Source organism: Sphingomonas sorbitolis (assembly GCF_036663875.1).
In the GTDB taxonomy this organism is placed as follows: Bacteria; Pseudomonadota; Alphaproteobacteria; order Sphingomonadales; family Sphingomonadaceae; genus Sphingomonas.
The window spans coordinates 749,728-807,398 of record NZ_JAXOJS010000001.1 but is presented as its reverse complement, the minus strand read 5'-3'; the positions used below and the strand labels follow the sequence as shown (position 1 = coordinate 807,398).

Genomic DNA, 57,671 nt, shown 5'->3' with positions numbered 1-57,671 from the left:
GCCGCGTCAGGGGCCAGCCAAGCGCTCTACCGGGAAACGGTCGTAACTGCGATCAGCGGGGAGCAGAACACCATCGTGCTCGTCGGTCACAGCTTTGGTATCGTGACGATCTCCAACGTCACCGAAACCATTAAGTTCGGGGTCGACACCCGAAATTTGCCCGTGCTGACCAATCCTCAGGGCCTGACGACGGCGATCAAGACGACCGCCAATTAGTCTTTATCGGCGCGGGCGGACTGGTGAGCCCGCGCCGTTAGCCCGGCAGTGCCATCTGGCGATCGACCATCCCCAGATGAAATTGGTCGCAGCTAAGATCACGCGATCGACGGCCGCGAGACTACAATTTGTTCCTTTGCCTGCACGGGCGTCGCACGGAACATAGCATTGCGTCGTCCGACCAAATGCTTATTGCCTGGGCCTTGCGACCTTGGGTGACTGACCGAAGTGAGCCTTGTACGCACGACTGAACCCAGCCTCCGACTGGTAGCCTGCCGCGCGTCCGGCCGTTCCCACCGAGGCGGCGCCAGCGCTGATAAGTTGGTCAGCAATTGTGAGCCGCCAGCGTGTGAGGTATCGCATCGGCGCTTCCCCAACCGATGCCGAAAATCGCTCTGCAAACGCCGAACGAGACATGCCAGCGAGATCGGCAAGTCCCGCCAACGTCCACTGAACCGCCGGCTCGGCATGCAATGCGTTGAGCACCCGTCCGATCCGCGCATCGCCTAGTCCGCCCAGCCATCCCGCTTCGTCGGGATAGAGATCCGCCCAGCTCCGCAGCGTACGGATCACCAACAGGTCGATGGTCCGCGAGATCATCAGCGCGGACCCCGGTCGCGGCTCTCGTGCCTCGAGCATCAGAAAATGGACCATGTGCTGGAGCCAGTCGGGCACCTTTCCCCCATCGTCCCGAATATGAATCAGTATTGGTAGACCGGTCACGACAGGCGGCAGCGGGTGCTCCTCGAACCGGAACGTCGCGCCGATGCAGCGAACTTCGGATCCGGCGCCGTCCCCGACCCGTATGACGAGCGTTTCGGGATCAAAAGCCGGTGATCCCAGCATGTCGCCGCCGGTTGCCCGCCCGGTTGCCCGATCCGCGATCAGATGGCCTCTCCCATGCGGTAGCAGAACCAGGTCGCCCGCCTTCAATAGGATCGGCTCCGAGCCGACCGGGGTTACCCAGACGGAGCCTTGCTCGACGAACAGCAGGTGAGACGGGCCAGCCGCAAAGCTGCCAGCGAACTGACCGGACAACTCCGCGGAATACACCAGCTCGCCGCGCAGCCTCACGAGCGTAAGCAGATGCGACAATACATCGGATTGATCCGCTACTCTTCTCGATCCAACCGAATATTCTGGACGATCAGTCAAGGATTCAGGTGGCGTCTTCATGGTCGGGAGCGCCTCGATCTTCCAAAAGGGACTATGCCATTTGGAGTAAAGTCTTGGAAAATTACAGCCTTGCCGGCTTCGGCCTTCTGCCCCAGTGGCAGGCGTTGGTCGCCGCGCGTCATGTTGCCCGCGTAACCAATCCATTGGATCGCCCAGCGTTTACTGGGGTGCCCATAGCCGATGAACCGCTCGCCGTCTCCCCTCCGCCTGTTTCCGGCCCGCACCATGAAGCGTAACAGCGAAAGCACCGCGGCGTTTGCCATACGGGCGAGCGCCAACCAGGCCGAGCGTCGCGCGAACCTGCTCGGCGAATACGACTTCATCGTCTGCGGCGCAGGATCCTCGGGATCGGTCGTCGCACGCCGTCTGGCGGAAGACCTCGATATGTCCGTCCTGCTGATCGAGGCTGGCGGAGACGACAATGCGGCGAGTGTATCCAATCCTTCGCTCTGGCCGACCAATCTCGGCAGCGAACGCGATTGGGGCTTCGTCGCGGAGCCGAGTTCCTACCTGGCCGGACGGTCGCTGCCGCTTTCGATGGGCAAGGGCCTGGGTGGCGGATCGTCGGTCAACGCCATGATCTGGGCGCGGGGGCATGCGAACGACTGGGACTATTTCGCGGACGAAGCGAACGATCCGGCGTGGAATTATCCGGCCGTTCTCGACATCTATCGCCGCATTGAGGACTGGAGTGGCAATCCCGACCGGCAGCGACGCGGCCGCGGCGGGCTGTTCCCGGTCGAACCCGCTCAGAACGCGCATCCGATTGCGAGTGCCATGCTCAGGGGGGCGGCTGCGGCTGGCATTCCGACGTTCGACGATCATAACGGCGCAATGATGGAAGATGCCGGTGGCGCTGCGCTCAGCAACCTCGCGGTTCGCGACGGTCGCCGATCCTCGGTGTTTCAGCGCTACGTCGCGCCGGTCATGGCGCAGGCCAATCTCACGGTGCTGACGCATGCGACCGTCACCCGCGTCATCGTCGAGCGGGGCAAGGCTACAGGTGTCGAGATTACGCTCGGTAATGAGCATCTGCGGCTACGCGCACGCCGCGAAACGATCCTGTCGCTTGGAGCTATCCACACGCCAAAGGTTCTCATGCAGTCGGGCATTGGCGATGCCGCCATGCTGCGGCAGCATGGGATCGAGGTCGTCGAACATCTTCCGGGCGTCGGCAGCAACTTCCAGGACCACGTGATGGTGGCAGGCTGCGTCTGGGAAAGTCCCGTTCCGATCGTGCCTCGCAATAATCTGGGTGAGGCGACGTTCTTCTGGAAAAGCGACGATCAACTCGACACGCCAGATATCCAGGCGTTCCTGATCGAGGTTCCGATCGTGGCGCCCGATGCGCTCGAGCAATACGGAACGCCGCCTGCTGCTGCATGGGCTTTGCTGCCGGGTCTGGTTCGCCCGAAAAGCAGGGGTAGCGTCCGACTGACCGGTCCCGACCCAAGCGATCCCGTGGCGATCGATGCCAACGTGCTCTCGCACCCCGACGATCTGACGGCACTGGTCCGCAGCGTCGAGTTATGTCGCGAGATCGGCAACGGGGCGGCTTTGCGCGCTTTCGCAAAGCGCGAGATCATGCCGGGCAATCTCACTGGCGAGGCGTTGCGCGCGTTCGTCCGCAACACGGCGTCGAGCGTGTGGCACCAATCCGGAACCGCCAAAATGGGGACAGATGGCATGTCCGTCGTGGACTCCGAACTCCGCGTCTACGGCGTCGAGAACCTCCGGATCGCCGATGCCTCGATCATGCCTCGCGTGACGACCGGCAACACCATGGCACCCTGCGTCGTGATCGGTGAACGGCTAGCAGCCTTGCTCACCGTATCCCGACGGTCCGCCGAGGTCCCTCGAGCGCAGCATGCCCCGACACAGGGTCACGCGAGCGACGAAGCGCTCGACCTCACGCACTGATCGGCGATGCCGGCACCAGATGCCCCAGGGTCTGGTGCCGCATCAGAGCGCTCCACCAAGGCACTCAAACGCTGGCTTCCAGTGCATTATTATAAGGAAACCCCGATGGTCATGTTTCAAGGGAAGTCTGTTTTCGTGCTTGGCGGCAGCCGCGGGATCGGTGCAGCGATCGTGCGGCGTTTCGCGGCGGACGGCGCGACAGTTACTTTCACCTATGCTGCGTCCCGCCAAGCGGCGGAGCGACTTTCGACTGAGACCGGCAGCACGGCTATCCTGGCCGACAGTGCCGACCGTAACGCGGTAATCACGACGGTGCGCGAGAGCGGGCCCCTCGATGTGCTGGTGGTGAGTTCCGGTATCGCCATCGTGGGCGATGCGCTTGACCAGGATCCGGATGCGATCGATCGCCTGTTCCGGGTCAACGTACATGCGCCGTATCACGCGGCGGTCGAGGCCGCCCGGCAGATGCCCGAAGGCGGACGGATCATCGTGATCGGCTCGGTGAACGGCGACAGGATGCCGTTTGCCGGTGCAGCTTCCTACGCTCTGAGCAAGTCCGCGTTACAAGGCATGGCCCGCGGGCTGGCTCGCGATTTGGGGCCGCGCGGCATAACGATCAACATCGTGCAGCCGGGTCCGACCGACACCGAGTTCAACCCCGAAGATGGGCCGATGAAGGACCTTATGCACGGCTTCATGGCCATCAAACGCCATGGTCGGCCCGCTGAAATCGCCGGGATGGTTGCTTGGCTCGCGGGACCGGAGGCTGGTTTCGTAACCGGTGCGATGCACACGATCGATGGTGGTTACGCAGCCTGATTGGCTGCCCACCATGGCGGTATCGTCACCGGTATCGAGCGTTGCGCAGCCAGACGCAGATATCCGGCAACCACCTTTGACCTGTTGCGATCGACATCAGGACCGCCGCCCTTTTCACTTCTGCGTGCCCGATGTGTCGACGCAAAAATTCTACTGGAATCGAGACGTTCAATGTTCGCCGAAAACATCATTGCGTTCGTCGTCACAGCGACGGCGCTGACCATGGCGCCGGGCCTCGACACCGCGATGGTCCTTCGATCTGCGCTCGCTAACGGCGGTCGGCATGGGGCCTTGACGGCCGTCGGCGTCGCGGCAGGCTGCCTGTGCTGGGGTAGCGCGGCGGTGCTGGGTTTGTCGGCATTGTTGCAGGCCTGGCCTCTGGCATTCCTGGCGCTGAAATGGGGCGGTGCCGCGTATCTGGCGTGGCTCGGCGCGCAACTCCTGCTCCATCCGCGCGAGGCGATCGTCCCCGGCCATGTCGCGACGTCTCCTTCGCCAAGATACGGATCATCCATCATGCGGGGATTCGGCACGAACATCCTGAACCCCAAAGTCGGTTTGTTCTACGTATCCTTCCTCCCGCAATTCGTTCCTCGGACGGAAATCGGCAGCAACTATGCCTTCTGGCTTGCATGCAGTGCCGCTGGCATCGCTCTTGTCTGGTTCACGCTTCTGGCAACTATCACCGCCGCCATCAGACCTTGGCTCAAAAGCGCACGGGTAGCGAAGGCGCTCGATCGCATGACCGGAGGTGTCTTTCTGATCCTCGGGTTCAAGCTCACCCAGATAGCGAATGCCTGATCCTCGGCTCAAACAACAATAGAGACGCGATATGCACGATACTGACCGCCGAACATTCGTCGCGGGGTTTCTGGCCACTGCTGCCATTCCAGCATCGGCGCGCGCTACGACCTTATCATATCCGGACGCCAAATCTTGGCACATGGAAACCAGACCGGAGCGGGAAGGCATGGCGCCTGGACCCAATGGCCCCGTCTATTACCGGGTCTATGGCAAGGCGGGTGGCACGCCGCTGATTGTCTTGCACGGCGGCCCGGCAGCCGGCGAAATCTATATGAGACCCTATGCGGGTCTGGCGGTCGACCGGCAGGTCGTCCTCTACGATCAGACCGGTTGTGGGCGTTCGGCGAAACCTGGCAATCTCGCGGGCTATACCCCGGACGCCTATGTTTCCGAACTCGAAGCATTGCGCGATCATCTGGGGTTCGAGCAGGTTTCCCTCCTCGGCCATAGTTGGGGCGGCTTTCTTGGTGCTCTGTACGCTACGGCGTACCCGGACCGTCTCGCCTCACTCGTGCTGGCAGGAACGGCCACATCGATGAACGACTTTTCGCAGGCGGCAGCCCGCTGGCTGAACGCGTTCGGACCGTCGGCACGGACGACGATAGCGCGGCAGGAACTGCCCCCCGCTGAGCCCAATCCCGCCTATGAGGCCGCGTACGAGGAACTGACCGAAGCATATTATCGGCGTCATTTGCTGCGCCTGGATCCGTGGCCGGCGTTCTTCATGGAGGTCGGCGCCGTGCTCGCGGTCAATCCGGTCTACGCCTATCTCAACGGGCCATCCGAGTTTCAGCTGACCGGCAAACTCGCGACGCTGGATATCAGCAGCGAACTCAAACGTATCGCCGTCCCGACGTTGGTTACCTGCGGGGAGTTCGACGAAGCGCCCCCATGGGTGGCGACGAAGATCGTGCGCCTGATGGCCAACGCCACGCTCGCCGTATTTCCCGGCGCGTCTCACATGGCGCATATCGAGCAACCGGAACTCGTAATGGCAACGACCTCCCGGTTTCTACGGGTAGCGAGCCGTGCGTCGTCGCAGGCCACACGATGATGGCTTGCGTCGTGGTGGCCAGAGCATTGCGGACAACCCGCCGCCCCTCCGGAGCCCCGCCCCCTTCACCTTCGATTGCCGGGTCTTGGGCAGGCGGCGCCGCAGAGCAGTGCGTTTGGGGAACCGCCGCGTTCTTTATTACCATCCTCGTCATAGCTGGCACCGCCATACCCTGACGAGCCAGACGCCGATCGGCGCAACCCGTCACCTCCCACCGCACGAATGTCAGCGCGGCTTTCGCCCAATCTCGCAACGCGCGGGTGGCGAACTCCCATTTTCAAGGATTATAATCATGACCTTCAAGCTCCTGCTCGACGGGATGCTCGTCGATGGCTTCGACACGCTAGACATCGTCAATCCTGCAACGGGGCAGGTATTCGCCACCGCACCGCGCGCGAACGCCACTCACCTGGACCTAGCCATCGCAGCCGCAAACAAAGCCTTCACCGACTGGTCAGCCCGACGCTATGCCGATCGAGGCGACCATCTGAGACACTTTGCAGATGCGGTCGAGGCACGGTTCGACGACCTCGCCCGCCTTCTGACGCAGGAGCAAGGCAAGCCGCTGGCCGAGGCGCGGCACGAGATCGGTGCGAGCATCGCCGCGCTTCGCCATTTCGCTGATCAGGAGCTGGGGCCGCGCACCTTACGGGAAACCCCCGACGAACATATCGTCGAACAGCATTATCCGCTCGGCGTCGTGGCGGCGATCATCCCGTGGAACTTCCCAATTCTGCTATTGACGCTCAAGCTCGCGCCCGCGCTAATCACCGGCAACACCGTCATCGCCAAGCCAGCACCAACCACGCCGCTGACAACCCTGCTACTCGGCGAAATCGCTGCCGATATCTTGCCCCCGGGTGTATTTCAGACGATCGTCGACGACAATGATCTCGGCGTGCTACTGACAGGGCATCCGGGCATCGCCTATGTCAGCTTTACCGGATCGACCGCGACAGGGCGTAAAGTGTTGTCGAGTGCGTCGCAGACACTCAAGCGTTTCAATCTCGAACTCGGCGGCAACGATGTCGCGATTGTCCTCGACGACGCTGATATCGAGGTCGTTGCCCCCGCAATTTTCCAGTCCGCGATGCTCAACGCCGGCCAGATCTGCCTTGCGACAAAGCGGCTCTACGTCCCGCGCACGATGATAGACGCTGTTTGTGCCGCGCTGCGAAAGTTGGCGGACGACGCAGTCGTCGGCGATGGCTTGGCGGAGGGCACGACAATCGGACCAATCCAGAACGAGGCGCAATACGTCAAGATCCTCGCGCTTATCGAACAGGCCCGGACCGACGGAACGATCATCGCAGGCGACCGCGCTGTCGCCAGCAACGGGTTTTTCATCGCACCGACGATCGTCCGTGACCTTGACGACGACGCGCCGCTAGTCTGCGCGGAGCAGTTCGGACCCGTCCTTCCTATTCTAGCCTATGACAACATCGACGAGGTCGTCCTGCGCGCCAACCGCAGCGAATATGGTCTGGGCGGATCGATCTGGACCTCGGACGTAACCCGCGGAATGGCCGTCGCTGCGCGGATCGAAAGCGGGACCGTGTGGGTGAACAAGCATCTCGACCTGCCCTTCGACGTGGCTTTCGGCGGGGCTAAGCAGTCCGGCATCGGCCGCCAGAATGGTGTGGCTGGTATGGAGGATTTCACCCAGTCGCGGATCATCAACGCAGCGAAACCTTCGCGCATGGTTCCGGACCTCACACGCAATCACTCGCTTGCAGTGTTCGGCGCTGGCCGCCCGCAATGACGCACGAAAGCCGAAAGCCACATGAGCCGGCCGGATGCCGTCTCGCTTGCCGCTCCATTGCTCTGACCTATCGGAACATTTCTTGCCCCCGCTGAAAATTGCACCCGTGACGTCGAATAACGATCGAAAGCTTTTCGTCGATCTGCCGTTTCGCCTCTACCGCGATGATCCGTTTTGGGTGCCTCCGCTCAAGAGCGAGGCGCTCGGCCTTATCACGCCTGCCAAGAACGGCTGGTTCAGCCATGCCGAAGCGCAGCTGTTCCTGGCATATGAGGGCGATCGCGTCGTCGGGCGGATCTCGGCGCACATCGATACACTGGCGCTGACAATGCCGGCGGGGCGCGGCTTCGGGCCGGGCGTTGGTCAGTGGGGGCTGATGGACGCCGAACGCGAAGACATATTCGTCGCCCTTCTCGCTCAGGCTGAAAACTGGTTGCGAAGCCGCGGGATGACGCAGGCTCTCGGCCCCATCAGCATGTCGGTCTGGGAGGAGCCGGGCCTCCTTGTCGATGGCTTCGATCATTCCCCAACGATCATGATGGGTCATGCCAAGCCGGCGTATCAGGGCTGGGTCGAACGGGCGGGCTATCGGGCCGCCAAACAGCTTCTGACTTACGACCTCGACATTACGCACGCGTTCCCGAAAATCGTTCAGCGGATCATTGCGTCAGGCGAGGCAAACCCTCGCATCCACATCCGCAAGGTCGATAAATCCAATTTCGTCGAGGAAGCCGCGATCCTGCTGGCCATCCTGAACGATGCCTGGTCTGAGAATTGGGGCTTCGTACCGCTTACGGAGCCCGAGATCCGGGACGTCGGCGTGAAGTTGAAACCGATCGTGTTCAACGACTTGATCCGCATCGCCGAACTGGACGGCAAGCCGGTCGCGTTTATGATCACGCTTCCCGATCTCAACGAGGCGATCAAACCGCTGAACGGATCGCTGTTGCCGTTCGGCTGGGCGAAGTTGTTGCTGTGGTTGCGCCACCCGAAGGTCCGGACGATGCGCGTGCCGCTGATGGGTGTCGTCAAGGACCTTCAGTCGTCGCGCATGGCAAGCCAGCTGGCCTTCATGATGATCGAATATATCCGCCGTGCCGCAGTCGGCAGATACGGGGCGACGCGTGCGGAGATCGGCTGGATCCTCGAAGACAACCAGGGAATGCGATCGATCGCGGAAACGCTCGATGGCCGCGTCAACAAGACGTACACGATCTATGGCAAGTCACTGCTTTAGAAGATCGGGTCGATCCATGAACCATATCAACCAGAAGATGGTGCGCCTCGACACGCTACTCACCGGGGCGTTGGTCCCGCTCGGGCCACGCAACGTTCCCAGCGGCATAATCAAGACACCGGTCGACGGACCGACGTTTCTCGGTAGCGAAGGACTGGTGACCGATCGGCAGGGCGATTTGAAAAATCATGGCGGTCCGGAAAAGGCCGTTCATCATTATTCGATGGATCATTATGCAGCATGGTCGCAAGAAATCGGCGCCCGCGATGTGCTGACCCGCGCCGGTGCTTTCGGCGAGAACTTCTCCAGCGCCGGGCTGGGCGAACGCGATATAGCGATCGGCGACGTGTTTAGCGTTGGCGGCGCCATCGTCGAGGTAAGCCAAGGGCGGCTGCCGTGCTGGAAGCTCAATCACCAATTCGACGTTCCCGATATGGCGCTACGGGTTCAGGAAAGCGGTCGCACCGGATGGTATTACCGGGTGTTGCAGCCCGGCAAGATCGCACCCGGCGACGGACTGGTGCCGCTAGACCGTGTCACGCCCGAGTGGACGATCGCTCGTTTGCACCGACTCTTCTATATCGATCCGTTCAGTCCGGAAGAACTCGCGGAGGCCGCCGCGCTGACGCACCTTGCGGACGGGTGGCGCAAATGCGCTCGCCGCCGACTGGAGACCCGACGGGTCGAGGACTGGACACCACGTTTGACCGGTGTGTCGAACTAGCACGGGTCGGTGTTTCCCGCGCCGGCGTCGGTCAAGACAACGAGCGCGGGATGAACGGAGACGCGACGGTTAGGTCGACGGGTGGTGGACCCGACTACTCGGACGTCAAAATCTCGAAGGGTGGCGCTATGCGGATACCCCGGTGCCGCGGACGCCGGCCTGCAGACCCTTGCGCAACGTCTCGACCGTCCTGGGCACGCAATAGACCGGGGTGTCGGCTTCGAACCGCCATCCTTCCGACAAGGCGCCAGCATCCACGACATCGTAGCCGATCGCATCCAACAGGCCGACGACCACCGTTTTGGCAGCGGGGTCGTCTCCCGCGATTGGTAGGGCGCGGCGGTCGGGCGTGCCCGTCGGCGTTCCATCGCGTTCGATGTCGGCCGCTATGATCGCATTGAACACCTTGACCACATGCGACGCGGGAAGATGCTGCGCAAGGACTTCACTGGTCGTGATCTCGTGGCGGTCGAGCGTAGCGATCGCACCATCGCGGTCGGGATAGTAGTTGCCCGCGTCGAGCACGATCTTTCCGGCCAAGGGCTCGGCCGGGATTGTATCGTAGGCATGCAGGGGTATCGCGACCAACACGACATCGCCGAACGCCGCGGCCTCGTCCACCGTCCCGCCCTTGCAGCCGATGGTGTTGACGGCGGTAAACAAACTCCGCGGCCCCCGGGTATTCGAAATCATGACGTCATAGCCGGCGCGGGTAGCAACGCCAGCAACCGCACGGGCGATATAGCCCGCGCCGATGATACCGATCTTCATGTGATGTTCCTCAGTGTTCGAGACCGGGATATCGGAGCTGCGGAATTAATGGCAAGAACTTACAGAAAAGTGCCATACATACCAAAAGGTGCCTGTCTTATGCTTGATCGTCCAACCTGCGACTCTACGATACGCGGTCATTGCGGCGTCACGATGCAGTCTGCAATCCGGTCGATCGAAGGTCGCTGGAAAATGATGATATTGTCGCATCTCTACTACTCGGCGCGTCCGATGCGACTATCGGAACTCAAACGCGATATCGCAGGCGTTTCGCAAAAGATGCTGATTCAGCAATTGCGATCACTCGAGGATGAACAGATAATATTGCGAACCGTCTATCCCGTGGTTCCACCCAAGGTCGAATATACGCTGACCGATCTGGGGCGAGCGCTTGAACCCGTGCTGGCGGCATTGTTATCGTGGGCAGACGCGCGGGAGGAGATATTGCGCTCGTGATGTCGACATCCAAGGGTAGCTTAATTCGAATCCGAGCAATTTTATCAGTACGCCATGATCATCGCGATTACGGACGAGGAGCGCTGTCGGCGCATACTTCAGGCGATGACCTGGCCCATCAACGAGCAAGGAAAAAACGGTCAGGCGCGTCGTCGGCTTCCGCTAGGAAGCGCACGACACACGCCGATCGCCGCTACGATAAGTAGATGACCCTGTGGCCGAACCTGCGCGCGTCGATCGAGAGTGCTCCGGGGCCTAGTAAAACGAGCGCTACCAGACCACTTATTTGGCTTGCCATTTGAATCGGTGAAATCTGCGGAACGGCAAGAAGTGAAGCGCCTAACAGGATGACCGCGAGTGGATTGACGATTCGTGAGTGAAGCCCAAGCGAAACCCCGAAAATCAGCATACCGATTGGGAGCGCGGCCAACGATGACCGCTGAAAAATAAGGTCGGCTAGTAGCAGTGCCGCGTGAAGCCGCAGCATCAGAAGGCCGGCACCAGCAACACCGCCAGGGTATAGTGAAAAAGTATGCTTCACAAATACTCAGTAACATTGACGGGTCAGACGCGATAACGCTCGAATGAGCAGTTCTGGCATTACCCTTTCGGGATGGTGCAGTGCGAAATATTGAACTATCCTCCGGGCAGTGGGCATCGTTGGAAGAACGAACTTAGGGCTGCATCGCGTCCGCATGGTTGCCTTCTGCTGGATGGCGTTACTCGTGATTTTTCAACCTGTGGGTGCACGGGCGGCGCCCACCGCAATAAGGGACCTGAAGCATACCCGCTGGACAATTGATGACGGTACTCCACCGGGGATCAAGGCGCTGGCGCAGACCGCCGATGGCTACCTGTGGGTTGGAGGCGATACGGGCTTGTATCGCTTCGATGGTGTCCGTTTCGAAAAGATCCTCACCTTGCCGCGGGCTAGGTCGAGAGACGGTGCGGTCACGGCGTTGCTATCGGCGCGCGATGGCGACCTTTGGATAGGGTTCGGCTCGGGCGCGATCGGGGTGTTGCATGATGGTAACGTAATTGATCGAAGTGCGCCCGGTGATGCCCGTAGGATCAACGCTTTTGCCGAGGACGGACGTGGCACGATCTGGGTCATGACCGGCAAGAACGGCAACCCACTACTGCGCTGGACCTCGTCGGGCTGGCTGATCATCGACAGAAACTGGGGTTTTACCGGCTACGGACAACAAGGCAGCCATGTCACTGACGGTGATGGCGCGCTCTGGGCGATCGCTCGCAGCACCGTCTACCGCCTGGCTCCCAAAGCAACGCGCTTTGTCGTGGTCGGCGATGTGGGCTACAACAGTGCCCTTGCCGTCGATCCTGCCGGCAAGGTCTGGTTGTCGACGCCCTCGCGCACCGCTCCGATCGATCGCGCTATCCTCCGGGCGCCGACAGGATCAAGGCGGTTTACCCCGGGACACCGGGCCTTCATGTTTGACGGTCGAGGGGCCATCTGGGGCCACACCGAGGGTGCCGGCATCTTCCGTATCGCTGCGCCCGGCAAAGGCCGATCGGCCAGCGCTGAAGAGCATTTCGCTGCCCGCGATGGACTGTCGTCGGACTCGGTTGCCGCAATGATGGAAGACCGTGAGGGAACGGTCTGGGTAGGCACGGCCATCGGGCTCGATCGCTTTCGCGCTGCGGCTGTCGTTTTGGAGAGAGGTATTCCTCCGCGGTCACGGTTTGGATATGTTCTTTTGGCAACGCGGGACGGCTTCGTCCACGCAGTCGATTCAGACAGCGCGTTTCGCATTGCACCGGGCGCCGAACCGGCGGTCGTGCTCCGCGGTCTGAACAACCCGGAAGCGTTGTGCGAAGATACGGCTGGCGTGGTCTGGCTCGCCACCAGCGATGCCATGTATCGAAATCACGGGAAGAGCTTCGGCAAGGTGAAGCAGCCTGAGGGGCGGGGATCATTCCTGGACTGCGCGCGATCATCCGACGGGCGGGTGTGGTTCTCGCGTTATGGCGGCGGCATGGCGGTTTATGATCATGGCGATTGGAGCCGGATCTTGCTGCCGACGTCGGAGCAGGGTGGTGTGGTACCAATTTTGACGTCTGTGCAGGGCGGCATTCTGGACTATCGACGCAACATTGGCCTGTATCGCTTTCATCGACCGAATGCCGAGCGTTTGTGGCGCTATGCCGATATGCCTCACGGGCAAGTAAGCGTCCTGTATCAGCACGGCAGCGACGTGCTTATAGGCAGCAACTCAGGCCTGGCGCGCTTGCGCGAGGGTAAGCTGACGGTGTTGCAGCGCGATTATCCGTGGTTGCAGGGAATATCCGGGATCGTCGCGAGTGCGAGTGGCGAAATTTGGATTTTGGCGCGTGCCGGTATCGTGCAGTTGCAGGCTATCGATCTTGAACAGGCACTGGAGGATCAACGCCGAATCTTGCACCCGCGAATCTACGACGTACGCGATGGTTTGCCCGGCCCCCCGACTGAGGGTTATGCCAAGAACAGCGCCGTGGCCGGCGGCGACGGGCGGTTGTGGTTCATTACCACCGAAGGCGTTGTTCGCATCGACCCGGCACGTTTGGTGCGGAATGCCGTCGTGCCGCCGGTGCGGATCACCGGCTTGCATGCCGGCGACATTCACACTCGAGATCCGCAATCTATTCGCTTGTCGAAAGGCACATCTCAGGTCGAAATTGACTACACGGCACTGAGTCTGGCGATCCCGGAGCGGGTGCGATTTCGCTATAAGCTGGACGGAATTGACAAAGACTGGATTGAGGCAGGTAATCGACGTCAGGCTTTCTATACGAACCTGCAACCGGGCAGCTACAGCTTTACCGTGATTGCCGCAAATAACGACGGCGTGTGGAACACCAAAGGTGCGTCGTCGGTGTTCAGGATTCCTCCGACATTCCTGCAGTCGGGCTGGTTTGTGATGCTATGCACTGCGGCCGTTGCGGTGCTGTTGTGGCTGACCTATCGGGCGCGGGTGCGGTTTCTGACTGCTCAATTGAGGGCCCGGCATGCGGCGCGGCTTGGGGAGCGCGAACGCATCGCCCGGGATCTGCACGATACCTTGCTGCAGACGTTCCAAGGCCTGATTTATCGCTTCCAAGCTGCGGCCAATCGCCTACCGAAAACCATGCCTGCGCGCGTGTTGCTGGAGGATGCGCTGGACCGCGCCGATGCCGCGTTAATCGAAGGGCGCGACCGGGTAACTGGTCTGCGAGCTGTCCAAGCGCCGGGATCGCTCAGTCAGGCCCTACTGGAGGTAGCTGATGAGATGTCAACGCGCTTTCCGGCTGGCTTTCGGATCGTCGAGGAAGGCCAGCCCAAAACGTTATCGAATTACGTTGCCGATGAAATTCAGCAGATTGCTGTCGAAGCGGTGCGAAACGCTTTTCAGCATGGCAAAGCCACATCCATCGAGGTGACCATCTGTTACGACATCGCCGCATTTCGTTTCGGGCTGCGTGACAATGGCATCGGTATCGATACCGAGCAGCATGCACGCGGTAGCAAACCCGGTCATTTCGGACTAGTCGGCATGCGCGAACGTGCGGCCCGCGTCGGCGGTTTGCTGCGCGTATCCAGCAATGCCGGGAATGGCGTTGAGGTGCTTCTCACCGTTCCCGCTGACCGCGCCTATTCATCCCTGCCGTCCGCCCGGAGTTGAGTTCCATGAACGGCCCCACGATTATCCGCATTCTGGTCATCGATGATCATCCAGTGTTGCGTGAGGGCATCGCCGCGATGCTCGAACAGGAAGTCGACATGGAGATAGTGGGGACCGCCGATGACGGCGCCGAAGGGGTTGCTGAGTTCAGTCGCCTTCGACCCGATGTAACGTTGATGGATCTGCGAATGCCAGGAATGGACGGGCTGACTGCAATCAATGCCATTCGTCAGGAGCATCCCGAAGCGAGGATCATTGTATTGACGACCTATGAGGGCCACACTCAGGCCCTCAACGCCCTGCGCGCAGGCGCGGCCGGATTCCTTCTAAAGAGCGCCGTTCGAAAGGAGCTGGTGGACACTATTCACACCGTCAATGCTGGCCGGCGCTATGTTCCTGGCGATGTGGCGCAGACGATCGCTCTGCATGCTGTCGAGGAACCATTGAGCGACCGGGAACTCGAAGTGCTCGGACGGGTAGCGGAGGGTGCGGCAAACAAGGAGATCGCCTGGGCGCTTCAGATTTCGGAAGACACCGTCAAGGCGCATATGAAGAGCATTTTTCAGAAGCTGAACGTGCGGGATCGAACCCAAGCCGTCACCACTGCGCTTCGGAGCGGAATCATACGGCTATAACCGCAGCGTGCGGGACGTAATCTAGGCTCATTCCAGAACCGACCCCGCTGGCGCGCTGCGAACAACCCATCCCGAAAGAGTTGGATCACGTTGCCCGGATGAGGGCGCGCTACCTACTTGAGCGTCATAGTTATCGGCATGCCGCTCCCGTTAGGAAATGTGTATGTTCGATAGCTGCAATTTGATTGATAGCCGCGGGATCAAACGCGCAGGACCACGCCAGGTCAACAAAAGTGGCGAGACGATCTCGACGGGGGACGTGTGCTCGTATGGGACTAGTCAGCCGCCACCGCGAGTTCAAATGCTCCCGGCGATCGTCCATATTCCTACGGATGACGCCATGGTGCGACACTGGCTGCAATTGATGGCGGACTTCTTGATTGTCGAAGCAAGTCAACCACGTCCAAGCGTCGCATTCCCAGTCTCGTCGACAGATGACTTGCTCGCTATCCGCATGTTGAACAGTTGTGCCGATCTGCGCGCCAGCGAAGTGGATTGTCTCACCGATCAGATTGATGCGCGGATCGACCGGGCGCTGAATGCGATCCATGCCGAGCCTGAGCAACCATGGACGCTGACCGCCTTATGTTCGGTTGCAGGTATGTCACGCTCGTCATTCGCCGATCGCTTCTCGGCGACGGTGGGCGTGTCACCAAGGCGGTATCTGCTGCGCCGACGCATGATGATCGCCGCCAAGTTGCTGCGATCGGGGAACGTCTCCGTCGGGGAAACTGGCAGGCGAATTGGGTATGGCTCTGAACCGGGATTCAGTCGTGCCTTCAAAGCTCACTTCGGTCATTCGCCCAAAACCGCTCGTGCGCGGCTGCATTCCCGTTCGACACGCTTCGGAGCACAAAGCACTGTATGATTGGGGGGCACAAGCCGTACGAGATCGCTCCAAGACACTGATCGACTAAGTAGGATTCATCTGACCACGATCGATACGCCGGAGAACGGCCGCAACGCAGGTTTTCTCAGCGTTAGGCCCGGATAGCTCCGTCACTTTCACGTCGCCAATGATAATGCGGCCGGTGGATCGGCTCTTGATCCGCACGTTACGCCGCTGGTCGGCGCTCTATCCTGGTGAGGCGGGCGCGCTGGGCGGACTAGGCGACGCGCGCATCGGACGCGTGCTAAGCATGTTCCCCTGCAACCCGGCGGCACCTTGGTCGCTGACAAATCTGGATGAAGTGGTCGGCATGTTGCGTTCCACGTCCACGGAACGCTTCACAGCTTCGGTCGGGAGGCACCGATGCGATATCTCGCGCGCTGGCGGCTAACGATTGCTAACAACTGATCAGTGCATGTGCGGTGCCGGTCGGGGCGGCTGGTTGCGAAGCGGACTGTCAGTCGAAAGCCAGCTTCAGTCGTCCTCGCAAGGCCTATTCCGATCGGTCACCCAAGGTCGCGAAGCTGGTCTAGAACGCGGGAGACGCCGTCCAGCGGCGCGGTCCCGAACACCGAAGGAAGTAGTTGTCGAGGCGATTCTGAGGGTCTGAGGGTTTCATCCAATATCTGAGCTTCGGACGATCGGTCATGAAGTGCGGCTTCCTGCGCATGGGATCCGTCGTCCCGCTGAACGATACCGGCCATCGGAAAACGATGGGAAGAAGACGATGAAAACGAGCAAGCTCGCGTCCGCTATACTGGGCGCTACTTCGATATCGATCAGCGCTGGTGCTGCCCATGCGAAGGACGGCATCGATGCCGATCGTCCAGCGATCGTGCTGGTGCACGGTGCCTTCCAGACTGTCGATGCGTGGGGGCCGGTGGTGAACCGGCTCCGCGCGGACGGTCATCGGGTCATTACTGTCAACCTGCCCGGCCGGACCGGCACGCCGCTCGCCCCATCCTTGACCAGCCTGACACTGTACCGCGATACGGTGATCAAGGCGATCAGCGCGGAGCGGCGGCCGGTCGTGCTCGTTGGTCACAGCTTTGGCGGCGTCACGATCTCAAACGTCGCGGAGTCGGTTCCGGAACGTATCAAAACCCTCGTCTATGTCGCCGCCTTCCTGCCACGCGACGGCGCGTCGCTGCTCGACCTGGCCAAGACCGATGCCGGCAGCCTGCTCGGACCGCAACTTAAGTTCGATGCCGACGCCGGCCTGGTCAGGGTTGACGCCGCCAGCCGCGGAGCGATGTTCGCGAATGACGGGACGGCCGAGCAGCAAGCGTGGGCTACCGCCAACGCGGTCGACGAGCCGCTGATTCCGTTGGCTACGCCGCTCCATGTGACGCCGGCACGTTCCGGAAAGGCGGATCGTGTCTACATCAAGACGATGCGCGATCAGGCCGTCAGCCCGGCCTTTCAGGACTCCATGATCGCGGCGGGTAATGTCCGGCTGACGCTCAGTCTCGATACCGGGCATTTGCCCTACCTGACCAACCCGAATGGCTTGGCGACTGCAATCGAAGAAGCTGCCAAGTAACGCCGTAACGGCGCGGGGTGGCCAGCGCCTCGCGCCGTCGTTGACGGCAAGTATTTGACGTCCTGGCTTGACCAGAAGAATCGTCCTCCAATAGCTCTAACGTTCAACTTCGCCCGTCCGCCGCAGTGATGATCACCGCCCCCAGCCGGGATGTAGCCAACGCTCTCTCGTGAACCACGTACCGACGTCCATGCCCGGCGTTCGCGGCGGTCGCCCTCTATCGCGGTTCTGCTACCGGCATCGCTATCCCAGCAGTGACACATATATATTAGGAACAGAAAGACTTTGCGTGAGCTCCATCAATCGGCACAACGTTTATCATTAATGTTCGCGAGCACGGTTATTTTTAGCATGCCGGCAATGTCGCAAAACGCTGTGTCCGATATACCAACCGCCCTGTCAAACTTGGATTTAGATCAAGCAAAAGCGGTTGGTGGTGCAACCACGCCTTCGACAGGTCGGACGATGCGTACGCTTCGCGTCGAGGGATCGCAGCGCATCGAGCCCGAGACGGTGCTGTCGTACACGAAGCTCCGCGTCGGCATCCCGTACACCGCGGAAACGCTCGATCAGGCGCTGAAGGATCTCCAGGCGAGCGACCTGTTCGCGGACTATTCGATCGCCGGTGTCGAGACGGGCAACATCGTGCTCCGCGTCCGCGAGAACCCGATCATCAACCGCGTGATCATCGAGGGCAACAAGGCGCTCAAGACCGACAAGATCACCAAGGAGATCAAGCTCGCGCCGCGCCAGATCTTCACGCGCACCGCGGTCCGTCAGGACATTTCGCGGATCATCGAACTCTATCGCCGCCAGGGCCGTTTCGCCGCGGTGATCGATCCCAAGATGGTCAACCTCGACCAGAACCGCGTCGACGTCGTGTTCGAGGTCAGCGAAGGCCCTAAGTCGAAGGTCCGCCAGATCAACATCCTCGGCAACGAGGTGTTCTCGGACGACCAGATCCGCGGCCAGATGGCGACCAAGCAGTCGCGCCTGTTCCGCCTGCTGTCGTCGGCGACCAGCTACGATCAGGATCGCCTGTCCTACGATCAGCAGAAGCTGCGCCAGTTCTACCTGACGCAGGGCTATGCTGATTTCCGCGTGACGTCGGCGGTCGCGGAGCTGACGCCGGACAAGAAGGACTTCATCATCACGTATGTGGTGGAGGAAGGTAAGCGCTACAAGTTCGGCGACGTGACCGTCGACAGCCAGATTCGCGACTTCGACAACAAGAAGCTCGCAGCGACGCTGCCGCTCAAGAAGGGCGACTGGTACAACGCGAAGCTGGTCGAGGATTCGGTCGACAACCTCAGCCAGACCGCGGGTCTGTTCGGCTATGCGTTCACCGAGGTGAACCCGGAGTTCCAGAAGGACGCCGAAACGCTGACGATGGGGATTAATTTCAACATCGCCGAAGCCAAGCGGACGTATGTCGAGCGGATCGAGATCAACGGCAACACGCAGACGCAAGACAAGGTCGTGCGGCGCGAGATCCGCCTGGCCGAGGGCGACGCGTTCAACAGCTTCCAGGTGAAGCGTTCGCAGGATCGCATCAACTCGCTCGGCTATTTCGCCGACAAGATGGAAATCAAGCAGCTGCCGGGCTCCGCGCCCGACCGCGTGATCCTCGAGACCAACCTCGAAGAAAAGTCGACCGGCGAACTCCAGCTGTCGGCGGGTTATTCGAGCCTCGAGCGCTTCATCATCCAGGCGAACATCACGCAGCGCAATTTCCGCGGCAAGGGCCAGGAACTGCGCGCCGGCGTGAACTATTCGAGCTATTCGAAGTCGGTCGAGCTGGGCTTCACCGAGCCGTATTTGTTCGACAAGAACATCGCGCTGGGCGGCGACCTGTTCCGCCGCGACTACAATTCGTTCACCTACAGTGGGAATGAGCGGCAGGACAATTATTCGCAGGTCTCGACCGGCTTCCAGATCCGAACCGGCGTACCGCTGACCGAATTCTGGTCGCTGTCGGGGCGCTACGGCCTGTCCTACGATCAGGTCAGCCTCGACAGCCAATATCTGAACGCCGATGGCTCGTGCAACGTCCAGGCGGCGACCAGCTATCTGTGCGATGCGTACGGGAACCGCTGGACGTCGTCGGTTGGCTATTCGCTGAGCCGTGACACGCTCAACAGCCGCCTGCGACCGACCGCCGGGTCGCGCTTCTCGTTCAGCCAGGACTTTGCTGGGCTCGGCGGCGACGTGAAGTACATCCGCACGCGCCTCGAAGGCTCGAAATACGCGAACCTAGGCAGTGGCTTCATCGGGTCGATCACCGCCGAGGGCGGCTATATTCATTCGCTGGAGGGCCGTCGCAAGGCAGGCGAGGACCGGGTTCGTCTTACCGATCGCTTCTATCTCGGGGAGCCGCAGTTCCGCGGTTTCGACATCCGCGGCGTCGGGCCGCGTATTTTGCTCAAACCGTACGCCACCGCGGCGGACGGCACGCAGTCGGTGTCGACCGACCCCAATGTCGTCCGGGACGACGCGCTGGGCGGCCACGCTTACTATCTCGCGCGTGCCGAGATCGAGATCCCGCTCGGCTCTGGCGCGCGCGAACTGGGTCTGCGGCCGTCGATCTATGCACAGGTCGGCAGCCTGTTCGGCGTTACCAAACCGCGTCCGACCTATAGTTACGAGCAGGCGGTCAATGCGAGCGGGGTCAAACTCTTCAATCCCGATGGCTCTCCGACGCTTTTGCCAAATCAGCTGACGCAGGGGGGGCAGCTTGTCTACACGACACCGGGCGCGAACGGCGCGCAGACATTTTGCGCTGTCGGAACGCCCGATGCAAAGGGTACATGTGTGGGGACGACCGTTAATGCGAAGGCGCTGAACGGCACGATCTATCAGGAAAGTTTCCTCGGCAACTCTGCCAGTCCGCGTCTGACGGTTGGGATTGGGGTCAACTGGAACTCCCCGTTCGGCCCGCTGCGGATCGACATCGCCAAAGCGCTGCTCAAGCAGAAGGGCGACGATCCTAAGGCCATTACCTTTAATGTGGGAACACAGTTCTAATTTTCGAGTGACGTCAGCGCATTGAAAACTCGTTCGCGTCCATTAGCCGCCCTTACGTTCGGAACACGTAAGACAATTACATTCCCCCTCGGCGATCGGTAACATGACATAATTAAGTTAGTTATTTTCAAACGTATATTTTCACATGATTACAGATTATCGCTTATGTATATAAATTAGTATAGATATATTATCGGATAATCTTGTATGATAGTGCTTATTTTTGTAATCACTCTGTACAATATAATATAAAGCAAACGAACTTATTAATCGGACGCCATAATCGATGCTGGCGGCTGTGATAAATCTGAGGCCCGAGAGGTGGTAGTTACCTTTCATTACCTCGGATTTTTTTTGAAAACGGACAAAGCTTCTGGCAATTATTTTCGTGTTAAACCACATCCTCGGCATTGCTGCGTGAAGCGTCTTGCGACCTACGTCGGCACGCTTGCGCTATCAGCCACGCTGTCCGGTTGCAGCCTGCATCCGCTCTATGCCGGCGGCAGCAGCAGTTCGGTCGCGAGCGTGCTTGGCGAAGTCGAGATCGCTCCAGTTGCAAGCAAACACGGTTGGCTGGTAGTCAATGCGCTCCGCGACCGGCTGCCCTCCAGCGGCGCGCCGGCGATCTATCGGATAGAAATCCACCTTGATGATCAAATCAGCGGCTTCGGCGTCCGCACCGACGATAGCATCTCTCGCGAACGCCGGACGCTCCGCGCACGCTATCAGCTCATACGGATTGGCGACAATTCGGTCCTGCTAGATGCGGCCTCAGGCTCTGATATCGGTATCGGTATAGACCCTTCGGAGTATTCGACGGTCGCTGCGGAAAATACTGCGCTCGAACGCTTGTCGCAGATCATCGCAGATCAGATTGTCGCGCGGATTGCGCTTTACGCTCGCAATGTGCGAGCTATGTCCGTTGAACATACTACTAGACGGCTCAAATGAGACGCGCTTTCGTTTGAGAGGTCGTGCAATGACCTAACTTAAGACCTGCTGTTGTCGAGATGTATGAGCGTCCGTGTCTGGACGCCCCGCTGGATACAAGGGGGTTTTTGAGAGATTTGTTCGCGCAGGTTCAGGTGCTTCCGTGTGTCCGGCCTGTTGATGCAGCCATCATCACGGCTGCTGGCCTGTATGGAGATCGCGGATCGGGTCCAGACCGAAGTTGCGCGCTCGAGGCGCTCGGACACATCCCTGGTTTTCCCAATCCCGTCTTCTGACCGTTGCGCCATACCTCTCTACTGACCTTCCTTGCGTTCCTGACGCCTCAAGCCTTGACGGTTACACCGCCGCGGCCGGAGTTCTGTAGGACCCGCCATGCGCCATCAGCGCCCAGACGGTCCTTGCCATCTTGTTGGCCAACGCCACCGTGATCAGTATGCGCGGCTTGCGAGCCAGCATGCCGGCCAGCCATGCGCCGGCTTTATCGGGGTCACGCGCCGCAACCTTCGTAACCGAACTTGCGCCGATAATAAGAAGCCTCCGCAAGCTACGCTCGCCCATCTTTGTTGTGCGCCCCAGCCGCTCCTTGCCGCCGCTAGAGCGCTGTCGGGGTACGAGGCCAAGCCAGGCTGCAAAATCACGCCCGCGTCGGAACGTGCTGGCAGCAGGCGCTAGCGCCACAAGCGCAGTCGCGATCACCGGCCCCACCCCCGGAATGGTCATCAGCCGCTTCGCCACGGGGTCAGTCTTGGCCCGGTGCGCGATTTCGCGATCCAGAAAGAGCGATCTGCGACTATTCGGTGAGGTGTCCTCGTAGGGCGTTGCTGCGTGCGCTGGCGCACGAGCAGATCGCGCGTACGGAAGATTACTCCGGAGGCCTGTGCTTCGGCGCTCTTACCCTGCACGAACCGCATCGTCGGGCGCTGCGCCGCCTCGCAAATCGCTTCGGCATCGGCCATGTCGTTCTTTTGCCGCTTCACGAACGGTTGTACGTAGGCCGGTGGAATGAGCCGCGTGTCGTGACCTACTGCGGCGATCTCGCGAGCCCAGTAATGGGCGCTCGCACAGGCCTCCATTGCCACTACGCATCGTGGCAAAGTCGAGAAGAATGACAGAACCTGATCACGCCGAAGCTTTTTGCGAAAGATGACAGCACCGCTCGGATCCGAGCCGTGAACCTGGAAAACCGACTTGGCCAGATCGATGCCGACTGTGCTAACCTCACCCATGGACGCCTCCTCCGTGGTGTTTTCAACACCTCCACTATGGCACATCAATGCCGTCAGGGGGCGTCCACCCCAACGAAGTCGGGAAGCGAAGGAAGGGGGCGGGGACGTCTGCTTCTGGGTCCAAGCTATAGCAATGCTGAGATCTCACCGATCTACAATCAATCTCTTAATACAGGGGCCAATCGTAAAGTGAAACGAACGGGCGCGAGTGGTACACGGTATTTCGGCAACGGGCGGCCTTGTGCGTTCCATGTCGTATCCCCGCCCAGGCCCGACTGCAGAGCATCGACAAGCACCGAGACATGGTCGTGAGGCACGATATCGGTGCTCTTACGCGTTCCGGGCGCGTGGCGCGCGAGATCTTCATAGGGGAATGCGAGCGCATTCATCGACAGCGGAAGGTCGCCAGTCAGCTTGATCCCGGTCTGGCCGTCGCCGTCCAGCGTCATCGAGCGGACATCGCTCTTGGTGCCTGTTTCCTGCGGCCGCATGAAGTCGTGGTTTTGATCGGCGATGGCGCCGCGCCACAAGCCGATCGCCGCGCTGGTCTTACGATCGGCATAGTTCTCGTGCGGGCCGCGGCCATACCATTCGATGGTCTTGAACCGGCTCGGGGCGGCGAACTGGAAGCCGATGCGGAGCGGGTCCGGCAGGTCCTTCTTCAGCGGCGTGAACTCGCCAGCGATATCGACGCTGCCGTCGCCGTGCATCGTGTAGCGACTGGTGAAGCGCACCGCGTTTTCGCCCATAACATAGCGCACGATGACCGCCGCCGCACCCGAAGCGATGCGCTCGGTCTTGACGGACTCGACCGTGCGCGTGGCAGACATCGCCAGCCAAGGCGCGTTCGCGGCCTCGCCCCGCGTGCCGATATCATTGTCGGTCAGCGCCCGCGCGAAATTCGGCGCGCCGCCGCTGAGTAACTCGTCGCGCCCGAACCGGTAGCTGGCGATCAGGCCGGTCCTCCGATCGATCGTCAGGCTGGCGTCACCCGCAGTCAACGCGATCGTGCCGCCGGTTTCCTGCAAGGTCGTGCGACCGCGCGGTCTAGTGATGCGCGTCGGGATCGGGACACCCAGCGCGAACTGGTCCCAACCGACGACGTGACCCGCCGGCACCAGTGGGATTGTGCCGGTCTTCGCACGGGCGCGGATCGTGACCAGATACTCCACGCCCGGTTTGGGCGGCAGTTTCGGCAAGGGCAGCGTGAACGGCTCGGTCGCATGCGCCGCGGTATGCAACGCCGGTACGGCGCCTTGCGCGATGGGAACGCCGTTCTCGTTCACCGTCCAGTCGAAATCGAAGCCGGACAAATCACGGAAATCGTTGTGGTTGGTGACGGTGAACCGCCCCGCAACCGCGTCGACGGCGGTGAACTGGACCGGTGCGTACACCTTCTGGACTTCGAACAGCTGCGGATGCGGGGTGCGGTCGGGGTTGAGCAGCCCGTCGCCGAATTCGATCTCGCCGCCGGGGTTGGGGCCGTATTCGCCGCCATCACCCCAGTACCGCCGGCCGTCCTTGGTATAGCGGTACATCGACTGGTCGACCCAGTCCCAGATGAAGCCACCCTGCAACCGGTCGGGCCGCGCATAGATCGCGTCCCAATATTCCTTGAAATTGCCGCCCGAATTGCCCTGCATATGGGCGTATTCGGACTGGATCATCGGCTGCTTGAGCTCGGGATGCTGCGCATAGTCAAGCATCCTGGCCGGGCTGTCGTACATCGGCGCATAGATGTCGGCGTATGCGTTCGGCTTGAAATCGTTGATCTGGCTGTAGCCGAGATACGAGATCAACCGGGTCGGATCTATCGCGCGTGCGGCCGCTGCGGCCTTTTCGAAGCTGGGACCGGTGCCGGCCTCGTTGCCGAGCGACCAGAAGATGATCGAGGGATGATTCTTGTCGCGCTCGACCATGTTGACGACGCGGCTGACATGTGCGGCTTCCCAGGCGGGATCGTAGCCGATCTGGATGCTCTCGGGCGTGCGTCCGCCGCGGTTGGCGGCGGACATATACGCGTGGCTCTCGATATTGGCCTCGTCCATCACGTAAAGGCCGTATTCGTCGGCGAGGTCGTAGAGCCGTTCGTCATTAGGGTAGTGCGAGGTGCGTAATGCGTTGACGTTGTTGAGCTTCATCAGCTCGATATCGCGGCGCATCGACGCGAGCGAGATGACGTGGAAGGTCTCGGGGTCGTGCTCGTGGCGGTTGACGCCGCGGATCGTGATCGACTTGCCGTTGACCGTGACGAGGCCGTTCTGGATCGCCACGCTGCGGAAGCCGATGCGGCGGGCGGTCGCCTGCACGGTGTTGCCCTTGCGGTCGAGCAGTTCGACGAGCAGCGTGTAGAGGTTGGGCGTTTCCGCGGTCCAGGGGCGGATGCCCGGCAGCGTGCCGGTGAGCGACAGCTTGGCCCCCGTCGCAGGCGCGGTCTTCGTCAGCAGCGTGCGGTCACCATCGATCACGGTTGCGCGGACGGTGTGGCCGCGTGCGGCGTTTGTCAGGTTGAGCACGACATCCAGCGTGCCGTCGCGATAGTCGGCGCCGAGGCCGGCCTTGACGAACGTGTCGGCAATCCGGGCTTTCGGCGCGGCCATCAGATAGACCGATCGCTCGATCCCCGACACGCGCCAGAAATCCTGGTCTTCCAGATAGCTCCCGTCCGACCAGCGATAGATCTGGATCGCAACGCTGTTGTGGCCGGGCTTGATCCAGCGGGTGACGTCGAACTCGGACGGCAGCTTACTGTCCTCCGAATAGCCGACCTTGTGGCCGTTGACCCAAACGTAATAGGCCGAGCCCGCGGCGCCGATGTGGAGGATGACGTCGCTTTGCTTCCAATCACGCGGCACCTCGACGTCGCGGCGGTACGAGCCGACCGGGTTGGTGGCGTGCGGGATCAGCGGGCGGTTGGCGGGGAAGGGGTAGGTGACGTTGTTGAACCGCGCCTGGTCATAGCCCTCGGCTTGCCAGTCGGCGGGGACCTTGATCTCTTTCCATTTCGACACGTCGTATGTGGGGCTGGCGAAATCCTTCGGTGCCTTGTCGGCGCCGGACGAGAAGGCGAACTTCCACTGGCCGTCGAGCGTCACGAACCGCGTCGAGCGCTCCATCGCGCCGTCGAGCGCGGCCTGACGCGTTTCGAACGGGAAGCCGGTGGCCCGCGCCCTCTCTTTGCCGATCGCGAACACCGCGGGGTTCTCCCAGTCGGGCCGGTCGGCGGAAACCTGCGGCTGGATCGGCACGGCGACCGGCGAGCGCTGTGCCATGACGGGGGCGGCGACCGGCGTTGCGGTCATCAGCAGCGCGACAAGGAGGGGGCGGTAGGTCATCGGGTCGGCCAATTCCATTCGAGGATGTCGGCGCCCTGCGGGAAGACGAGCCGGACGAAGCGGGTCTTCGGGATGGCGGGCAGCGTGATCGGCGAGCCGCTGGCACCGCGTTCCGCTGCGATCTGTCGCCAGACCTTGCCGTCGAGCGAAGCCTCGACGCTGAACCGGATGCTCGTCGTCGGATAAGCCGGGCGGAGCGTGGTCGAGCCGACTGCCTGCACCGTGCCGAGATCGGCCTGCAACCACGCTGCGCCCGCGTTCGAGCGCCAACTGGTGGCATAATTGTCGTCGCCGGCTGCGGCGGGGGAATGTGCGGCGTCAGCCGCGCCCGACGCGGTCAACCGTCCCGGCCTCGCCCCGGATCGCCGCGCTGCAGTGCCGGGAACATCCGCGCCGCGATGCGTGGGGACGATCGAAAGCTTGTCGCCCAAGACGGTTAGGCGGTCGACCGCGACCTGACGCAACACCGCGTCGCCGGCCGGCAGAAACGGTAGCGCCTGCCGGTGATAGAGCACGAAATCCTCGCCGCCCGCGCTGAAGATCGCGTGATGGCCGGGGCTGATGATCTGCCGCTTCGCATCGGTGGCGAGCAGTGGCGTGTCGGAAACCTCGCGGAACGGCCCCATCGGCGAACTGCCGACCGCATAGCGCAACTGGTACGTGTCCTTGGTCGTGTTGCCGAAGGAATATGTCAGGAAATACCACCCGTCGCGCTTCAGCATGAACGGCGCTTCGAAATAGTGCGGCGGGGTGACATCGCGGGGTTCGCCGTCGAACGTCACCATGTCGGGCTTGAGCTTGACCACGAAGCAGTGGCCGTTGACCCAGTTCAGCCCCGACCCCCAGTAGAGATAGGCCTGGCCGTCGTCGTCGACGAACGCCTCGGCATCGATCATGTGCAGCCCGGGGCGGTAATTGCGGGGGACCAGTGGCTTGCCGCCATTGGCGTCGCGCCACGGCCCGGCGGGACGATCCGCGCTGCCGACCCAGATCTCGCTGCCGACCGACACGTACATCCAGAATTTGCCGTCGCGAACCTTCACGACGGAAGGCGCCCAGACCTTGCTCTTGCTCGACGTCGGGCTGGTCGCGGCGGCTTTGGTCGGCCAGTTCGGCGTCTCGAACGTCCAGTCGCGGAAATTGCGCGAGCGCCACAGGCCGAGCGTGTCGGCGCCCCACGGATCGATCGTCGCGAAGACGAACCACTCGTCCCCATCGCGGACAATCGACGGGTCGGCGAAATAGCCTGGCAGCAGCGGGTTGCGCATGCCCGGATCGAGCGCGCCATCGCGACCGAGCGCGGGCGTTGCTGCCAGTGCCAGCAGGCCGGCGATCAGCCGCCGCGAGGCGCTCACAATGCGGTCTCGATCGCTTCGAGCGAACGGCGCTTGGTCTCGGGGAAGAACGCGAGGACCACCGCGAACTGGAGCGCCATCATCGCCGCGAACAGGATGAACGGTGCGCCGCGCGAGTAAGCGGCGACCAGCGGGAACGCCATCGCGATGATCGCATCCATGAACCAGTGCGTCGACGAGCCCAGACTCTGCCCGCGCGAGCGCACGTCGGTCGGGAAGATCTCGCTGATGTACACCCAGATCACCGCGCCCTGCGAGAAGGCGAAGAAGGCGATGAAGCCGATCAGCAGCCACAACAGCATGTCCTGGTGCTGCCCGCTGAGGAACACGTACGCCACGCCCGACAGCATGACGGTGAGACCCGCCGCACCGATCAGCAGCAGCGTCTTGCGGCCGATCTTGTCGATCACGGTCAGCGCGAGTGCTGTGAAGAACAGGTTGCACGCGCCGATCACGATCGCTTGGCGGTCCGCCGAGACGCTGTCGAACCCGGCTGCGGCGAAGATGTCGTTGAGGTAATACAGGATCGCGTTGATGCCGGAGAGCTGGTTGAACGAGGCGATCGCGAACGCGAGCAGGATCGGGCGGCGATGCCGTGCCCAGCTCAACCGGGGTTTCCGCGTTGCGGCGGCGAGGTTCGACTGGCGGTAGCTGGCGATGTCGCTGGCGGGATCGGCGACGCCGAGCGAGCGCAATACGGCTTCGGCCTCGGCTTCACGACCGCGCGCCGCGAGCCAGCGAGGGCTGTCGGGGATCGTGAACATCATCACTAGCAGCAGCAACGCCGGCAAGGCGGTCACGCCGAACTTCACGTGCCAGTCGAGCGCACCCAGATCCATGCCGGTGACGATCGCGTTGCTGAGATAGGCGACCAGGATGCCGAGCACGATGTTCAGCTGGAACGCGCCGACCATCATGCCGCGTTTTTCGGCAGGTGCGATCTCGGCGATGTAGACCGGCGCCAGAACCGAAGACGCACCGACCGCGAACCCGGCAAGCACGCGGAAAGCGAGCAGCGAACCCCAGTTCCACGCGGCGAAACAGCCGATGCCCGAGATCAGGTAGATCAGCGCGATGACCTTCAGAGAGGTCCGCGCACCGTAGCGATCACCCGGCACGCCCGCGAGCAGCGCGCCGGCGAGCGTACCCCACAGCGCGCTGGAGACGGTGATGCCGACCCCCGCCGCGTCGAGGCCGAACGCGGTGCGGATGCCTTCCGTGGTGCCCGCGATCACCGCGGTGTCGAACCCGAACAACAGGCCGGCAAGCGCACCCACCAGCACGCCGCGGAACAGGGTTGCATTCATGCGTCTTGGCTCCAGTATTCGGGGTCACGCGGGTCGGTATTCGCCCCTGCAATCCTCCCCCTTGCGGGGGGATCGTAAGGTCAGAACGTGAAGCGTACGCCGGCGCGGAAGGTGCGGCCGATCGAGTCGAAGTCCTGCACGCCCGACGGGCCGTTCGAGACATACGGGTTGATCAGCTGGTTGAAGACGTTGGTGACGCTCAGATACGTCTCGACGTCGCCGCCCATCGGCAGCTTGTAGCCGATCCGCGTGTCGATCAGCAGCTGGCCGTTGAAATGGCGCTGCGCCAGATCGGTCGGCACGGTGCCCTTGTCGTACGCGCCGCCTCCGATGAAGCGGCCTTGCGTGAAGACGCTGAACGGCTTGGCGTCGAGCTGGACCTGCCCGGTCATCCGCCAGTGCGGCGCAGTGCCGATCTGCCCGGCGCGATCGACCGCGACGACGTTGGGCGTGCGCTGGATATAGCGATCGACGTAATTGCCGAGCAGCCGCAGCGACAGGTTCGCGTCGGTCGCGATGCGCGATTTATAGCTCACCTCGAAATCGATCCCGCGGGTGTCGAACGCGGCGAGGTTCTGCGTCACCAGATCGATCTGGATCAGCTGTCCCGCATCGTTGCGGCGGACGAACGCACAGCTTGCCGCACTGCCGTTGAAGCAGTCGTCGAGCGTCTGCTGGAACGACAGCGAGGCGATCGCGTCCTTGATCCGGATGTCGTAGAAATCGATCGAGGCGTTGAACCCGCGCAGGAACGACGGCGAATAGACCGCACCGAACGTCGTGGTCTTCGCGACTTCGGGCGTCAGATTGAGATTGCCCAGCACGACCGAGCGCACGTTGGTCGCGGTACTGTTGGTCGCGCGGTCGAACACCTGCGGCTGGAAGCTGGTCGTGCCGCGCTGGAACAGCTCGTACAGGCTCGGCGCCCGGATATCGCGCGAGCGGGTGCCGCGGAAGCGCAGTTCATCGTTGATGGCCCAGGTCAGCCCGGCCTTCCATGTCGTCACCGACCCGCTGGTGGTATAATGCGTGCGCCGCACCGCACCGTTGAAGTCGAGCGCCTTGAACAGATTGACGTCGCGGAGCAGCGGCACGTCGACTTCGAGGAAGCCCTCGGTGACCTCATATTCGCCGCTCTGCGCCTTGGCATTGCCGACGCGGTACGCACCCTCAGCATTGGTGACCGGATTGAACGCCTCCGACAGCGCGTCGACGGTCTGGTTGAAGCTCTGCTTGCGGTATTCGAGGCCCGCCGCGAAGCCGACGTCGCCCGCCCAATTCTGGAACGCGGAACCCGCGATCGAGCCCGCCGCGACGAATTCCTTGAAGCGCTGGTCGGCGGTATTGGTGCCGGTAACGTAGTTCAGCGCGGCGTCGGTCGGCGCATGGAAACCGAACACGTTGACCGGCACGCAGCCATTGCCGGGCGTGGTCAAGGTCGAGCGACAGACGATCTGGCCGTTCGCCGGGTTCACCACCGCATCGGCGGCGTTGACGTAGTTCTGCTGGATGAGATCGTTCGTCAGCGCAAGGTGGCGATCGTTGCGTGCCGCCTCGACATAGGTGTTCCACTTCAACCCGCCGAAAACGGTGCCCTCGAGGCCCAGCACGCCGCGGATCGTCTCGTTGTCGGCGTTGACCTGCGTACGCGGCAGATCGTCGTCATAGCGGCCCATCGTCAGCGTCTGCGTGCCGAGCGCGGTCATGCGATCGCGGATGGTGGTCGGCAGATAGGCGTTGTCGCGACGGATCACGAGTGCGGTGGTGCCAGTCTGGTTGCTGTACGAACCGACCTGATAATCGTTGTGCGTCTTGCCGTAATTGCCCTCCGCGAACACCGTGACCGCGTCGGTCAGCTCATAGCTGGCGCGCGTATAGGCGATGTGCTTCTCCAGCTCGGAGATCAGTGGGGCGAACTGCGGACGCGGGCCGCTGCCGCCGATCATCGTCGAGTTGGTCAGGCTGGTGCCGTAGATGAACGGGATCGGCTGGCCGCTCGCGTCGAAGGTCGTGCCGCGGAATGCGGTCGGCCCGGTGATGAGCCCGCCAAAAGTCGCGTTGGCGACGCGCACGTCGCAGGCGAACTCGCGCGAGGTAGCGGAGCCGGCGGGCAGCGCGATCGGCTGGCAGCTTTTGCGCGAATAGCTGCGGCTCAGGCGATCCTCGACGCCTTCGTTGCGGAAGAACTCGCCACTGACCAGGAAATGACCGCGGCCCCCGGCGAACGGCGTGCCGTAGGCGAGCTCGTACTTCTGCTCGGCATTGTCGCCGTACGTGGTAACGCCACCCTGGATCGTGCCGGTCAGCCCGGTGAACTTCTTGTTGATGATGAAGTTGACGACGCCGCCGACCGCGTCCGAGCCATAGGCCGCCGACGCGCCGCCGGTGACGACCTCGACGCGCTCGACCAGCGCCTGCGGGAACAGATTGGTGTCGACCTGGCCGCTACCGTCGTTGGGGATGAAGCGGCGACCGTCGAACAGCGTCAGCGTGCGCGTCGGGCCGAGGTTGCGCAGGTTGAGATATGCGCCGCCCTGGCCGCTCGACGTCTGCGCGCCGCGCGGACCGACCGACGAGGAGAGCGCGGGGAGCTGTTTCAGCGCTTCGCCAAGCGTGGTCGGCACCGCGGCGTTGAGCTGCGTCGCGCTGGCGACCGTCACCGGCGTTGGTGCGCCGAAACCGTTGGCGGGGATGCGGCTGCCGGTAACGACGATGTCCGCATCCGCGGTCTCGCTCGGGGCGGGGCCTGCCGAGCTGATCTGCGCCGCGCCGGTATCGGCGGCAGGCGACGTGCCGTCGGCGGTGACGCTGGCCGAAGGCGACGCGGCGGGGACGGCCGGTTGCGGCTGTGGCTGGACCTGTGCGGTCGCGGTGCCGGCGATCATCATGGCGAGCGCCGAGGCGCCGCAGAATGCGGTCTTGCGGTTGATCATGTCTTTCCTCCCCTGGGTGGCGGGCTTCGGCCTGCCGTTATGTGTGTGACGGCCTTCAGGCCGATCGTTGCGCGGACTGCAGCAGCCCGCGGATGTATCCGTAACAAAAGGCGAAATTCTCGGCCCGCGGCGTCCAGACCGGCTTGCCGTCGACGACCAGCGGATCGTCCATCCCTGGTACGTGATCGGGCATGATCATCCCGTCATACCCGACCTCGGCATAGGTACGCAGCGCGCGGACCATGTCGATGTCGCCCTCGTCCGGAAAGGTCTCGTTGAACCTGTTGCGCGCGCCGTGGATGTTGCGGAAATGGACGTTGAAGATCTTCTTCCGCTCGCCGAACCAGCGGATCACGTCGAAGATCTGGTTGGCCGGGTCGGTCAAATTCTCGCACACCGAGCCCTGGCAGAAATTGAGGCCGTGATACGGGCTCTCGTTGAGCAGCACGAAGCGCTTGAGTCCCTCGATCGTGCCGAGCACGTTGTCGATCCCTTGGTATCCGCCCGGCGGCGTGCCGGGATCCTGCGGGTGGCAGGCGATCCGCACCTTGGTCTCATTGGCGATCGGTACGATCCGGTCGAGGAAATAGGTGATGCGCTTCCAGAACTCGGTCGCGTCGACCCGGCCGGCGCGGGTGAGCGGGGTCGCCGGCTTGGCATTCGCCAGATCCCAGCCGAAATATTTCGATCCGCCACGACCCTCGACGGGCGCGGTGCGCAGCACGCCGAGCAAGCTCATGTTGTATTTCACGCACGGGATGCCGACCGCGGCGCAATTGCGCAACGTCGTCGCGAAGGCCTCGATCTCGCGCTCGCGATCGGGGTCCCGGCCGAGCATGATGCCGGGGTGCTTCTCGCGGTCGATATGCGTGGAGTTGAGGATCTCGGGTTCGAGCATGTCGAGGCTCAACCCGTGGCGCTCCGCCATCTGCTTCAGCGTCGTGAGTTCGGCGACGGTCGGGTACATCCGCCCATCGGCGACCGTGGCGCGCGCGGAGATGTTGCGGACGCCGTAGCGTGCGAACACTTCGAAATGCGCGTCGGTGGACGGCATGCTCTGGCAGCCCAGTTTCATGCGGTACTGGGTCGCGGCGGGCGGCGTCGCGGGGCGGCGCGACTGCGTCTGGCGGGTCCGCGCCTTAGCGGCCTCGCCGATCACCGACAGCGAAGCGGCGGCACCGGTACCCAGCATGAACGTGCGACGATGCATCCAGTCCTCCCCTCGATGTCGGCGGCAGATGTTTCCGTCCGTCCGGTCCGGGCATCTCTGGCCCGGACGATGCCTATTGCATCCGGACTGGACCGAATTCCATTGCCAATCCTGGATCGTTCGATGCAATTCGGGACCAGACGAATGTTGATCCCATCGCGTTTGGTACCAGGCACAGGTGCTTATGCGTCGTCGCGACGGGCACATGGTGGATCATGCTAACCACGGCATCGATCGATTGCGCCTTTGGAATGGACCGCATGATACCGCTGCCATAGACCCGGTGATCAGTGATCCAGCGCCGGCGGACAAGGTTCGGCGCGGCAGGGGAGGCAGCATAGAATGGCATTTAGTCCTACAGACGTGGCGAAGACGATCGGCGGCGGGTTGCTGTCGTTCCCGGTCACGCATTTCGACGCAGCGGGCGCGTTCCTCGAAGATCCGTATCGCGCGCATTGCGCGTGGATGCTCGAGCATGAGCTGGCCGGGTTGTTTGCAGCCGGCGGTACGGGCGAGTTCTTCTCGCTGACTCCGACCGAAGTCGTCGACGTTGTCGGCGCAGCCGTCGCCGAAGCCAAGGGCAAGCTGCCGGTGATCTCGGGCTGCGGCTATGGCACCGCGATCGCCTGCGAGATCGCGCGCGGTGCCGAGCGGGTCGGCGCGGACGGGCTGCTGTTGCTGCCGCCCTATCTGACCACGTCCAACCAGGAAGGCCTCGCCGCGCATATCGATGCGGTGTGCAAGTCGACCGGGCTCGCGGTGATCGTCTACAACCGCGACAACGCGATTGTGAACGACGAGACGCTGGCGCGGCTATGTGAGCGCAACGCCAATCTGGTCGGCTACAAGGACGGCGTCGGCGACATCGAGTTGATGGCGCGGGTCCATTCGCGGATGGGTGACCGGCTCACCTATATCGGTGGCCTGCCGACCGCGGAGACGTTCGCCACGCCGTATCTGACGATGGGCGTCACGACCTATTCGTCGGCGATCTTCAACTTCATGCCCGAATGGGCGCTCGACTTCTACAAGGCGGTGCGTGCCGGCGATCATGCCAAGGTGCAGGGCGAACTGCGCGATTTTGTGCTGCCCTATATCGCGATCCGCAACCGCAGCCGTGGCTATGCGGTGTCGATCGTCAAGGCGGGCATGCGCGTCGTCGGCCGCGATGCCGGGCCGGTGCGCACTCCGCTGACCGATCTGAGCGCGGACGAGGAGCGCGATCTCGCCGTGCTGATCGCCAAGGCAACGCCAGCCGCGGTCAAGCGCGCGGCGTGACATTCTAGTGGTCGGCACTCTATAGATGTCGGCCATGTTCGACCTCAGCCAGCTCCGGTGTTTCGTCGCGGCGGCCGAGGAACTGCATTTCGGTCGCGCGGCGCAGCGTCTCAACATGACGCAGTCGCCGCTCAGCCGGCAGATCCAGCTGCTCGAACGCATCCTCGACGTAATGCTGCTCGAACGGACCAGCCGCCAGGTGCGGCTGACGCCTGCGGGCAGCGCGTTCCTGATCGAGGCACGGCGCATCCTTCGTTTGGCAGAAAGCGCGGCGCTGTCCGCCCGGCGCGTGGCGCGCGGCGATGCGGGGCGCGTCGTGATCGGCTTCACCGCGGTGTCGGGTTACGACCTGCTGCCGCGGATCGTCGCACAGGCGATTGCCCGACTACCCAACATCGCGCTCGAACTGCGCGAAATGGTCACGTCCGAGCAGGTCGATGCGCTGTTGACCGGGCTGATCGACGTCGCGTTCGTGCGCCCGCCGATCGATCGCCACGAGTTCGAGTCGGTCTGTGTCTTGCGCGAACCTTTGATCGCAGCGCTACCCGCAGGCGATCCGCGGCAGGCGAGGGGCGTGCTCGTCCCCGCCGATTTCGACGGCCTGCCGCTGATCATGTACGCGCGGCAGGGCGCAGGCTATTTCCACGAGATGCTGCTGAAGCTGTTCGCCGACGCCGGTGCCGAGCCGGACTATGTCCAGCATGTCACGCAGATCCATTCGATGCTCGGACTGGTCCGCGCCGGGCTCGCCGCAGCGATCGTGCCGCAAGCGGCGACCAGCCTGCACATGACTGACGTCCAGTTCCGCACGATTCAGACCGAGCCGGAAAACCCAGTAGAATTGGTCATGGCATGGCGTCGCGACAATTCGAACCCCGCACTTGCTCCGATGCGCCAGCTCTGCCTCGACACGCTCGGCTGACGCGCCGATCGTTGCTCAGTATGAGCCCCCCGCCCTCCGTCATGCCGGGCTTGTTCAGGCGTCCACGGCTCCGCATTATTGGGAGAGGTTAGTTGGCGGAACCGTGAACCCCGGAACCAGTCCGGGGTGACGGAGTGGCTCGAAGCGGTTGCAATTCAAACAGCTGAAGACGGTGCGATCAATTGGAGGCAGCTTCGACGCGACTTACACCTTCAGCTCGACCCGCTTGATCGGCCCCACCACCACCAGGAACGCGAAGATCGTCAGCAGGCAGTGCAGCCCGACGAACACCAGCGCGCCGTCGAACGATCCGGTCCCGGCAACGATGAACCCGATCACGATCGGCGTGACGATCCCCGCCACGTTGCCGAACATGTTGAAGATCCCGCTCGCCACCCCCGACAGTTCGCGCGGTGCGACGTCGGACATCACCGCCCAGCCGAGCGAGGCCACGCCCTTGCCGAAGAACGCGACCGCCATCAGCGTGATGACCAGCCATTCCGCCTCGACGAAGACGCACGCGATGATCAGCGTCGCGAGCAGCATGCCGATCACCAACGGCGTCTTCCGCGCGATGTCGAGCGAGCCGGTGCGGCGCAGCAGCGTGTCCGACAGATACCCACCGACTAGTCCACCGATGAACCCGCACAGCGCCGGCGCGGCGGCGGCTATCCCTGCCTCCATGATGTTCAAACCGCGTTCTTTGACGAGGTAGATCGGGAACCACGTCACGAAGAAATAGGTCAGCACATTGATGCAATATTGACCGAGATAGATGCCGAGCAGCATCCGGTTGGCGAGCAGCTGGCGGACATTGTGCCAATTGAACACCTGCTTCACGCCAGCGCCTTCCTCCATGTGGATCAGCCCGCCGCCCGCCTCGATCAGCGCGAGTTCGGCGGCGTTGATGCGGGGATGGCGGACCGGGCTGCGGATAAACAGCCAGAACACTGCGGTCGCGACCAGCCCGAGCGCGCCCATCACCCAGAACACGCTGCGCCAGCCATGCTCGTGGACCAGCCAGCCCATCAGCGGCGCGAACACCACCAGCGAGAAATACTGCGCGGAGTTGAACACGGCCGATGCGGTGCCGCGCTCGCTGCCGGGAAACCACGCCGCAACGAGCCGAGCATTGCCCGGAAACGACGGTGCCTCGGCAACGCCGACCATGAAGCGCAACGCGAACAGCATCGCCAGTACGGGGAGCGCGACCAGCCCCGCCAGCCCCTGCATCGCGGTCAGCAGTGACCAGATCGCGATAGCGCCGGCATAGACCCGCCGCGTCCCGAACCGATCGAGCAGCAACCCGCCCGGGATCTGCGCGAGCACATAGGCCCAGGCGAAGGCCGACAGGATGAAGCCGGTCTGCACGGTCGAGATGCCGAGATCCTGCGATGCCGCACTGCCGGCGATCGAAAAGGTCGAACGATCCGCATAGTTGAGCGACGTGATGATGAAGATCAGCGCGATGATGCCGTACCGAACCCTGGTCGGCTTGCCGCCGACAGGCTTCGCATCATGCTCGTAAATCGCCACGTCCACACTCTCCCGAACGCCATTTTTGTGCGTGGCTCTTTGCCATCATACGGGCAGTAGGACGAGCAGTCCAAGCTGGTTAGCAACTCGATCCAGTCGTGGATTGGCTCGATCGGGATCGCTGCGTTGAGAGAGAACCGAACGTTGAACGGGCGTGCGCAGCTAGTGAGGTGCGTAACCAAAGAGTACCGTTCCGGCCAATCGAAGGCGTAATCGTTCGCGATGAACGAATGACCGAAGCTGAGTAGGCTGTTGGACACGCCGAGCGTCCGCTTCTGGGTCTTCTTGCCAACCTTAGTTGATCGCAGTTGTTCGCAGGACCGGTCGCGACCCAAGCTATCGTCACAGCGCCATAGCCGCTGCCGGCGCGGCGTGGAGCCGTTCGATATCGGCACGTGGAGGCGCACCGAACAGTCGCCTGTATTCGCGGCTGAATTGCGATGGGCTCTCATAGCCTACCGCAAAGCCTGCCGTGCTCGCCGTGGCACCCTCCGCCAGCATCAGACGTCTGGCCTCCTGCAACCGCAGCTGCTTTTGATACTCCAGCGGCGTCATGCGGGTGATTGCCTTGAAGTGCACGTGGAGCGAGGAGGAGCTCATCCCGGCCTCGGCTGCGACATCGTCGATGCGGATCGGCGCATCGAAACGCCGGCGGATGGCGGCGATCGCGCGGCTGACCTGATTGAGGTGGCTGCCAGCGGTTGCGATGTGACGAAGCATCGGACCGTGCGGTCCGGTGAGCAGACGATAGAGGATCTCGCGCTCTATCAACGGCGCCAGCGCGCGGATCGTGTCGGGTCGGTCGAGCAGCCCAACCAGCCGGCATGCCGCGTCGATCAGGTCAGGATCGCCGGGGTAGACGCCGAGCACAGGCAAATCCGTACGGGCCACCCCGCCGCCTTCGTTCGCCATGAGATCCGCCAGCATCGCGGCATCGAGATCGATCTTGCAGCAGAGATAGGGTCGCTCGGGGCTCGCATCGAGCACATGACCGACGAGCGGCAATTCGACCGAAACCAAGAGGTAATGGGCCGCGTCATAGAGGACGCTGTGCTCGCCGATCGACACCCGTTTCGACCCTTGGGCTATTAGGCAAAGAGAGGCCTCGTAGACGGCAGGCGTGGGGGTGCTCGGCGCATCCGCCCGGATCAGCGACAAATGCGGCATCGCCGTGCTGCAAATGCCTGTGCCCACGAAGTGTCGGTCGATGAGGGCGGAGAGTTCAGCGATCCGGTCCATGCCGATGATCCTTCCCCACTCACGCGTCTTGGGCAAGCGCCCGACGCTAATTCTGGAAGATTGTGCAAGCGATTAGGGCGATCGCTCTAACGCCCGACACGGGCGATAGCCCATCTGCGTCCGGTCACCACAACGGAAGGGCTGCATCATGGCAGGAAATATCGAAAAGGTCGTACTCATCACCGGTGCGTCCAGCGGGATCGGCGAGGCAACTGCGCGCGAACTGGCTGCGACCGGTGCCCGGCTGTTCATCGGCGCGCGTCGCGGAGAGCGCCTGAAGGCACTGGCGGAGGAACTTGGCGAGACCGTCGCCTGGCGCGTACTCGACGTCACCGACGGTGGCAATTTCGACGCGTTCGTGGAGGCGGCTGAAGCGCGCTTCGGGCGTGTCGACGTGCTGGTCAACAATGCCGGCGTGATGCCGCTCTCGCCGCTCGCTGCGCTGAAGCGCGACGAGTGGAAGCGGATGGTCGACGTCAACATCCACGGCGTCCTCAACGGCATCGCCGCGGTTCTGCCGCGGTTCGTGGCTCAGCGGAGCGGCCATGTCGTCAACGTCGCCTCGGTTGCCGCGCACATGGTGATGCCGACCGCCGCGGTTTATTGCGCCACCAAACATGCCGTGCGCGCCATTACCGAGGGGCTGCGGCAGGAGCATGACAAGGTCCGTTCGACGTTGATCTCGCCGGGCGTAGTTGCCACCGAGCTGGGGCATGACATCACCGACCCCGAGGTTGCGGCGGCACTGACTGGATGGCGGAAGAAGTCGCTGACGCCGGAGGCGATCGCGCGAGCCGTTCGCTATGCCATTGAGCAGCCGGAGGGTGTCGACATCAATGAGGTGATCGTACGTCCGACCGCAGCCGACATGTGAGTACTTGGGCGTGCCGGTGCCGTGGCGGGCACGCCCAAACGACCGGTTCGCGGACACAATTAGCTCGTCGAACCGCGATGAACGTATGTCCGGTTACAGGAAGCTACTAAATGGACATGAGCGGTGTGCTTTCAGGTAAGTTGCGTCGATCATGATCGTCTTGGGCGTGGCGCTCGCGGCAGCCAGCCCCTCCATTATGCGGACGAAGACACCCCTTTCGCCCCACCGTTTCCACCGGTTGTAGAGCGTCTTGTGGGGGCCATACTCCTGGGGTGCATCGCACCAGCGCAGTCCGTTACGGTTGACGAAAACGATGCCGCTCAACACCCGCCGGTCATCAACTCGCGGCTTGCCGTGGCTCTTTGGGAAATATGGCTCGAGCCGCGCCATCCGCTCGTCGGTCAGCCAGTACAGGTCGCTCATGCGCGGTCTCCTCACGGAGCCTGAATCAGATCGTGCCTCTCAGATCAATAGGTCCTGACCCTAGCCGACCGGGCAGCTCAGGATCCCGCCGGCGTACCAGTCGCCCGAGTTCCGGCAGAGGCCTGCCGGGTCCTGCGTACCCGAGTTGGATCGCCGCCCCCGGTCCGTTCGGGGTCGGGAAAGCCGGAACGTCAGGGCTCCCCCGGCTCCCCCGACCTGAAGCCGAATGCCACCAGTTCGTCCACGATGCCCTCGTAGCGGCGGGCGGCTGCGGGATCCCTCCGCCTCGCCTCCCGGTCCCGCTCTTTGTCGATCCATTCACTCGCCCTGACGAGCAGATCGATCGAGAACCTGAGCCGGACAGTCGCGAGCGGATCGCGCCGATCGCCTAGGTCGACTTCGTCCAGGATGCTGTCGACGTCGCCGCTGCCCGCCCTTGAGACCATGACGGCGCCGCGCGGGAGGAAGCCGGAGCCGATGGCGGTCAGGTCGATGGCGGCCCGGTCGAGGTCGACCGCCGCGGAGGCTGCCGCCTCGTTCACGAACGCCACTCCTCGTCGGGTACCGTCGTACGAAGAAAGTTCCAGATAGTCGCCTCGCAGGCGAGTGTATCGGACCTTGGGATATCTCATGCGGGATTCCACTTCACGGATACTGCGGATGCGTGCGCTACGCCCCCACCTGATGCCGTTCGACCCGTCCGACGGGGTTCGGGTCCCCGTGGACGTAGAAGTGCACTATCGACGCCACGCTCAGCCGCTCCTCGAGGCCGGCCAGGTCGAGCGGACTGCCGTCGTCGAATACGAGATCTGGATTTTCGACGACGGCGTCGATAAGGGCTCCGTGTATGCTCCATGCGATGCGGACGAGCTCGTTCGTGCAGCTGTCCAAGAGCGCATAGACGGGCCGGATCATGCCGCGACCGCCGGCTTTGGCCCGGTCCGTTCCGCGACGCGCCGAACAACCTCCGCGGTGGCGGCCTGCCAGTCGATCAGGCGGTTGCTCCGCAGCACCCCCTGCCAGTCGATCGCGTCGAACGTCATCCGGTCGAGAGCTGCCTTGAGCGGAACGATGCTGGCGCCGTCGCCATACCTTCCGCCGACCGAAGTCGGCATGTGGCCGCAGAGCTGATCGAGCACGCGCTCCTGCACGCCCGCCTCGCGGCCCACGTCCTTGAACCGGTGACGGAGCGAGTGGAACACCAGTCTCGGATCCTTGGCGACCGTATTGTTGATGACAAGATTGCAGCGCTGACTAGCGTTCTGCGTCACCTTTCCGAACCGGTTGGCCTGGAGATCCGGAAACAGCATAGTCTGGCCCATCCTCCGTAGGCATTCGACGTAATAGGCGAACCCGAGCGAAAGTGCGCGATCATGCACGGGCACGATCCGGCGCGAACCGTCGTTTCTCACGCTCTTGGTATGCTCGGTGCCCGCTTCCGCCGGGTCGGTCGCATCGTCGATGTCGATGTAGATGATGCCAGCATCGATCTTCACGTCGGCCACGCGCGCCTGTCCGACCTCCTCGATGCGTCCTCCCGATGTCGTCCCGAGCACGAAGAGCCAGTAGAGCGTCACGTCGCTGACCGTCGTGCGCCTGCGCAGCAGAAGGTCCGGACGGAGGAAAAGGTCGCCGGCGAACAGCGTCGCGAGCTCGTCGCTGCGGAAGCTGCGCCGGGTGCGGGCGGTGCGGGAGGCCCGTTCGACCTTAAGGCCGACGCCGACGTTCTCCGGTATCCAGCGTTCTTGGAAGGCGAAGCCGAGGAGGGCCTGAATGGCGCCGACGCGCTTCTTCACCGTCACGCCACTGACGCGTGGGCCCGGACCGTCGGACAGCCGTTCGACACGCTGGCGGAAGGGCAGGGCACGATCCTCGCGCGACATGGCGACCGGCAGCTTCTCCGCCTCGTCGCGGTAGTCCATGAGTGCATCCGACGTGAGCCTTCCGACGGGGATGTTTCTGACATAGTCGAGCAGGTCGAGCACCGTGCGCTCCGCCTCGGCGCAGCTCTGGGGCCGCGGCTTCCGCTTCTCCTTCCACAGGCCCAGAAGCTCGACGAAGCGCAATTCGGGGCGTAGCCGAGGTTTGGATCCCGCCCGGTAGGGCTCCTCCACGAAGGCATGGAACCGTACGTTGTCCTCGACGAGCCGTACGTTCCACGCATCCGCGATGGCGTGGTCGTTGGCCGGCAGCCTGGGGATCGGCGGATCGGCCGACTCGTAGACCGGCACGAGCACAGTATCCGCGAGCTCCATCCACTTCGAGCGGGGCTGCTGGCGCGCGGTCTGGAGCCAGCTGTCGCCGCACAGGCGGCGGTTGACGTACTCGCTGCGGGTCGCCGCATCGTCGAGGCTGCTCATGGGAGGCATCCCGGACGGGATGCCGAAGACCTGCTGCACGGCCTGCTCGAGCCAGTACGTGAGCCCGAACGTCGGCCACCTCGCGTTCAGGTCGCCGGGACGTGTCGTAACGGCGAGATGGCGGGCGACCGCCAGCGCGCCGCCAGGTGCGCATCGGCCGCGTCAAATTCGCGCTGCGAGTCAAGATAGGCGTCGAGGATGAGGCGCTGCGCCTTAGCCAGGTCGCGGCTGCCCAGCGACTTCCGGACGAACTTCCGGCCGATCTCGGCATGGAGCCGCTCGGGAACGGCACGGTTGAGATAGTAGATGCCCGTATCGGGCTTCCGCCAGGGGGTGGAGATTCGCACTGACAACGGCATTTCTATACCTGTCCGCTATACCTGCGGAGGACGAAAGTGCCGTAAATCCGCGGTTTCCGCGACGTGACCGAAGCTGGTGACCCCTACGAGAGGGGACATGATACCAAAGGAATGGCGGAAAAACGCCGTTTTCTGGTATCCTGCCGGATGGTCTCTGTACCCATCCACTGTACACACCGGGCGGCCTGTCCGTCCGGCTTGTCGGCGTATGCTGTGAAGTTTTCGCCGCTCCGGGTCAACGGCCAACTCCTTCACGCGGGCGCGGTCGCGGGCACGATTGCGAGCCCCTCTGCCGTCCAATTGCCGGGGGACGGTTGATTGCCTTCGGTCGATCATTGACGAGGGCGTTGTCTGCCGACCGGTAACCAAGCGGACTAGCTTGCTTCCATGTCCAACCATTCGCCTCTGTCAGTTCGCCGATCGAGCCAGAGAGGCCGCTCGAGCTGATACTGGTGAATGCGGACCGTCCGCATATCGGTCAAACTGGTGGATAGCGGCCCGTCTGCTTTCGGGTGGGCTCTTCATGCCATCCAGCGGCGAGCGGTCGAGATCGCCCCGCTTGACGGCCCATGCGAACAGCTTGCGCACGAGTGCGAAGACGTTGCGGGGCAGGGCGGGGCTGTCTGGCGGCAGTCGATCCAGTACCTCGATGATGTCGCGTCGACTGACTTCGGGCAGGCTTTTGCGCCCGAGCACCGGCAGAACCCGGCGTGTGACGTTGCTTTCGGCCGAAGCATAGGTTCGCGGCCGCCATTCGCGCTTGCCGTAGTTTCGTCGGAACCGCTCTGCGTAGTTTGCGAACGCGAGTTCCTGGTCGAGGCGCCCGCGCTGCCTGCTTGCGGCTTGCGGGTCGATCCCGGTCGCAACTAACCGCAGGAAGCGTTCGGCTTCGGTTCGAGCAGTGGGCGGCGTCCAGATGCCGTGCTTACCGATCGTGTACCGTCGGGTTTTGCCCCTCGCCCGCCCATGCGGTATTGCGCGAGATAGGTTTTTGGCACCGGCCGCCGTCACCTTTAACCCGAAACCACGCAGATCGGGGTCCCAGAAGAACGTATCGCGGCCTGCGGCTTGAGCGGCGTCGAGGCTCCGTATGGTCAATCTGATGGTCGGCATGTGGTCGCTTCAGCAATCACCCAGCAAGCACCAAAACCTGGCACGCAGGCCCCCGCAGGCCCACGTAGGCAACCAGGCCGCAACGAAGCCTGCCAGGGTTTGCGCCTAAGCACCTGTAGTACAGGGATTTAATTGCAAGATGGGGCTGGGCGAGATTTTGAACCATCAGAACACAAATCTGAGGGTCGGACGTTCGAATCGTTCCGGGAGCGCCAACTTCCCAAATGCCGACATGAACGCTGGCCGGTCCGGACGGTCGGCGACGTCGCTATTTCACCGCCGGCGACTTCGCGTAGTGCCTGCCTCGGCGCGCTTTGCATCGGGCGCAGGCGAGGCTTTCGGCAGATCGGAGATCGCGCTCAGCGGGATGCGCAGTCGGGTCGCCTCGAAGATCGGCTGGGTTTCGGCGACCGCCTGCCCGCCCTCCGCGCTCGATCCCTGCCGGTAGACACGGACCCACAGGTCGATATGGCCCTTGGCCGTGTTCAGCTCTGCCGGCGCGAGCCAGGCTTCGGCCGCGTCGGCGATCATGCTCCAGCTTGGCGGATCGTCGGAATAAAGGCCCACGACCGACGGTATCGGCACGCCAGGCCAGTCCGCCGAACCGGCGAGCGCGTCGGGCAGCGCCATGGGGAGCAGCGCCAGGTACACGTCGAACCGGTGCCGGCCGAGCCTGTTCGCAAAGACGCCATCGAGACAGGCCGCGATATGCTGCCGCAACGTCCGGGGCGTATCGAACGGCAGGACGCCGGTCCGCCTGACATGCGGGGTCAGCGGCTCTGCGGCCCAGATGTCCTTCAGATGGTAGACGAAGGCGTCGCTCGCATCGCGATACGCGCCTCCGAGCGTGAAGGCGCGATTGCGAAAGAGTTCGAGGCCGAACTGCGCTCGCGAATAGCGGATCACGTCGATATTCTCGAAGCTGACCTCCCCCGTCGTGTCGCTGAGTGTGAAGCGGACGGAATGCTTGTCCTGCAATGTCTGCTCATCGACCGTCCACGCGCCGTTCCTGAACCGCCAGCGCACCTTGTCCTCGATCGGCGGCGGTCCACCCGCCAACGCCAGCGGGCTGACCTGCTGTAGCGCCTGCAGCCTGCCCTCGAGATACCGGAGCAGATCGACGGGATAGGGCGCCGGTGCGGTGATCTGCGACCAGCAGCTGTCGGTCGCCAGCACGAACACCAGCAATGCCTTGCCGAGCGTCCCGCCATCCGCCTGCACGAAGGGAACGGGCGCGGTTTCGGAGATCCAGTACCGCGCCACGGCGACGGGATTGTCCCAGGCCGTCCCGTTCCACTTCCAGCGCCCGGCGAGCACGCACCGGCGCCAGTCCGCAAGCGACGCGGCGGGCGCGGGCTTGGGGACGAAGCTCTGCTCGACGATCATCGGCTTTTCGGGCAGCCGGCGTAGGGCGACCGGAACCTCGATCCGCCCGTTGAACTGCTTGACGACATGCGGGTCGAGCAATCGCAGCCACTGGGTGGCCCGATAGCGCTCCGCCGCCGGCAGGGCGAGGATCTGGTCGCGGGGAAGCTGCGGCTGGCGCTGGACGTGCGTGACGCAGAAGTCGCCGACCTCGACGGTCGGGGTGGGGTTGGACAGATCGGAGGTGCCGGTCGACGGGTCGGTCCTGCCGGTCGGCAGGAGGTCGTAGGGGGCGATCAGCGGGCTCGTGCGGCCGCCGGATCGCGGGCTGGGCAGGGCAACGAGCAGCAGGTCGCCGGGCGCGCTCCGATCGGGTTGCGCCGTCTCCAGCTCCAGTCGCCCCAGGACGGCAGGACGTCTCTCGCTGCCGGCCGAACCGCTTGCCCAGGCAAGCTCATAGGCGAGCAGCGTATCGATCTCATACGCGGCGGTCAGCCGCGCCGTCAGCCGTGAACGCAGACCCGCCCGCGCATCGTCCAGCACGCTCTGGTCTAAGATTTCGGTGGCGAGCAGCGGTATCGCCCGGTCCGACAGCCGTTTGGCCAGCTGTTCCTTGGTGGCCAGCGCCGTCTCGATCAGCGCCTTGCCTTCGGCGATGGCGGAGAGGCGGACGAGCTGGGCGGGGGCCACGAGGGTCTCGATACGCTCCAGCGCTATCTGGGCGTAAGCGTCGAGATCGACGTCGACCAGGTCGCGTCGCTTCTCGTCGCCGAGCGCAAACGTGGGATATTCCAGGTTCTTGAAGGACTCGGGCCGGTTCGACAGCGGCGGCATGGCGACGAACTTGGGAACGGCATGCGCCGCGGCGGTGCTCGGCAGCACGTCCGCGCGCACCAGCCACAGGCTGGCGCCGCTCGCTCCCGTCCGCTGCGGGCCGCCCGTGGCGCCGCGATAGGGCCTGCGGAGCACGTCGTTCGCCAAGCGGAGGGCGAACGCTCCGACCGCGGCGCGGCGATCCTCCTCCCTCGCGATCAGCTCGTGCGCCATGGGCACGCGCAGCGCCGTCTCCGTGGCGTTGCCGACTGTGCTCACGCTCGGATGAACCAGCGCGGCGTCGCGCTGGAATACGATGCTGAGCCCCGGCTCGATGAAGGCGACGCTCGCAGGCACCGGGATGGCGACGTCGATCGCGAGCACGGGATCGCCGGCCGGCGGCGGGTTGCCTTCGCCCAACTGCATCATGGCCCGGAAGAACGCGGCGAGCGTAGCGGGATCGAGTACCACGTCCGCGGGCCGTGCCGGTGCCCAGGGGTCGTCGGGATCCGGATGGGGATGGCGCGCGAGCGTGGTGCGGACCGCAGCGGAAAAGCCCGGTCCCTGCACCTGCCAGAGCGCCAGCCGGAACATTCGCCCGATCGTGGCGAGCCGCTCGGCCCGCGGCGCTGAGCCGGCGGGGCCGGGGGGCAGACCATCCTCGAACGACTTGCGGTCGAAGGCGGCGACCAGCTTGACGCTGCCCGGCCGCCCCGTGTCCCAGCTCCATTGCAGGTACGGCAGGTCCGCGGGCGCGAGAAGCCCGTCGCAATAGCGGACGGTCACCGGCGTCGCGAACTCGTCCGCACCCGGCCGGGCGGGGCCGGGCAGGGCGTTGCCGTGAATGTCGCGCAGCCGGAACCTGACGTCCAGTGTCAGGCCGACCGCCGCATAGGGCGTATCCGCCGCCTTCTTCAGCAGCGGATAGAGCGGCAGAATATGCTGGAACGAGAGTTCGGCCGGCGGCTGCAACGGATCGGCGTCGCCGCGCGTGTTGCCCACGGGCAGCAGGCGGCCGGGCTGTGTCCCGCTGAAGTCGCGATTGCCGACGACGTGGACCTCGAGCAGGTCGAACCGCTCGCGCAGCGTCGCGTCGGCCGTCTGCGCGTCGAGCGCGTCGACATAGGCTGCGCGCTTGGCCCTGGACACGCCGTGCTTATCCGCGCGCGCGGTAAGCTGGTCATAGGTCAGATGCTCGACGTGGCTGCCGTGGTCCACGCGATAGGCGAAGGCCGGATTGGCTATCGAGACCAGGATCGGCATCTCGCCCGGCCGCGGCAGAAGCCGGATCTCGCCTCCCGCCCGGATGGTGATCACCATGTCATTGCCCGCGCCGGGATCGTCGGTCCACAGGGCATTGACGGACGCGAGCGTCGTGGCGCCGTCCAGCCTCGCCACCAGCAGCAGCTCGATTTCGGGCGCACCGCCGCCGTCTTCCTCCACCAGCAGCCAATAGCCGGGGGAATTGACGATCGATGCCCGGCGATACAGTTCAATAAAGGCCGCCGGTTCGTCCTGTTCGGCCTGATAGGTGCTTGCGATGCCGAACGCCCGCGCCGCCTGCGGGCGCGGTTCCGAGGACAGGTTCGACTGGATGACCCGCGCCGTGTGCGCCAGGGGTCGCCAATGTGCGACCGCGCCGGTCTCCTGGTCCGCCAGATGCGGCGCATACAGGTCGATCGTCCGGACGGTGGGCGGGGCGGCGGTGCCCGACGCGGCGGTCAGGCCATCGAGCAGCAGCCGGTCGGCCTCGCGCGCGCCGATCAGTTCGTACAGCGTGCGGCCCTGCTTGTCCCGGCTCACGTCCGTGACCCGTCGCAAGCGCAGGTCGAGCACGATGGCAGGCTTCACCCTGATCGCGCGACCATCCTCATAGCTCCCCAGCGCGCGCTCGCGCACGTCGAGACCGTTGACCGGCAGCTTGTCGTTGCGGATCAGGTCGTTGGGGAGATGCAGCACGCGCGCATCGGGAAGGTCACGAGACCCGGCGAGCGGGCGCACGGCGGGGGGCGCGTAGACGTTCGGCCGCAGCTCGGTCAGTCGCTCGACGTCGATCCCGGCGACGTAGCGGATCGTTCGGGCATGGTCGGCAAGGCGGTCGGCCGCAGCCACTACGTCGCTGATCCGATCGGGGCCCGTATCGACCCGCTCCAGGCCCGGCGCCAGCGTGAACCACGCAGGCGTGGCCGGCGCCAGGCGCAGGCCGATCGCGTCCGCGACGACCGGTGCGGAGCGCGGGGACGGTCTGACGGTCAGGCCGAGTTGCAGGCTGGCATAGCGATAGATCGGCATGGCTGCCGCCGGGTCCGCGTCGCCGATCTCGCCGAGCGGTGCGGGAATGTGCGGGCGGACGGACGGCCAGGCGGTAGCATCCGCCCGTTCGAGCGCGAGGCCGTGGAGATAGAACCGGCTCGCCGCGCTGCCCGCCGAGCGGAGCGGCCATGTCCCGTCCTTGCCGTGAAGATCGTCGAGCAATTGGCGCACGGTGATGTCGCCGCCGATGCGATGCCGGTCGGCGGCCGCCTGCGCGAAGCTGCGCATCAGGAAACCCAGTTGCTCCTCGAACATGGTCTCCGCGAGGCTGAGGACGGGCGGAGCGGCGACCGCTGCCGCTCCTGCCTGTTGCGCTTCCCAATAGCGCCTCAGCCAGGCGAACTGCGCCTCTATCGTCTGCCTGAAATCCCGGTCGACGAAGCGGCCGTCCGCCAGCCGCGTCTCCACCGTCGTTGCGCTGAAATGGCGCAATAGCCCGACCTCGCCGGGCATCGGGAACGCCACTGCCTCCTGCGCCTCGCCTTTCGTCGCGGCGTCGGGCGGCTGGCCGATTGCGGCGTCGAAGCAGCTTCCCAGGAATGCGGTCCACACGCCATAGGACGGCAGCCGATCGACCTTTCCTCCCGTGCCGAGCGCCTCGCCAGAAATCCGGTCGGCCAGCTCCTGGAGCTCGTCGGGCGAGACCTGCCAGCCGTGGGGATCGGTGCCGGCGCGGCGGCGCCGGTCGCGCAGCCCGTTCCAGATCGTCCACAGCGTGACCGTCCGCGCGAACTGGTCATAGGGCGATACCGGCTCGGCCGAGGGGTCCGATGCCTGGAGGGAGAGCTTGAACACCGCCTCGGCTTCAGCGTCCCCTTTCGCGTCCAGCCCGGCCGTCATGTCCGGCGTGAACCACAGCGGTAGCGGCACCTTGGCGTTCAGCCCCAGCGTTCGCGGGTCCCCCGCCTGCCAGGCCACCGGCGCGACGAGCCAGGCGTGGAGGTCGGGGCCCTTCAGCGTGATCCACTCGCGCAATCGCCGGCGCTTGGGCAGCAGCGCTGCGGGCTCGTCGTACACGTCGTCCCAGTCGCCGCGGCGCTTGCCGAGCGACATCCGGTATTCGATGGTGGTGCCGTAGCTCAGGGTGATGCGGATCTCGATCTTCTTGCCGAAGATCTTGATCCTGCCGATCACGACAGACATCCTGACGGTGACACCGGCCTTGTACGCCAGCAGCGTCGCGTCGTCGGTCCGCAGGCGAATGCTGCCCTCGACATAGGCGACGATCTCGACCCGCGCCTTGATGATGCCGAAATCGACGAAGCCGTAGATTTCACCGAGGATGCCGACCGCGCCGCGGAGGACGCGGAAGGTCGAGGCCGGCTTCGCCCCGGGGCCGGGATTGTCCGGTTGCTTCAGCTGGCCCTGCGCACCCTCCAGATAGGCGAAGACCGTCAGCGATACGCCAGCGCGGAACGGACCCTTTTCAAAGCTCTTGCCGAGCCCCACGCGGACCCCGAAGCCCAGTTCGACCACGGGATCGTAGCGGTAGCCCGCGATCCGGGGCGTCGGAACGAGCTGCGACCCGCCGCCGCGGAACAGGCCCAGGCGCATGCCGCCGCTGCCGACGAACGGCAGGATCTCCGCGCTGGCGGATTTGGAGAAATCGCGATAGTACGGATAGCCCAGGTCCGCGTGGAACCCGCCGTTGGTGTAGAAATCGAGGCCCACCACCGGCAGGATGATATCGGCCGGGCCGGTGGTGATGCGCCGGATGGAGTCCGGCGGCACGATCGTCACCGAATAGACGCCGAGCTCGTCCGAGAGCTTGCGGTAAAGAATGTCGAGGTCGATCAGGCCGTTCGCGAAGTTGATATGGATGCCGTACAGGTCGGGGTCGCGGATCAGCAGGCCGAATTCGATCAGCCGCGCAACCTTCGCCTGGATGCCGATCATCCAGGCGCGATCGGGATCATAGCCGATGCGCGCCAGCAGCTCGCTGGTGACGACCTCTATCTTGTTTTCTTCGAGCGCCTCGCGGACGTTTTCCGGCAGCGTGCCCAGTTCGTCGGTGATCTTCTTCAGATAGCCGGCCACCGACATGGTCGTGGCCCGATCGCCGCCTGGGAACAGGACAATCTTCTGCCCGAGCGCCAAGGTGTCGAGCGACACCATGCCGTTCTGGTCGGGCTCGGTCTTGGTCATGACCCCGAACCAGCCGATGTTGGTCAGCGGCTCCGGTAGCGCCGCCGCCCGGCCACGCCGCGCGGGCGCGGGCAGCGCGAGCGGTGCCGGTGTCGGATCAACGAAGGCGAAGAGATTGAGCCGCGCCTTCTTCGGCAGTTCATGGCCCTGGACCAGGACGCGCGCGTTGATCGCGTAGAAATAATAGACGTCGTCGCGGCTAGGATGCTTGCCCACGTCATAGGCGTCCGCGCGGATGCGCAGCACGTTGCCGAGCCCGATATCCAGCCCGCTGCCGCCGCTGCCGGCGAACTTGTAGCCGAGCGCGAAGCTGGGAAGCCTGCCGGTCTTCCAGTCGAAGCCGAAGCCGAGCAAGAGGCTGAGCTTGAAGTCCTTCAACTTGTTGGCCAACGATCCGAGCGACCCCAGCGATAGGTCGAACGTCAGGCCGTAATTGCCGAAATCGATGCTGCCGTCGCCGCGGCCGGCCTTGAGCGACTTGAAGCCGAGCTTCGGCAGGTCGATCCCCTCCGGCCACCATTCGAAGGTGCGGAACCGGAACGGCAGCTTGCCCAGCATCCCCGACAGGCTCGGCAGATTGCCGAAGTCGAAGCTGAGGCCGCCGGGGCTGAACGAGAACCCCTGGATGCTGATGCCGCCACCGGCGATCAACTCGAAGTCGAAGTCGATGCCGAGACCCGCGAAGCGGAACGCGGCGCCGTCCGGCAGCAGCGTCATGCCCGTTTTCGGCCACGCATTGAAGACGATCTCGCCGTCGAGCAGGAAACGCGTTTTGGCCGATACTGGGCCGGTTGCCGGGCGGTCGACGCTGAGCGTGACGAACGCGATCCTGCGCAGCCTGACCTGCCTGACGAGCCCGCCTTCGGGCATGTGGATGACGCGGCCGTTGCCCTGCAACGCGGTTTCGAAGGTATAGACCTCCACCGCCTGCCCGTTCTCGATCCGCCGCTCGTAGCGGCCGATGATGTCGAGCACAGGGGACGCAGCCGCGCGCGTGGCCGGGGGGGCGGCATCGGTCGCCTCGCCGTCGAACAGGCGCTCCGTTACGAGCTTGCCGCGTGCGAGGAAGTGGGTAATCAGCCCGTTGTTGAACGACACGATCAGCCGGGCGAGCTGGAACGCGTAATGGTGGCCATCGAGCGGCGGTGCCTCGTCCTCCTTGGCGTGGACATAGGCCATCGTCCCGAACATCGGCGTCGCGCTCGGCTCCTCGCCCGGCTCCACGCGGCGCACGTCCAGGCCGACGTGATGGGCGCGCAGCACGCCCTCCACGCCACCCAGCAGGCCGGTGACCTGATCGGGGACGGCGGCGGGATCGAGCCTGACGTCGTAGATCAGCACACCCGTCCACTCGGGATCTGTGAAGATCGCGTCGATCCTGGCGAACGCCGCCTTCTGCGTCGCCGCTTCCTCCTGGTTGGTCGGGGCCTTCGGGCGATCCTTGTGCTTGGCCCGGACCCGGTCGGCCACGGTGGCCGGCAGCTCGGAGCACAATTCCTCCGGCAGCGCCCAGCCTTCGTGCAGGTCGAGGAGTTCGGTGAGCGGACCCTTGCGACCCTTGATGATGAGGATCGGACCCTCGCCGTCCGCCGTGCCGGCATCCGCTTTCCTGCTTCCCGCCAGGTCGGCGTCGAAGCGCCAGCCGGCGATGGAGACGCCGCTGCCCAGTCGCGCGAGATCGCCCAGCTGGTCGGCCACCAGGAACAGGTCTGCCCGCAGCAGCGCGTCGGCGAGCGCGGGCTGGATGCCGTCGAGTTCCAGCGACAGCATCGGGCCGGCGCCGTCGCCCGTGTCTGGTGTCCGTGCGAGCACCAGCGTCTGCATCCTGTTGCCCGCATCGACCCGCATTTCCAGGCCCATGGGCGTGTGGCGCACCTCGGCCCGGCCAGCCGCCAGCGCGGGGCCGCCGTCGGGCTCCACCAGCGCGCGGCGGTTGGGATGGAGCACGCGCTGCTCGATCCACCGCAATTCGGGGCCGGCGAAACGCCCTGCACGCTTAGATACACCGGCGGTCGCGCTCGCGACCTTCACGCCCTTCCACGGGAAGACGGGCAGGCACGCTGCTCGAACGGTGTCGGCGCTCTTGTCGGCCGCGGCGTCCGCGTTCAGCGCGCGGAGCAGTTTGGGCTTGAGCGGAACCGGGCTGTGCTTCAACGTCGTCCCGCTCGCCGGCGCCTGGCCAGTCGCCGGCGGCGACGCCGGGCTGAACAGCGAGAATTCGCGGTCTTCCGAGATCACGGTGGTTGCCGGCGTGCCGTCCGCGTTCAACACCGCGAGCCAGGAGGATCGCGTGGTCGCGTCAAAGCGCTTGTCGACCTGCGTGTCGGCCCTGGCCGGAAGTTCGCCTGCATAAGCGGGAAAGTCGGGACGAAAGGCGAGGCGCTGCCCCGTGGTGACCGGCAGGTATTCGCGTTCCGACAGGCCGCAGACGATGCCGAAGCTCTCGCGCGCGGTCGCGCCGGGCGGGGCGGGGGGGAGCACCAGATCGAAGTCGCCGTCGGGCAGCAGGCTCACATCGGCCTTGATGCCCTTGGCGCCACCCTGATCGGAGAACACGAAGCGGGGCACGCGTGCCGCCCCGCTGTCAATGGCCGTGTCCGGCGGACGGCGCAGCAGCACCGGATGGCCGTAGTTGGTGACGAGATGCGTTTCGATCAGCCCCGGCGTCCCGTCCGGCGCGGTTGCGCGAAGCGCGAGCTGCGACCGGTCCGGGCTGAGATCGAACGGATCGACGTCGCCGCCGAGCGTGATCGTGTGGACGCCGCCGGCCTTCGAACGATACGGCCGGAACAGCGGAAAGAACCGGGGCGCGTGGTCCCGCTCGCCCAGGTCGCCGGGCCGCGTGAAATCGGCCCGCAATCGCGCCGACAGATCAGCAAACCCGCTTTCGTCGGTGATATCCACCGCGAAGCGCAGGACGCCGGCCGCAACGTCCGCGAGCGGCAACGCCAGATCGCCGCGAAGCGGCAGCGGCCGGATGTTGGCCTTTGCCAGTCCGATCTGACCATAGGGCTGTCCGAAGCGGAGGTCGGAGCCCGCGACGCGAAGCTGGATCGGCGACGCATTGAGGTTGAAGTTGAGGCGGTACCGGTTGTCGCGCAACGCCCGCGTACCGGTCAGCCAGATGCCCTCCCTCGTCTGCGTCACCGCATGGGGCGGCGTGCGCGAGAAGCGCAAGAAACTGCTCAACGCCGCAGCGTCGACACTGCGGAACAGCACCGAGCCGACGTTCGGCGGCGCCGCGGCCTCGTCGCCTTCCAGTTGCGCGAACAGTGCCGCGATCTCGGCTATGGTCGCGTCGGCGAGCGAGTTCCAGAAGGCAAAGGAATGGAATTGCGGCGTGTTCGCATCGAGATCGAGCATGTTGTCGGCGACACGTGGCGCGATGATGCCGCAACGGGCGGCGTGAACGTCGCCGATGATGAATATCCTGCTGTTCAGGTATCGCGTGAACCTCACCATGGCGCATTGTCCCCCAGCATGATCGGCAGACGGGCGGCGGCACGTGTCGAGAGCGCCACATCAGCCTGCCCGGCGAACACAAAGGCTGCCGCGCGGGATCGCAGCGCCGCCCGCGCGAGCGTCCGTTCGGTCCCCGGCACGGTCGATGCGAGCTCGCCCCATGTCGTCCCGATCGCGACGTCGGTCGTCCCGTCGCGCAGCCGCACCGGCAGTCGCACGCTGATCTCGGCTGCGCGTTCGACCGTCGTGCAGCGTCCCCACCAGCCCTGGCCTGCGGCCTCCAGAGCGTCGCGCGGATTGCCCCCGAGCCAATAGCGGCCGGGCGTTCGCATGTGCGGCTGCTCGGGCAGTTGGAGCGGCTCCCCGCCGGTGCGGCACGCCTCTCCGGCCGCGGCGTAGAACTGGTTGACCAGCAGCAGGCCGAGATCGCTTCCGATCGCGTCCTGGGGCGCTCTCAGCCCCAGCACGATATCCGCGCGTTCGGTGCCGTCGACCCACCGCGCGCCTGCCCAGGCCGGCAGGTCCCTGGCTGAGCCGATGAGATAGGCAGGCGACGAGCGGGCGAGGTCCAGCAGATCGGCAAAGCGCGTGACGACCACCTGCTCGGTGTCGACGTTCGACGGTCCCTGGTCGTCGGCCGGGTCGGTACCCAGCAACGGCAGGTCGGTTGGATCGCCGGGATCGCGGTAACGCGTCGCGGCGATGCTGCCGACGCTGAGAGCCGATCGGCCAGAGTCGAAGGTGAAGCGGCGCAGCAGTGCGCAGCGGTCGCTTCCCATGCCGAGGCGGAACTTGATGCCGTTGCCGGTGGCGACCATCGGCTCCGCCGGCGTGACGCAGAGCTGCATGCCGGGATCCAGCCGCACGAAACCGCGCGGGTTGAGATCATAGGCCCGTGCCAGCACGTCCTCCGCCGTCGCGGGCAGTGCGGCAACCGCCGCCGCGACGAGCCCGCCGATATCCGCCGGAGCCGATTGCGCCGCCGGAACCCCGCATGGTCCCGACAGCGCGGTCCGCCATGCCGGTTCGTCCGGGATCTCGGCCGGCAGCTCGCCGCCTCTCAGTGCGGCACGTAGAAAGGGTGTCAGCCGTTCCCGCAACGCCTAATATCCCGGCGCGGCGGGGATGGGGGGTGCGTTCGCCGAGACCGTGTCGCCATCCGCGATATCCAGCATGATCGCGACGCGAAGATGCCGTTCCGATGTCCGCTCGCCACGTACGAGCACAGCCCTGAGCCGCGCATAAAGCTGGCCTGCGTTGCGATCGAGCAGCGACACGCTGCCCAGCTTGACCCAGCGGGCGGGTGTCGCCGCGCACGCGGTGGCGGCGCTCCCGGTCGCCGCAGGAGCCAGCAGCGGATGCACGCGGCCGAGATCGACCGAGTCATACCGGCCGGGCGTCAGGCCCTGGGGAAAATAGCGGACCACCGTTGTCGTGCCCTGGTCGACCGCCACGCGGCGGGCGCCGGGGCGCCGTTCGCGGGCGATCCTCGCCCGCTCGCCGGCTGCGGCACGTCGAGCCGCCGCCTCCGCCCGCCCGGCCAGCGCCGTCACACCTCCCTCGCTCATCGTGCGCAGGTCGCCGGCGGCGGCGTACACCTCAGCACGGGCCCGCGTCTCGGCGATCTGCGTGGTCGCGCCGGCCGGGTCGGCATTATCGCGCGGCACGGGATCGGCACCCGCGAGCGGCGTTGCCTGCTGCTCGGCCTGAAGGCGGCCATAGCCGAGCCCGACCGGGCTCAGGATGGAAAAGGTTACCCGTCGATCGGCGGCGGAAGGCGTCGCGCATGCCGCATCTGCCATGCGTGGGGCATCGCCCGTCGGATCGCTGCTGCCGCGGCCCTCCAGCGTCATGCGGCGACCCTTCACCCGCCCGTACCGGCCGAGCATCCGGCGAACCGCCTGCGCGCGGCGATAGGAGAGGGTCAGGGCATATGGGTCTTTCCGCCGATGCTCGCTGCAATCGGCATGTCCCGCGATCCGGATGCGCAGCTGCTCCGTTTCGATCCCGTTCAACAGCGCCCCGAGCGCGCGCAACGTGTCCCGCGACGGATCGACGGGCTTGTCCCCATTGGCCTTGAACCGTATCGCCGTCACCTCCGGACAGGCGCCGCCGCCGGCGTCGTTCAGCTCGCCCAGGCAGAGGGCGAGTTTGGCGAGGCTGGCATCCTCCCGGGGCCGGACGAGCTGGCTTTCCTGCGGTGCGCCGGCCACCGGCTCGGTCGCGGTGGTCGTCAGCATCAGGATGGGTGCCATGGCCGCCCGCGCCCAGGCCTTGCGGATCGGCGCCTCCTTGCGCGTCGTCGTGGTGGTTCGATCAAAGGGCATGTCGGCTACTTTCCTCGCCGGAAGAGAGACTTACGGGCGGTGAGTGCCGTGATCGGAGCGGCCCGGGCCCCCGTCGTCGCGCCGGCGCTCACGCTTGTTCCTGTTCAATCGTCATGCGCCGGCGCAGCGCGCGCTGCGTGATCCGGAAGCGGGCGATCGTGGAATCCACCGCGGCCCGGATGAGCTCCGCGAGCTTGGCGAGCGCCTCGCTGCCGCCGGCGAGCAGTCCCGCCGTGAGCAGGATATCGACCGAATTGAGAAGGGCCAGCTGACCGCCCGGAACGGCCTGACCCGTTGCCGTTTCGCCCGCGATCTGGATGAGCGGTGCCAGAGTCCGCACGCCGGCGCCGCTGACCACTAGGCCGAGCACGAAGCCGAGAACCACCCGCAGGCGCTGTCGCCGCGTCTCCACATCGACGTTCGCGCGCGCTGCGGCTTTCAATTCGGCGCGGTCGCCGGGCTCCGAGGCACCGGCATCCTCTGCCGCGCGCAGCCGTTCGCGGGCCTTCCGGGTTTCGCTTCCGAGCCAGGCCGCGTTGATCGCGGCCAGCGCACGCTCCATGAACAGGGCGATCACCGTCAGCGTGGTGACGATCCGCGGCGCTTCGGTGGTGAAGTCGTCGACATAGGCGAAGGCGCCGAAGCGGAACCAGCCGAGGGACAGGGCGACGACGGCGGCGATCACCATCGCGGCAAGCGCCGCAACGGGCGAAAGCCCGAAGACCGGAGTGGGCTCGGGTTCCGGTTCAGGCTGAGGCACGGGTGTGAACGCGACCGTCACGTCGTCGAGCAGAGCCGCGAGCCCGCCGAACTCGGCCAGGGCCTGCACGATGCGCTGCTCATAGTCGGGGACGCCGCCGCCGTTGTAGGTGACCGCACCGTTGATGAGGCGACCGCGGGACAGGTCGCCGCACGCAAAGGTGGGAGCGCCAGCTGCGGAGTTTATCCGGTGCAGGAGGTACAGCACGCCCCAGACATAGCTGTGTGCCGGTGCGAACGCGGCGTCGCGGTGGCCGTTGTTGCGGTTGGTCAGCAGGCTTAGCGATGCCGAGCGATCGAATCCGGCGCTTCTTTCGGCTTCGGCCGCGATCTCGTTCGACCAGAGGTTGGACAGGCCCGGCCCGCGCACGAATCTGGACGAGTTGCCGGACTGGCCCGTCAGCTCCCGCCACCAGCTGTCGGCAGGGTTGCCGGTCTGTATGGGATCCCGCGCGGGTTGTTGCGCGCCGACGGTGCCGTGCCGGCTTTCGACGATGGATACGGCGCGCAGGATATCCAGAAGCCGATTGCGCGCATTGCTAGTAAGTTGTTGATTGTTGGCCGGACCCATCCGGCATCCCAGGAAAGCAATCGCGAAGTCCAGCGCCGATGATGCCTTGGCGCTCTGCAGGCGCCAAAGATCAGCTTCACTGGGTGGAGCAAGAAGCTCGCCTTCAACTGACGCCTGATCGTGTTCGGTCATCATACCCCCGCGCAGAATTTCGCAAGCAGACACGGCCGACGCTATCGTCCCCTTCGAAGTTTGCATAAACCCCCCCGCGTCGCAAGTCGGGCGGCCGCGTGGACCGGGCGTTGCTGTCCACTTGGACAAAAAGAGAGTCGACTCGCTCCGGCCGGCAGAGCATGTTCCATCCGCTATCTGGGAGGGTGTGGCCGTGAACGGCGAGGTCGACGATCTCTTCGAGAATGTACCGGAAAGGGACGACCATCAATCTGCGGAAGACCTGTTAGGTCCCCACGGATTGCGGGCAAGACTGGTTCGGATCAGCCAGACGTCCTTTCGCGGATCGCCGGCGGCGGCATTGCGCCGTGTTCACCTGAACTTCTTCCCGGCCGACCGGCTCGGGGTTCTGCGATCAGGTGCGCTCGGCGAGCAACCGATCGAGCTGATCGCCCTCCTGCAGCAGCCTCGGACCGAGAACGGAGACACGGTCGTCCTCGGGCGTCTGGAGGATGACCAGGACAGCTGGCTGACGATGGTCATGGTCGGCGAGACGTTTGCGCTCACGCTCAACTCGCTGGAGCACGGCCTATTCGAAGTGGTTGTGCGGAATCCGGAATCCGATCTCTACGTCGCCCGCAAGCTGGACGAAGGATTGCTGCCGGATTGCGGGGTCCCCGACGCCGCATCGTCCG

Annotated in this window: 37 protein-coding genes and 2 pseudogenes (2 of these 39 only partly in view); 19 read left to right on the top strand and 20 right to left on the bottom strand. The window is 64.2% G+C overall.

Annotated elements, in window-relative coordinates; translation table 11 throughout:
- On the top strand, positions 1 to 216 hold the 3' portion of the coding sequence (locus U1763_RS03310; protein WP_332754105.1) for a hypothetical protein. Its footprint begins 162 nt before the window's first position; only the last 216 of its 378 coding nucleotides appear in the window; the start codon falls outside the window, past its left edge; it ends in the stop codon at positions 214 to 216.
- A gap of 189 nt (positions 217 to 405) precedes the next feature.
- Here U1763_RS03310 and U1763_RS03305 read toward each other — a convergent pair whose 3' ends face one another.
- A complete protein-coding gene (locus tag U1763_RS03305) occupies positions 406 to 1,311 on the bottom strand; it encodes an AraC family transcriptional regulator (protein WP_332754104.1) in 906 nt (301 codons plus the stop codon).
- Positions 1,312 to 1,617: 306 nt separating this feature from the next.
- On the opposite strand from U1763_RS03305, the gene U1763_RS03300 reads away from it, so the two are divergent.
- From U1763_RS03300 to U1763_RS03270, 7 genes are all read left to right on the top strand, one after another.
- Positions 1,618 to 3,312 (top strand): GMC family oxidoreductase, encoded by a 1,695-nt coding sequence (locus U1763_RS03300; RefSeq protein ID WP_332754103.1) that lies wholly within the window; start codon positions 1,618 to 1,620, stop codon positions 3,310 to 3,312.
- 105 nt (positions 3,313 to 3,417) lie between these two features.
- Positions 3,418 to 4,131, top strand: coding sequence for an SDR family oxidoreductase (bdcA, locus tag U1763_RS03295; RefSeq protein WP_332754102.1), 714 nt, complete (start codon positions 3,418 to 3,420; stop codon positions 4,129 to 4,131).
- Positions 4,132 to 4,302: 171 nt separating this feature from the next.
- Positions 4,303 to 4,932, top strand: coding sequence for a LysE family translocator (locus U1763_RS03290; protein WP_332754101.1), 630 nt, complete (start codon positions 4,303 to 4,305; stop codon positions 4,930 to 4,932).
- A 169-nt stretch (positions 4,933 to 5,101) separates the two neighbouring features.
- The gene (locus tag U1763_RS03285; RefSeq protein ID WP_332754100.1) at positions 5,102 to 5,989 is read left to right on the top strand and encodes a proline iminopeptidase-family hydrolase; all 888 of its coding nucleotides are present in this window, start codon (positions 5,102 to 5,104) and stop codon (positions 5,987 to 5,989) included.
- 292 nt (positions 5,990 to 6,281) lie between these two features.
- Positions 6,282 to 7,751 (top strand): aldehyde dehydrogenase family protein, encoded by a 1,470-nt coding sequence (locus U1763_RS03280; RefSeq protein WP_332754099.1) that lies wholly within the window; start codon positions 6,282 to 6,284, stop codon positions 7,749 to 7,751.
- Positions 7,752 to 7,785: 34 nt separating this feature from the next.
- A complete protein-coding gene (locus tag U1763_RS03275) occupies positions 7,786 to 8,988 on the top strand; it encodes an N-acetyltransferase (protein ID WP_332754098.1) in 1,203 nt (400 codons plus the stop codon).
- Positions 8,989 to 9,145: 157 nt separating this feature from the next.
- Positions 9,146 to 9,712, top strand: a complete 567-nt coding sequence (locus tag U1763_RS03270) for an MOSC domain-containing protein (protein ID WP_332754097.1) — start codon at positions 9,146 to 9,148, stop codon at positions 9,710 to 9,712.
- Between the two features lie 126 nt (positions 9,713 to 9,838).
- Here U1763_RS03270 and U1763_RS03265 read toward each other — a convergent pair whose 3' ends face one another.
- Positions 9,839 to 10,513: an NADPH-dependent F420 reductase gene (locus U1763_RS03265; RefSeq protein ID WP_332754403.1), complete on the bottom strand. Its 675-nt coding sequence runs from the start codon at positions 10,511 to 10,513 to the stop codon at positions 9,839 to 9,841.
- Between the two features lie 69 nt (positions 10,514 to 10,582).
- On the opposite strand from U1763_RS03265, the gene U1763_RS03260 reads away from it, so the two are divergent.
- From U1763_RS03260 to lptE, 7 genes are all read left to right on the top strand, one after another.
- Complete coding sequence (locus U1763_RS03260) at positions 10,583 to 10,939, top strand: winged helix-turn-helix transcriptional regulator (protein WP_332754096.1); 357 nt, start codon at positions 10,583 to 10,585, stop codon at positions 10,937 to 10,939.
- 695 nt (positions 10,940 to 11,634) lie between these two features.
- Entirely contained in the window at positions 11,635 to 14,598 is a 2,964-nt protein-coding gene (locus tag U1763_RS03255; protein ID WP_332754095.1) for a sensor histidine kinase, read from the top strand.
- A gap of 5 nt (positions 14,599 to 14,603) precedes the next feature.
- A complete protein-coding gene (locus tag U1763_RS03250; RefSeq protein ID WP_332754094.1) occupies positions 14,604 to 15,233 on the top strand; it encodes a response regulator in 630 nt (209 codons plus the stop codon).
- A 163-nt stretch (positions 15,234 to 15,396) separates the two neighbouring features.
- Entirely contained in the window at positions 15,397 to 16,101 is a 705-nt protein-coding gene (locus tag U1763_RS03245; RefSeq protein ID WP_332754093.1) for a helix-turn-helix transcriptional regulator, read from the top strand.
- 748 nt (positions 16,102 to 16,849) lie between these two features.
- Complete coding sequence (locus U1763_RS03240) at positions 16,850 to 17,665, top strand: alpha/beta fold hydrolase (protein ID WP_332754092.1); 816 nt, start codon at positions 16,850 to 16,852, stop codon at positions 17,663 to 17,665.
- 324 nt (positions 17,666 to 17,989) lie between these two features.
- Entirely contained in the window at positions 17,990 to 20,689 is a 2,700-nt protein-coding gene (gene bamA, locus U1763_RS03235) for an outer membrane protein assembly factor BamA (RefSeq protein ID WP_503676870.1), read from the top strand.
- 417 nt (positions 20,690 to 21,106) lie between these two features.
- Positions 21,107 to 21,640, top strand: a complete 534-nt coding sequence (lptE, locus tag U1763_RS03230; protein ID WP_332754402.1) for an LPS assembly lipoprotein LptE — start codon at positions 21,107 to 21,109, stop codon at positions 21,638 to 21,640.
- A 336-nt stretch (positions 21,641 to 21,976) separates the two neighbouring features.
- Here lptE and U1763_RS03225 read toward each other — a convergent pair.
- The 6 genes and pseudogenes from U1763_RS03225 to U1763_RS03200 all read right to left on the bottom strand — a co-directional run bounded on the left by U1763_RS03225 (position 21,977) and on the right by U1763_RS03200 (position 33,006).
- Positions 21,977 to 22,866 (bottom strand): annotated as a pseudogene (locus U1763_RS03225) (IS110 family transposase).
- Between the two features lie 158 nt (positions 22,867 to 23,024).
- Positions 23,025 to 26,201 carry a glycoside hydrolase family 2 TIM barrel-domain containing protein gene (locus U1763_RS03220; protein ID WP_332754090.1) on the bottom strand — a complete coding sequence of 1,059 codons (3,177 nt, stop codon included), beginning with the start codon at positions 26,199 to 26,201 and terminating at the stop codon, positions 23,025 to 23,027.
- Positions 26,198 to 27,556 (bottom strand): family 43 glycosylhydrolase, encoded by a 1,359-nt coding sequence (locus tag U1763_RS03215; RefSeq protein ID WP_332754089.1) that lies wholly within the window; start codon positions 27,554 to 27,556, stop codon positions 26,198 to 26,200. The genes U1763_RS03220 and U1763_RS03215 overlap by 4 nt, the downstream gene beginning before the upstream one ends.
- The gene (locus tag U1763_RS03210) at positions 27,553 to 28,863 is read right to left on the bottom strand and encodes a sugar porter family MFS transporter (protein ID WP_332754088.1); all 1,311 of its coding nucleotides are present in this window, start codon (positions 28,861 to 28,863) and stop codon (positions 27,553 to 27,555) included. Before U1763_RS03210 ends, U1763_RS03215 begins: the two co-directional genes overlap by 4 nt.
- A gap of 80 nt (positions 28,864 to 28,943) precedes the next feature.
- Positions 28,944 to 31,796, bottom strand: a complete 2,853-nt coding sequence (locus U1763_RS03205; protein WP_332754087.1) for a TonB-dependent receptor domain-containing protein — start codon at positions 31,794 to 31,796, stop codon at positions 28,944 to 28,946.
- 55 nt (positions 31,797 to 31,851) lie between these two features.
- Complete coding sequence (locus tag U1763_RS03200; protein ID WP_332754086.1) at positions 31,852 to 33,006, bottom strand: mannonate dehydratase; 1,155 nt, start codon at positions 33,004 to 33,006, stop codon at positions 31,852 to 31,854.
- 342 nt (positions 33,007 to 33,348) lie between these two features.
- Here U1763_RS03200 and kdgD point away from each other — a divergent pair, with 342 nt between their 5' ends.
- The gene (kdgD, locus tag U1763_RS03195; RefSeq protein ID WP_332754085.1) at positions 33,349 to 34,284 is read left to right on the top strand and encodes a 5-dehydro-4-deoxyglucarate dehydratase; all 936 of its coding nucleotides are present in this window, start codon (positions 33,349 to 33,351) and stop codon (positions 34,282 to 34,284) included.
- Between the two features lie 34 nt (positions 34,285 to 34,318).
- On the top strand, positions 34,319 to 35,206 hold the full coding sequence (locus tag U1763_RS03190) for a LysR substrate-binding domain-containing protein (RefSeq protein ID WP_332754084.1): 888 nt from the start codon (positions 34,319 to 34,321) through the stop codon (positions 35,204 to 35,206).
- 204 nt (positions 35,207 to 35,410) lie between these two features.
- Here the strand turns inward: U1763_RS03190 and U1763_RS03185 are convergent, their stop codons facing one another.
- Both U1763_RS03185 and U1763_RS03180 read right to left on the bottom strand, forming a co-directional pair.
- Positions 35,411 to 36,742: an MFS transporter gene (locus U1763_RS03185; RefSeq protein ID WP_332754083.1), complete on the bottom strand. Its 1,332-nt coding sequence runs from the start codon at positions 36,740 to 36,742 to the stop codon at positions 35,411 to 35,413.
- A 342-nt stretch (positions 36,743 to 37,084) separates the two neighbouring features.
- Positions 37,085 to 37,981, bottom strand: a complete 897-nt coding sequence (locus U1763_RS03180; protein WP_332754082.1) for an AraC family transcriptional regulator — start codon at positions 37,979 to 37,981, stop codon at positions 37,085 to 37,087.
- Positions 37,982 to 38,129: 148 nt separating this feature from the next.
- Between U1763_RS03180 and U1763_RS03175 the strand changes: the two genes are divergently transcribed.
- Positions 38,130 to 38,855, top strand: coding sequence for an SDR family oxidoreductase (locus tag U1763_RS03175; protein ID WP_332754081.1), 726 nt, complete (start codon positions 38,130 to 38,132; stop codon positions 38,853 to 38,855).
- 117 nt (positions 38,856 to 38,972) lie between these two features.
- On the opposite strand, the pseudogene U1763_RS03170 reads toward U1763_RS03175, so the two are convergent.
- The 10 genes and pseudogenes from U1763_RS03170 to U1763_RS03125 form a co-directional block, all read right to left on the bottom strand.
- Positions 38,973 to 39,278, bottom strand: a pseudogene (locus U1763_RS03170) (transposase); the annotation flags it as partial.
- 191 nt (positions 39,279 to 39,469) lie between these two features.
- Positions 39,470 to 39,820 carry a hypothetical protein gene (locus U1763_RS03165; protein ID WP_332754080.1) on the bottom strand — a complete coding sequence of 117 codons (351 nt, stop codon included), beginning with the start codon at positions 39,818 to 39,820 and terminating at the stop codon, positions 39,470 to 39,472.
- 127 nt (positions 39,821 to 39,947) lie between these two features.
- Entirely contained in the window at positions 39,948 to 40,193 is a 246-nt protein-coding gene (locus U1763_RS03160; RefSeq protein WP_332754079.1) for a hypothetical protein, read from the bottom strand.
- On the bottom strand, positions 40,190 to 41,638 hold the full coding sequence (locus U1763_RS03155) for a tyrosine-type recombinase/integrase (protein WP_332754078.1): 1,449 nt from the start codon (positions 41,636 to 41,638) through the stop codon (positions 40,190 to 40,192). The genes U1763_RS03160 and U1763_RS03155 overlap by 4 nt, the downstream gene beginning before the upstream one ends.
- Before the next feature lie 86 nt (positions 41,639 to 41,724).
- Positions 41,725 to 41,985: a DUF6538 domain-containing protein gene (locus U1763_RS03150; protein ID WP_332754077.1), complete on the bottom strand. Its 261-nt coding sequence runs from the start codon at positions 41,983 to 41,985 to the stop codon at positions 41,725 to 41,727.
- Between the two features lie 420 nt (positions 41,986 to 42,405).
- Positions 42,406 to 43,110 carry an integrase arm-type DNA-binding domain-containing protein gene (locus tag U1763_RS03145; protein ID WP_332754076.1) on the bottom strand — a complete coding sequence of 235 codons (705 nt, stop codon included), beginning with the start codon at positions 43,108 to 43,110 and terminating at the stop codon, positions 42,406 to 42,408.
- 273 nt (positions 43,111 to 43,383) lie between these two features.
- Positions 43,384 to 53,208 carry a hypothetical protein gene (locus tag U1763_RS03140; protein ID WP_332754075.1) on the bottom strand — a complete coding sequence of 3,275 codons (9,825 nt, stop codon included), beginning with the start codon at positions 53,206 to 53,208 and terminating at the stop codon, positions 43,384 to 43,386.
- Positions 53,202 to 54,308: a hypothetical protein gene (locus tag U1763_RS03135; protein WP_332754074.1), complete on the bottom strand. Its 1,107-nt coding sequence runs from the start codon at positions 54,306 to 54,308 to the stop codon at positions 53,202 to 53,204. Before U1763_RS03135 ends, U1763_RS03140 begins: the two co-directional genes overlap by 7 nt.
- Before the next feature lie 3 nt (positions 54,309 to 54,311).
- Positions 54,312 to 55,535: an OmpA family protein gene (locus tag U1763_RS03130; protein WP_332754073.1), complete on the bottom strand. Its 1,224-nt coding sequence runs from the start codon at positions 55,533 to 55,535 to the stop codon at positions 54,312 to 54,314.
- 88 nt (positions 55,536 to 55,623) lie between these two features.
- On the bottom strand, positions 55,624 to 56,997 hold the full coding sequence (locus U1763_RS03125) for a hypothetical protein (RefSeq protein ID WP_332754072.1): 1,374 nt from the start codon (positions 56,995 to 56,997) through the stop codon (positions 55,624 to 55,626).
- Positions 56,998 to 57,190: 193 nt separating this feature from the next.
- Here U1763_RS03125 and U1763_RS03120 point away from each other — a divergent pair, with 193 nt between their 5' ends.
- Positions 57,191 to 57,671, top strand: partial view of a reprolysin-like metallopeptidase gene (locus U1763_RS03120; RefSeq protein ID WP_332754071.1) — the start only. It continues 770 nt past the right edge of the window; 481 of the gene's 1,251 nt are visible here — the first part of the coding sequence; it begins with the start codon at positions 57,191 to 57,193; the stop codon falls past the right edge of the window.

Bases quoted from the DNA above. Each gene is read 5' to 3' on its own strand.
- U1763_RS03180 (WP_332754082.1), bottom strand. From the start codon at position 37,981: ATGGACCGGATCGCTGAACTCTCCGCCCTCATCGACCGACACTTCGTG.
- U1763_RS03245 (WP_332754093.1), top strand. From the start codon at position 15,397: ATGTTCGATAGCTGCAATTTGATTGATAGCCGCGGGATCAAACGCGCA.
- U1763_RS03210 (WP_332754088.1), bottom strand. From the start codon at position 28,863: ATGAATGCAACCCTGTTCCGCGGCGTGCTGGTGGGTGCGCTTGCCGGC.
- U1763_RS03255 (WP_332754095.1), top strand. From the start codon at position 11,635: ATGGTTGCCTTCTGCTGGATGGCGTTACTCGTGATTTTTCAACCTGTG.
- U1763_RS03130 (WP_332754073.1), bottom strand. From the start codon at position 55,535: ATGCCCTTTGATCGAACCACCACGACGACGCGCAAGGAGGCGCCGATC.
- U1763_RS03145 (WP_332754076.1), bottom strand. From the start codon at position 43,110: ATGCCGACCATCAGATTGACCATACGGAGCCTCGACGCCGCTCAAGCC.
- kdgD (WP_332754085.1), top strand. From the start codon at position 33,349: ATGGCATTTAGTCCTACAGACGTGGCGAAGACGATCGGCGGCGGGTTG.
- U1763_RS03275 (WP_332754098.1), top strand. From the start codon at position 7,786: ATGCCGTCTCGCTTGCCGCTCCATTGCTCTGACCTATCGGAACATTTC.
- U1763_RS03300 (WP_332754103.1), top strand. From the start codon at position 1,618: ATGAAGCGTAACAGCGAAAGCACCGCGGCGTTTGCCATACGGGCGAGC.
- U1763_RS03190 (WP_332754084.1), top strand. From the start codon at position 34,319: ATGTTCGACCTCAGCCAGCTCCGGTGTTTCGTCGCGGCGGCCGAGGAA.
- bdcA (WP_332754102.1), top strand. From the start codon at position 3,418: ATGGTCATGTTTCAAGGGAAGTCTGTTTTCGTGCTTGGCGGCAGCCGC.
- U1763_RS03290 (WP_332754101.1), top strand. From the start codon at position 4,303: ATGTTCGCCGAAAACATCATTGCGTTCGTCGTCACAGCGACGGCGCTG.
- U1763_RS03160 (WP_332754079.1), bottom strand. From the start codon at position 40,193: ATGATCCGGCCCGTCTATGCGCTCTTGGACAGCTGCACGAACGAGCTC.
- U1763_RS03175 (WP_332754081.1), top strand. From the start codon at position 38,130: ATGGCAGGAAATATCGAAAAGGTCGTACTCATCACCGGTGCGTCCAGC.
- U1763_RS03220 (WP_332754090.1), bottom strand. From the start codon at position 26,201: ATGACCTACCGCCCCCTCCTTGTCGCGCTGCTGATGACCGCAACGCCG.
- U1763_RS03205 (WP_332754087.1), bottom strand. From the start codon at position 31,796: ATGATCAACCGCAAGACCGCATTCTGCGGCGCCTCGGCGCTCGCCATG.
- bamA (WP_503676870.1), top strand. From the start codon at position 17,990: ATGTTCGCGAGCACGGTTATTTTTAGCATGCCGGCAATGTCGCAAAAC.
- U1763_RS03140 (WP_332754075.1), bottom strand. From the start codon at position 53,208: ATGGTGAGGTTCACGCGATACCTGAACAGCAGGATATTCATCATCGGC.
- U1763_RS03285 (WP_332754100.1), top strand. From the start codon at position 5,102: ATGGCGCCTGGACCCAATGGCCCCGTCTATTACCGGGTCTATGGCAAG.
- U1763_RS03200 (WP_332754086.1), bottom strand. From the start codon at position 33,006: ATGCATCGTCGCACGTTCATGCTGGGTACCGGTGCCGCCGCTTCGCTG.
- U1763_RS03240 (WP_332754092.1), top strand. From the start codon at position 16,850: ATGAAAACGAGCAAGCTCGCGTCCGCTATACTGGGCGCTACTTCGATA.
- U1763_RS03280 (WP_332754099.1), top strand. From the start codon at position 6,282: ATGACCTTCAAGCTCCTGCTCGACGGGATGCTCGTCGATGGCTTCGAC.
- U1763_RS03250 (WP_332754094.1), top strand. From the start codon at position 14,604: ATGAACGGCCCCACGATTATCCGCATTCTGGTCATCGATGATCATCCA.
- U1763_RS03125 (WP_332754072.1), bottom strand. From the start codon at position 56,997: ATGACCGAACACGATCAGGCGTCAGTTGAAGGCGAGCTTCTTGCTCCA.
- U1763_RS03155 (WP_332754078.1), bottom strand. From the start codon at position 41,638: ATGAGCAGCCTCGACGATGCGGCGACCCGCAGCGAGTACGTCAACCGC.
- U1763_RS03260 (WP_332754096.1), top strand. From the start codon at position 10,583: ATGCTTGATCGTCCAACCTGCGACTCTACGATACGCGGTCATTGCGGC.